General features: G+C 76.8%; 63 protein-coding genes and 2 riboswitches (1 of these 65 cut by a window edge). Of the genes, 30 read left to right on the forward strand and 33 right to left on the reverse strand.

What is annotated here, in order from left to right; genetic code table 11:
• The first annotated feature begins 155 nt into the window (after positions 1-155).
• On the forward strand, positions 156-1418 hold the full coding sequence (locus tag ACI798_RS14545; RefSeq protein ID WP_457048300.1) for a uracil-xanthine permease family protein: 1263 nt from the start codon (positions 156-158) through the stop codon (positions 1416-1418).
• Here ACI798_RS14545 and ACI798_RS14550 read toward each other — a convergent pair.
• From ACI798_RS14550 to ACI798_RS14570, 5 genes are read right to left on the reverse strand one after another with little or no spacing between them, the layout of a single operon-like run.
• Positions 1391-1984 carry a thiamine phosphate synthase gene (locus ACI798_RS14550; protein ID WP_457048238.1) on the reverse strand — a complete coding sequence of 198 codons (594 nt, stop codon included), beginning with the start codon at positions 1982-1984 and terminating at the stop codon, positions 1391-1393. The two genes, ACI798_RS14545 and ACI798_RS14550, sit on opposite strands and share 28 nt — an antisense overlap.
• Complete coding sequence (locus ACI798_RS14555; RefSeq protein WP_457048239.1) at positions 1981-2820, reverse strand: thiazole synthase; 840 nt, start codon at positions 2818-2820, stop codon at positions 1981-1983. The genes ACI798_RS14550 and ACI798_RS14555 overlap by 4 nt, the downstream gene beginning before the upstream one ends.
• On the reverse strand, positions 2821-3021 hold the full coding sequence (gene thiS, locus ACI798_RS14560; protein WP_456940365.1) for a sulfur carrier protein ThiS: 201 nt from the start codon (positions 3019-3021) through the stop codon (positions 2821-2823).
• The gene (gene thiO / locus ACI798_RS14565) at positions 3012-4148 is read right to left on the reverse strand and encodes a glycine oxidase ThiO (protein WP_456940364.1); all 1137 of its coding nucleotides are present in this window, start codon (positions 4146-4148) and stop codon (positions 3012-3014) included. Before thiO ends, thiS begins: the two co-directional genes overlap by 10 nt.
• A complete protein-coding gene (locus ACI798_RS14570; protein WP_456940363.1) occupies positions 4145-5461 on the reverse strand; it encodes a purine-cytosine permease family protein in 1317 nt (438 codons plus the stop codon). Before ACI798_RS14570 ends, thiO begins: the two co-directional genes overlap by 4 nt.
• A gap of 3 nt (positions 5462-5464) precedes the next feature.
• Positions 5465-5556, reverse strand: a riboswitch (TPP riboswitch).
• A gap of 39 nt (positions 5557-5595) precedes the next feature.
• Between ACI798_RS14570 and ACI798_RS14575 the strand changes: the two genes are divergently transcribed.
• The 5 genes from ACI798_RS14575 to thiD all read left to right on the forward strand — a co-directional run bounded on the left by ACI798_RS14575 (position 5596) and on the right by thiD (position 9135).
• On the forward strand, positions 5596-6177 hold the full coding sequence (locus ACI798_RS14575; protein WP_456940362.1) for a thiaminase II/PqqC family protein: 582 nt from the start codon (positions 5596-5598) through the stop codon (positions 6175-6177).
• Positions 6174-6809: a TenA family protein gene (locus ACI798_RS14580; RefSeq protein ID WP_456940361.1), complete on the forward strand. Its 636-nt coding sequence runs from the start codon at positions 6174-6176 to the stop codon at positions 6807-6809. Before ACI798_RS14575 ends, ACI798_RS14580 begins: the two co-directional genes overlap by 4 nt.
• A riboswitch (TPP riboswitch) is annotated at positions 6802-6898 on the forward strand. It overlaps the preceding gene by 8 nt.
• Entirely contained in the window at positions 6891-7676 is a 786-nt protein-coding gene (gene thiM / locus ACI798_RS14585) for a hydroxyethylthiazole kinase (RefSeq protein ID WP_457048240.1), read from the forward strand. It overlaps the preceding riboswitch by 8 nt.
• Positions 7673-8308, forward strand: coding sequence for a thiamine phosphate synthase (gene thiE, locus ACI798_RS14590; protein ID WP_457048241.1), 636 nt, complete (start codon positions 7673-7675; stop codon positions 8306-8308). Before thiM ends, thiE begins: the two co-directional genes overlap by 4 nt.
• 20 nt (positions 8309-8328) lie before the next feature.
• Positions 8329-9135: a bifunctional hydroxymethylpyrimidine kinase/phosphomethylpyrimidine kinase gene (thiD, locus tag ACI798_RS14595; protein ID WP_456940358.1), complete on the forward strand. Its 807-nt coding sequence runs from the start codon at positions 8329-8331 to the stop codon at positions 9133-9135.
• A gap of 22 nt (positions 9136-9157) precedes the next feature.
• On the opposite strand, the gene ACI798_RS14600 is transcribed toward thiD, so the two are convergent.
• Complete coding sequence (locus tag ACI798_RS14600; protein WP_456940357.1) at positions 9158-10057, reverse strand: DUF1028 domain-containing protein; 900 nt, start codon at positions 10055-10057, stop codon at positions 9158-9160.
• Between the two features lie 93 nt (positions 10058-10150).
• Here ACI798_RS14600 and ACI798_RS14605 point away from each other — a divergent pair, with 93 nt between their 5' ends.
• Positions 10151-11152, forward strand: a complete 1002-nt coding sequence (locus ACI798_RS14605) for a GNAT family N-acetyltransferase (protein WP_457048242.1) — start codon at positions 10151-10153, stop codon at positions 11150-11152.
• Positions 11153-11197: 45 nt separating this feature from the next.
• Positions 11198-11833, forward strand: coding sequence for a class I SAM-dependent methyltransferase (locus ACI798_RS14610; RefSeq protein ID WP_456940355.1), 636 nt, complete (start codon positions 11198-11200; stop codon positions 11831-11833).
• Here the strand turns inward: ACI798_RS14610 and ACI798_RS14615 are convergent, their stop codons facing one another.
• On the reverse strand, positions 11834-12367 hold the full coding sequence (locus ACI798_RS14615) for a TetR family transcriptional regulator C-terminal domain-containing protein (protein WP_457048243.1): 534 nt from the start codon (positions 12365-12367) through the stop codon (positions 11834-11836).
• A gap of 222 nt (positions 12368-12589) precedes the next feature.
• Here ACI798_RS14615 and ACI798_RS14620 point away from each other — a divergent pair, with 222 nt between their 5' ends.
• The gene (locus ACI798_RS14620) at positions 12590-12760 is read left to right on the forward strand and encodes a hypothetical protein (protein ID WP_456936205.1); all 171 of its coding nucleotides are present in this window, start codon (positions 12590-12592) and stop codon (positions 12758-12760) included.
• Positions 12761-12774: 14 nt separating this feature from the next.
• Here the strand turns inward: ACI798_RS14620 and ACI798_RS14625 are convergent, their stop codons facing one another.
• The 3 genes from ACI798_RS14625 to ACI798_RS14635 form a co-directional block, all read right to left on the reverse strand.
• On the reverse strand, positions 12775-14067 hold the full coding sequence (locus tag ACI798_RS14625) for an Nramp family divalent metal transporter (protein ID WP_456940353.1): 1293 nt from the start codon (positions 14065-14067) through the stop codon (positions 12775-12777).
• Between the two features lie 111 nt (positions 14068-14178).
• Positions 14179-14913: a Mut7-C RNAse domain-containing protein gene (locus ACI798_RS14630; RefSeq protein ID WP_456940352.1), complete on the reverse strand. Its 735-nt coding sequence runs from the start codon at positions 14911-14913 to the stop codon at positions 14179-14181.
• A complete protein-coding gene (locus tag ACI798_RS14635) occupies positions 14910-16370 on the reverse strand; it encodes an aminotransferase class I/II-fold pyridoxal phosphate-dependent enzyme (protein WP_456940351.1) in 1461 nt (486 codons plus the stop codon). Before ACI798_RS14635 ends, ACI798_RS14630 begins: the two co-directional genes overlap by 4 nt.
• 119 nt (positions 16371-16489) lie before the next feature.
• On the opposite strand from ACI798_RS14635, the gene ACI798_RS14640 reads away from it, so the two are divergent.
• The 3 genes from ACI798_RS14640 (at position 16490) to ACI798_RS14650 (ending at position 18478) form a co-directional block, all read left to right on the forward strand.
• On the forward strand, positions 16490-17002 hold the full coding sequence (locus ACI798_RS14640) for a VOC family protein (protein WP_456940350.1): 513 nt from the start codon (positions 16490-16492) through the stop codon (positions 17000-17002).
• Positions 17003-17076: 74 nt separating this feature from the next.
• On the forward strand, positions 17077-17880 hold the full coding sequence (locus ACI798_RS14645; protein ID WP_457048244.1) for an SDR family NAD(P)-dependent oxidoreductase: 804 nt from the start codon (positions 17077-17079) through the stop codon (positions 17878-17880).
• Between the two features lie 22 nt (positions 17881-17902).
• Positions 17903-18478 carry a GNAT family N-acetyltransferase gene (locus ACI798_RS14650; RefSeq protein ID WP_457048245.1) on the forward strand — a complete coding sequence of 192 codons (576 nt, stop codon included), beginning with the start codon at positions 17903-17905 and terminating at the stop codon, positions 18476-18478.
• On the opposite strand, the gene ACI798_RS14655 is transcribed toward ACI798_RS14650, so the two are convergent.
• Positions 18462-18896, reverse strand: coding sequence for a rhodanese-like domain-containing protein (locus ACI798_RS14655; RefSeq protein WP_456940347.1), 435 nt, complete (start codon positions 18894-18896; stop codon positions 18462-18464). The two genes, ACI798_RS14650 and ACI798_RS14655, sit on opposite strands and share 17 nt — an antisense overlap.
• Positions 18897-19023: 127 nt before the next feature.
• Here ACI798_RS14655 and ACI798_RS14660 point away from each other — a divergent pair, with 127 nt between their 5' ends.
• Both ACI798_RS14660 and ACI798_RS14665 read left to right on the forward strand, forming a co-directional pair.
• Positions 19024-19689 (forward strand): GntR family transcriptional regulator, encoded by a 666-nt coding sequence (locus ACI798_RS14660; protein ID WP_457048246.1) that lies wholly within the window; start codon positions 19024-19026, stop codon positions 19687-19689.
• The gene (locus ACI798_RS14665; protein WP_457048247.1) at positions 19673-20695 is read left to right on the forward strand and encodes a 1-aminocyclopropane-1-carboxylate deaminase; all 1023 of its coding nucleotides are present in this window, start codon (positions 19673-19675) and stop codon (positions 20693-20695) included. Before ACI798_RS14660 ends, ACI798_RS14665 begins: the two co-directional genes overlap by 17 nt.
• A gap of 553 nt (positions 20696-21248) precedes the next feature.
• On the opposite strand, the gene ACI798_RS14670 is transcribed toward ACI798_RS14665, so the two are convergent.
• The 5 genes from ACI798_RS14670 to ACI798_RS14690 are packed head-to-tail and all read right to left on the reverse strand — an operon-like array spanning position 21249 to position 23933.
• Positions 21249-21557 (reverse strand): DUF1622 domain-containing protein, encoded by a 309-nt coding sequence (locus tag ACI798_RS14670; protein ID WP_456940344.1) that lies wholly within the window; start codon positions 21555-21557, stop codon positions 21249-21251.
• Positions 21554-21952: a DUF1622 domain-containing protein gene (locus ACI798_RS14675; RefSeq protein WP_456930389.1), complete on the reverse strand. Its 399-nt coding sequence runs from the start codon at positions 21950-21952 to the stop codon at positions 21554-21556. The genes ACI798_RS14670 and ACI798_RS14675 overlap by 4 nt, the downstream gene beginning before the upstream one ends.
• Positions 21953-21979: 27 nt before the next feature.
• The gene (locus ACI798_RS14680) at positions 21980-22678 is read right to left on the reverse strand and encodes an alpha/beta fold hydrolase (RefSeq protein ID WP_456940343.1); all 699 of its coding nucleotides are present in this window, start codon (positions 22676-22678) and stop codon (positions 21980-21982) included.
• Positions 22675-22881 (reverse strand): hypothetical protein, encoded by a 207-nt coding sequence (locus ACI798_RS14685; protein ID WP_456940342.1) that lies wholly within the window; start codon positions 22879-22881, stop codon positions 22675-22677. Before ACI798_RS14685 ends, ACI798_RS14680 begins: the two co-directional genes overlap by 4 nt.
• A 29-nt stretch (positions 22882-22910) precedes the next feature.
• The gene (locus tag ACI798_RS14690) at positions 22911-23933 is read right to left on the reverse strand and encodes an NADP-dependent oxidoreductase (RefSeq protein ID WP_456940341.1); all 1023 of its coding nucleotides are present in this window, start codon (positions 23931-23933) and stop codon (positions 22911-22913) included.
• Between the two features lie 167 nt (positions 23934-24100).
• On the opposite strand from ACI798_RS14690, the gene ACI798_RS14695 reads away from it, so the two are divergent.
• Complete coding sequence (locus ACI798_RS14695; RefSeq protein WP_457048248.1) at positions 24101-25018, forward strand: haloalkane dehalogenase; 918 nt, start codon at positions 24101-24103, stop codon at positions 25016-25018.
• Positions 25019-25029: 11 nt separating this feature from the next.
• Positions 25030-26145 (forward strand): class I SAM-dependent methyltransferase, encoded by a 1116-nt coding sequence (locus ACI798_RS14700; RefSeq protein ID WP_456940339.1) that lies wholly within the window; start codon positions 25030-25032, stop codon positions 26143-26145.
• Between the two features lie 12 nt (positions 26146-26157).
• Here ACI798_RS14700 and ACI798_RS14705 read toward each other — a convergent pair whose 3' ends face one another.
• Genes ACI798_RS14705 through uraD form a run of 5 tightly spaced genes read right to left on the reverse strand, consistent with a single transcriptional unit; the run spans position 26158 to position 28870 of the window.
• Positions 26158-26589: a GNAT family N-acetyltransferase gene (locus tag ACI798_RS14705; protein ID WP_457048249.1), complete on the reverse strand. Its 432-nt coding sequence runs from the start codon at positions 26587-26589 to the stop codon at positions 26158-26160.
• Entirely contained in the window at positions 26589-27083 is a 495-nt protein-coding gene (locus ACI798_RS14710; RefSeq protein WP_456940337.1) for a phosphoribosyltransferase, read from the reverse strand. The genes ACI798_RS14705 and ACI798_RS14710 overlap by 1 nt, the downstream gene beginning before the upstream one ends.
• A gap of 10 nt (positions 27084-27093) precedes the next feature.
• Entirely contained in the window at positions 27094-27999 is a 906-nt protein-coding gene (gene pucL, locus ACI798_RS14715) for a factor-independent urate hydroxylase (RefSeq protein ID WP_457048250.1), read from the reverse strand.
• A 56-nt stretch (positions 28000-28055) separates the two neighbouring features.
• Positions 28056-28373 (reverse strand): hydroxyisourate hydrolase, encoded by a 318-nt coding sequence (uraH, locus tag ACI798_RS14720; protein ID WP_456940335.1) that lies wholly within the window; start codon positions 28371-28373, stop codon positions 28056-28058.
• Entirely contained in the window at positions 28370-28870 is a 501-nt protein-coding gene (uraD, locus tag ACI798_RS14725; protein WP_456940334.1) for a 2-oxo-4-hydroxy-4-carboxy-5-ureidoimidazoline decarboxylase, read from the reverse strand. The genes uraH and uraD overlap by 4 nt, the downstream gene beginning before the upstream one ends.
• 9 nt (positions 28871-28879) lie before the next feature.
• Between uraD and aceB the strand changes: the two genes are divergently transcribed.
• The 5 genes from aceB (at position 28880) to ACI798_RS14750 (ending at position 38497) form a co-directional block, all read left to right on the forward strand.
• Positions 28880-30487: a malate synthase A gene (aceB, locus tag ACI798_RS14730; RefSeq protein ID WP_457048251.1), complete on the forward strand. Its 1608-nt coding sequence runs from the start codon at positions 28880-28882 to the stop codon at positions 30485-30487.
• The gene (locus ACI798_RS14735) at positions 30487-31719 is read left to right on the forward strand and encodes a DUF6986 family protein (protein WP_457048252.1); all 1233 of its coding nucleotides are present in this window, start codon (positions 30487-30489) and stop codon (positions 31717-31719) included. Before aceB ends, ACI798_RS14735 begins: the two co-directional genes overlap by 1 nt.
• Positions 31720-31740: 21 nt before the next feature.
• Positions 31741-36789 (forward strand): SpoIIE family protein phosphatase, encoded by a 5049-nt coding sequence (locus tag ACI798_RS14740; protein WP_457048253.1) that lies wholly within the window; start codon positions 31741-31743, stop codon positions 36787-36789.
• 80 nt (positions 36790-36869) lie between these two features.
• Positions 36870-37961, forward strand: coding sequence for an anti-sigma factor RsbA family regulatory protein (locus tag ACI798_RS14745; protein WP_456940330.1), 1092 nt, complete (start codon positions 36870-36872; stop codon positions 37959-37961).
• Between the two features lie 32 nt (positions 37962-37993).
• Positions 37994-38497, forward strand: a complete 504-nt coding sequence (locus ACI798_RS14750) for a MarR family winged helix-turn-helix transcriptional regulator (protein WP_456940329.1) — start codon at positions 37994-37996, stop codon at positions 38495-38497.
• On the opposite strand, the gene ACI798_RS14755 is transcribed toward ACI798_RS14750, so the two are convergent.
• Entirely contained in the window at positions 38494-39507 is a 1014-nt protein-coding gene (locus tag ACI798_RS14755; RefSeq protein WP_457048254.1) for an ATP-dependent DNA ligase, read from the reverse strand. The two genes, ACI798_RS14750 and ACI798_RS14755, sit on opposite strands and share 4 nt — an antisense overlap.
• A 239-nt stretch (positions 39508-39746) precedes the next feature.
• On the opposite strand from ACI798_RS14755, the gene ACI798_RS14760 reads away from it, so the two are divergent.
• On the forward strand, positions 39747-40319 hold the full coding sequence (locus tag ACI798_RS14760) for an NADPH-dependent FMN reductase (protein ID WP_456940327.1): 573 nt from the start codon (positions 39747-39749) through the stop codon (positions 40317-40319).
• 65 nt (positions 40320-40384) lie between these two features.
• Here ACI798_RS14760 and ACI798_RS14765 read toward each other — a convergent pair whose 3' ends face one another.
• Positions 40385-40927 (reverse strand): NUDIX domain-containing protein, encoded by a 543-nt coding sequence (locus tag ACI798_RS14765; protein WP_456940326.1) that lies wholly within the window; start codon positions 40925-40927, stop codon positions 40385-40387.
• Between the two features lie 46 nt (positions 40928-40973).
• Between ACI798_RS14765 and ACI798_RS14770 the strand changes: the two genes are divergently transcribed.
• The gene (locus tag ACI798_RS14770; RefSeq protein WP_456940325.1) at positions 40974-41459 is read left to right on the forward strand and encodes a DnaJ family domain-containing protein; all 486 of its coding nucleotides are present in this window, start codon (positions 40974-40976) and stop codon (positions 41457-41459) included.
• 77 nt (positions 41460-41536) lie between these two features.
• On the opposite strand, the gene ACI798_RS14775 is transcribed toward ACI798_RS14770, so the two are convergent.
• The gene (locus tag ACI798_RS14775; protein ID WP_456940324.1) at positions 41537-41899 is read right to left on the reverse strand and encodes a nuclear transport factor 2 family protein; all 363 of its coding nucleotides are present in this window, start codon (positions 41897-41899) and stop codon (positions 41537-41539) included.
• 21 nt (positions 41900-41920) lie between these two features.
• Positions 41921-42325 (reverse strand): hypothetical protein, encoded by a 405-nt coding sequence (locus tag ACI798_RS14780; protein WP_456940323.1) that lies wholly within the window; start codon positions 42323-42325, stop codon positions 41921-41923.
• An 87-nt stretch (positions 42326-42412) separates the two neighbouring features.
• Here ACI798_RS14780 and ACI798_RS14785 point away from each other — a divergent pair, with 87 nt between their 5' ends.
• On the forward strand, positions 42413-43228 hold the full coding sequence (locus tag ACI798_RS14785; RefSeq protein WP_456940322.1) for a helix-turn-helix domain-containing protein: 816 nt from the start codon (positions 42413-42415) through the stop codon (positions 43226-43228).
• 44 nt (positions 43229-43272) lie between these two features.
• Positions 43273-43440 carry a hypothetical protein gene (locus ACI798_RS14790; RefSeq protein WP_387991213.1) on the forward strand — a complete coding sequence of 56 codons (168 nt, stop codon included), beginning with the start codon at positions 43273-43275 and terminating at the stop codon, positions 43438-43440.
• Positions 43441-43487: 47 nt separating this feature from the next.
• Here ACI798_RS14790 and ACI798_RS14795 read toward each other — a convergent pair whose 3' ends face one another.
• Positions 43488-43718 (reverse strand): hypothetical protein, encoded by a 231-nt coding sequence (locus ACI798_RS14795; RefSeq protein WP_456940321.1) that lies wholly within the window; start codon positions 43716-43718, stop codon positions 43488-43490.
• 290 nt (positions 43719-44008) lie between these two features.
• Here ACI798_RS14795 and ACI798_RS14800 point away from each other — a divergent pair, with 290 nt between their 5' ends.
• On the forward strand, positions 44009-45025 hold the full coding sequence (locus ACI798_RS14800) for a zinc-binding dehydrogenase (RefSeq protein WP_456943431.1): 1017 nt from the start codon (positions 44009-44011) through the stop codon (positions 45023-45025).
• A 17-nt stretch (positions 45026-45042) separates the two neighbouring features.
• On the opposite strand, the gene ACI798_RS14805 is transcribed toward ACI798_RS14800, so the two are convergent.
• From ACI798_RS14805 to ACI798_RS14815, 3 genes are all read right to left on the reverse strand, one after another.
• Positions 45043-45714: an acVLRF1 family peptidyl-tRNA hydrolase gene (locus tag ACI798_RS14805; protein WP_456943456.1), complete on the reverse strand. Its 672-nt coding sequence runs from the start codon at positions 45712-45714 to the stop codon at positions 45043-45045.
• The gene (locus ACI798_RS14810; protein WP_456943432.1) at positions 45711-46925 is read right to left on the reverse strand and encodes an MFS transporter; all 1215 of its coding nucleotides are present in this window, start codon (positions 46923-46925) and stop codon (positions 45711-45713) included. The genes ACI798_RS14805 and ACI798_RS14810 overlap by 4 nt, the downstream gene beginning before the upstream one ends.
• A gap of 229 nt (positions 46926-47154) precedes the next feature.
• Entirely contained in the window at positions 47155-48969 is a 1815-nt protein-coding gene (locus tag ACI798_RS14815) for a phosphoenolpyruvate carboxykinase (GTP) (RefSeq protein WP_456943433.1), read from the reverse strand.
• Positions 48970-49189: 220 nt separating this feature from the next.
• Here ACI798_RS14815 and ACI798_RS14820 point away from each other — a divergent pair, with 220 nt between their 5' ends.
• Both ACI798_RS14820 and ACI798_RS14825 read left to right on the forward strand, forming a co-directional pair.
• On the forward strand, positions 49190-50374 hold the full coding sequence (locus ACI798_RS14820; RefSeq protein WP_457048255.1) for an NADH:flavin oxidoreductase/NADH oxidase: 1185 nt from the start codon (positions 49190-49192) through the stop codon (positions 50372-50374).
• Positions 50371-50796 carry a hypothetical protein gene (locus ACI798_RS14825; RefSeq protein ID WP_457048256.1) on the forward strand — a complete coding sequence of 142 codons (426 nt, stop codon included), beginning with the start codon at positions 50371-50373 and terminating at the stop codon, positions 50794-50796. Before ACI798_RS14820 ends, ACI798_RS14825 begins: the two co-directional genes overlap by 4 nt.
• On the opposite strand, the gene ACI798_RS14830 is transcribed toward ACI798_RS14825, so the two are convergent.
• Positions 50772-51299, reverse strand: coding sequence for an SRPBCC domain-containing protein (locus ACI798_RS14830; protein WP_456943436.1), 528 nt, complete (start codon positions 51297-51299; stop codon positions 50772-50774). The genes ACI798_RS14825 and ACI798_RS14830 overlap by 25 nt on opposite strands.
• 92 nt (positions 51300-51391) lie before the next feature.
• On the opposite strand from ACI798_RS14830, the gene ACI798_RS14835 reads away from it, so the two are divergent.
• Positions 51392-51625 carry a hypothetical protein gene (locus ACI798_RS14835; protein ID WP_457048257.1) on the forward strand — a complete coding sequence of 78 codons (234 nt, stop codon included), beginning with the start codon at positions 51392-51394 and terminating at the stop codon, positions 51623-51625.
• A gap of 76 nt (positions 51626-51701) precedes the next feature.
• Positions 51702-51944, forward strand: coding sequence for an acyl carrier protein (locus ACI798_RS14840; protein WP_456943438.1), 243 nt, complete (start codon positions 51702-51704; stop codon positions 51942-51944).
• 86 nt (positions 51945-52030) lie between these two features.
• Here the strand turns inward: ACI798_RS14840 and ACI798_RS14845 are convergent, their stop codons facing one another.
• From ACI798_RS14845 to ACI798_RS14855, 3 genes are all read right to left on the reverse strand, one after another.
• Entirely contained in the window at positions 52031-52723 is a 693-nt protein-coding gene (locus tag ACI798_RS14845; RefSeq protein ID WP_456943439.1) for a DsbA family oxidoreductase, read from the reverse strand.
• Positions 52724-52752: 29 nt separating this feature from the next.
• Positions 52753-53769, reverse strand: coding sequence for a cation diffusion facilitator family transporter (locus ACI798_RS14850; protein WP_457048258.1), 1017 nt, complete (start codon positions 53767-53769; stop codon positions 52753-52755).
• 107 nt (positions 53770-53876) lie between these two features.
• Positions 53877-54031, reverse strand: partial view of an FKBP-type peptidyl-prolyl cis-trans isomerase gene (locus ACI798_RS14855; protein WP_456929985.1) — the end only. 226 nt of this gene lie beyond the right edge of the window; only the last 155 of its 381 coding nucleotides appear in the window; the start codon falls outside the window, past its right edge — the gene reads right to left on this strand; its stop codon occupies positions 53877-53879.

Here is a 54031-nt window from a genome sequence, read left to right on the forward strand (position 1 = left end):
GTTCGGGGGGGCTGGTCCCCCCGCGCCCCCCCCCCCCCCCCCCCCCCCCCCCCCCCCCCCCCCCCCCCCCCCGCCCCCCCCCCCCCCCCCCCCCCCCCCCCGCGCAGGACCCCACCGATCCCGACGGCCTGCCACCGTGGAACGTCGCCGTCCCGCTGGGACTGCAGCACGTGCTGGCCATGTTCACCTCGAACCTGACCCCGGCGATCCTGCTGGCCGGCGTCATCGGCGCCACCACCGGCGAGGCCACCCTCCTGGTGCAGGCGGCGCTGCTGTGCGCCGGCCTCGCCACCCTGCTGCAGACCGTCGGCATCGGCCCGGTCGGCAGCCGGCTGCCGCTGATGATGGGCTCGGGCTTCGCGTTCATCGCCGTCGCGGTCCCGCTGGCCGAGGAGCACGGGCTGTCTGCCGTCCTCGGCGGCGTGCTGGTGACCGCGGCCGTCCAGGTGGCCATCGCGCTCGGCATCCACCGGGTGGCCGCGCTGTTCCCGCCGGTGGTGACCGGCACGATCATCCTGGTGATCGGCCTGGGACTGCTCCCCAGCGGCATCACCCTCGCCGCCGGCGGCGCGAACTCGCCGGACTTCGGCGCGCCGGTCAACCTGGGCATCGCGGCGCTGGTCCTCGTGCTCACGGTGGTGCTCAACCAGTTCTGCCGCGGGCTGCTGTGCACCGCGTCGGTGCTGATCGCCGTCGTCGTCGGCTACCTGGTGGCGATCCCGTTCGGCCTGCTCGACCTCTCTGGCGTGGGTGACCGGCCGCTGGTCGCGGTGCCGGTGCCGTTCCAGTTCGGCCTGTCGTTCCCGCTGGTGGCGGTGCTGTCGATGGCGGTCGTCGGCGTGGTCAACACGGTCGACTCCGTGGGAACGGTGCACGCGGTCACCGAGGGCGGCGCCGGGCGCCCGGCGACCCGGCGCGAGCTGCGGGGCGGCATCCTCGCCGAGGGCGGCAGCGCCGTGCTCGGCGGCGTCTTCGGCGCCCTGCCGACGACGATGTTCAGCCAGAACATCGGCCTGGTGGCACTGACGAAGCAGATGAGCCGGCACGTGGTGACCATCGGCGCCCTCGTGCTGGTCGGCCTCTCGCTGCTGCCGCAGGTCGCCGCGGTCCTCGCTGCCATCCCGCCCGCGGTGCTCGGCGGTGGCGTGCTCGTCCTCTTCGGCATGGTCTGCGCGATCGGCGTCCAGATGCTGGCCAAGGACGGCCTGGACACCCGCTCGCTGCTCATCGTCGCCCTGTCGCTCGCGCTCGGCCGTGGCATCGCCTCGGTGCCCGGGGCCCTGGACCGGGTCACCGGGCAGTGGGGCGCGCTGTTCGACTCGGGCATCGTCGTCGCGGCCGTCGTCGCCGTCGTGCTCGACCTCGTGCTCCCGGGCCGCCCGGGGGTGCGTCAGGCGGCGGCGAGCGCGGCGCAGTAGTCGGCGACGACGACGGGGTCGCGCATCGCCGGCCCCATCACCGCCACGCCGGACGCCCCGGCGGCGAGGCAGCCCGCCACGTCGCCGGGGCGCACCCCGCCGAGCGCGAGCACCGGCGGGTACCCGGGGACCAGCGCGGCGACGGAGGCGGCGATGCCGGCCGTGCCCAGCGCCGGGCCGTACCCGGGCTTCGAGTCGGTGGCCGCGACCGGGGAGAGCGTCACCCAGTCGCAGCCCTCGGCCGCCGCCCGCGCCAGCTCCGCCGCCGAGTGGCAGGAGCGGCCCAGCAGCGGCGGGCGGGCGGCGGGGACCGGGTCGGCGGCGGACAGGTGCACCGCCGTCCCCGCCGGCGCCCCGGCTGCGCCGCCCCACACGAGCAGCCCGCCCACCGGGTCGAGCACCGCCCGCAGCTCGCGGGCCAGCGCCGCCCGCTCGGCGAGCGGCAGGTCCTTGTCCCGCAGCAGCACCGCCCGGGCGCCGGCCGCGACCGCGTCCGCGACCACGTCGGCGAGCGGGCCGCGGGCCTGCGTGCGGTCGGTGACGACGAGCAGGCGGGGGACGGTCACAGGGCGGGCAGCCCCTCGAACGGCGTCGACGCCTCGGCGTGGAAGCGGCGCGGGATGCGGCCGGCGAGCCGCGCCAGCCGGCCGGCCTCCACCGCCCGCCGCATCGCCGACGCCATCCGCTCGGGGTCGCGGGCGCGGGTGACCGCGGTGGCCAGCAGCACCGCGTCGCAGCCCAGCTCCATGGCCAGCGCGGCGTCCGAGGCGGTGCCGATGCCGGCGTCGAGGACCAGCGGCACGTCGACGGCCTCCCGCAGCAGCGCGATCGCGTGCGGGTTGCGGATGCCGAGGCCGCTGCCGATCGGCGAGCCCAGCGGCATCACCGCCGCGCAGCCGGCGTCGGCCAGGCGGCGGCCGAGCACCGGGTCGTCGGTGGTGTAGGCGAGCACCGTGAAGCCCTCGGCGACCAGCTGCTCGGCGGCGTCGAGCAGCTCGACGGCGTCGGGGAGCAGGGTGACGTCGTCGCCGATGACCTCGAGCTTCACCCAGTCGGTGCCGAACGCCTCGCGGCCCAGCCGGGCGGTGCGCACCGCCTCCCGCGCGGTCATGCAGCCGGCGGTGTTGGGCAGCAGCCGAACGCCGGCGCGGTCGAGCACCTGCATCATCGAGCCGGCCGCCGACGCCTCGACCCGCCGCAGCGCCACGGTGACGAGCTCGGTGCCCGAGGCGCGGACCGCCGCCCCGAGCGCCTCGAGGCTGGGCACGCCGCCGGTGCCGAGCAGCAGCCGGGAGCCGAACGTCTCGCCGCCCAGCACGAGTGGGTCGGCAGCGCCGTCCCGGCCCCCGTGCAGGGGCCCGCCGCGAGCCTGCGAGTGGTGGGCGGCGAGGGGGTCCTTCACTCATCCTCCTGCGGTCGGGGCGAGCACCTCGACGGCGTCGCCGGGGGCCAGCCGGGTCGCCGCCCAGCTGCTGCGCGGGACGACGTCGCCGTTGCGGGCGACGGCCACCCGGTCGTGGCCCGGGGCGCGCTCGGCCACGAGGTCGGCCACGGTGGCGTCGTCGGCCAGGTCGGCCGGGGCGCCGTTGACGGTCAGCTGCACGGCGTTCTCCTCGGAGGTCCGATCCCGAAGCGGTCGGCGGTGAAGGGGGCGGCCACCGCGGGCAGGGCGCCGGTGGCCAGCAGCTCGGCGGTGGCCTCGGCGGTCACGGGGGTGAGCAGGACGCCGTTGCGGTGGTGGCCGGTGGCCAGCACCAGCCCGGGCAGCGACGACGGCCCGAGCAGCGGCGCGTTGTCCGGCGTCCCCGGCCGCCAGCGGGCCAGCGTCTCGGTGAGCTCCAGCTCCGAGACCTCCGGGACGACGTCGATCGCGTCGTGCAGCAGGTCGTGCACGCCGCCGGCGGTGACCCGGGCGTCGAAGCCGCGGTCCTCGCTGGTGGCGCCCACGACCAGCCGGTCGCCGGCGTAGGGGACGAGGTAGACGTGCCGGCCGCGGACCAGCGCCCGCACGGTGCCCTCGAGCAGCCCGGCCGCACCGGCCAGCCGCAGCACCTGGCCCTTGACCGGGCGCACCGGCAGCCCCGGGACGCCGGGCAGCCGCCCGCTGCGCGCCCCGAGCGCGAGCACCGTGGCGCCGGCTGCCAGCACCTCCCCGGACGCCAGCCGCAGGCCGGCCGCACGGCCGCCGTCGACGGCGACCTCCGCCACCCGGTCGCGCACCAGGGTCACTCCGGCCGACGCGGCGGCGGCCAGCAGCGCGGCGTGCACCGCCCGCCCGTCCACCGAGTGGTCGCCCTCGACCAGCAGGCCGCCGCGCACGCGGGTCGCCAGCGCCGGCTCGCGGCGGCGGGCCTCGCGCGGGGTGAGGCGCCGCGCGGCCAGGCCGAGCTCGCCCTGGAAGGCGTGCAGCGCGTCGAGCTCGCGGACGTCGTCCTCGTCGAACCCGACCACCAGCGTGCCGGCGGTGCGCAGCCCGACCGGCGCCCCGGCGGCCGCCTCGAGCTCCGCGGCGAACCCCGGCCAGCGGGCGAGGGAGTCCAGGCCCAGCCGCAGCAGCGGCTCCTCGCGGTAGCCGGCCTCGGTCACCGGCGCGAGCATCCCGGCCGCCGCCGCGGAGGCCCCGGTGCCCGGGGCCTCGTCGACGACGGTCACCGACAGCCCGCGGCGGGCGGCCCGCCAGGCCACCGCGAGCCCGACCAGGCCGCCTCCCGCGACGGCGACGTCGGTCACCGCCGGCGGCCGGCCAGGACGAGGGGCGCGGTGAGCACGACGGCCACGGCCAGCCCCACCAGCGACGCCGACCAGCCGTTGGCCGGGTCGATGCCGAGGTCGGCCTGGCGCGCGCCCCACCACGCCGTCCAGCCCGCCCCCGGGCCGGGGAAGTAGGTCGGCAGGGTCAGCTGGTAGGCCACGAACCCGGCGGCCCACGGCAGCAGGAACAGCGGCCGGGCGGGCGCGGTGTCGGAGGTGTCCCAGCGCCCGCGCGGGGTCAGCCAGTAGGCCACGATCAGCACCCCGGCCAGCGGCACGAACACCGCGCCGATGAGGAAGAGGAACGGCTCGTAGGCGGCGACGTCGAAGGTCAGCGCGAGCAGCGTCGCGACGGCGCCCACCGCCACGGCCAGCACCCGCCGGTCCAGCCGCGCGACGACGTTCTGCGCCGACACCGCCGTCGAGTAGAGGTTGGCGAAGGCCTCGTCCAGCTCGACGGCGACCAGCACGAGCACCGCGACGGCGCCCAGCGGGACGGCCAGCAGCGCGCCGATGACGTCGATGCCCGCGCTGCCGTAGGCGGCCAGCGCCAGCACGCCGAGGGTGAACATGACGACGGTGGCGGCGCCGTAGCCCACCGCCGACCCGACTCCGGCGGCGCGGGCACTGCGCGCGTGGCGGGTGTAGTCGGCGGCCAGCGGCAGCCAGGAGACCGGCAGCGCGATGACGATGTCGGCGGCGGTCCAGAACGACGTCGCCCCGCCGCCCTCCAGCGGCGGCAGCGGCTCGGCCAGGACCTGCACGAACAGGTAGGCGACAGCGGCCAGCGCGGCCCAGACGGCGTACCGGGAGAGCACCCGCACGACGCCGAGGGGGCGCAGCGCCATCGCGGTGGCCAGCACCCCGGCGGCGACGACGAACGGCCAGCGCGGCGCGTCCAGCACCCGGGCGGCGGCCTCGGCGATGACCACGATCTCGAACGTCGCCCACCCGACGCACTGCACGAGGTTGAACGCCGTGGGCAGCCAGGAGGTGCGCCGCCCGAGCAGCCCGCGCAGCAGCACCATCCCGGGCACGGCCTCCCGCGCCCCGGCCGCGGCCACCAGCCCGAGCAGCGCCGACCCGAGCACGGCGCCGACGACGACCGCGGTGAGCGTGACCGCCAGCGACCGCCCCGGCAGGACGACGAACACCGCCGCCACCGGCAGCAGCAGGCTCACGCCGAGGTTGGCCCACAGGCCGAGGTTGGCGCCCGGGCCCAGCGTCCGCGGCGGCGCCTGGTCGAGGGTCAGGGGTGCGTCGGGGGTGCGGACGTCATCCGCCGTGCTCATGGCTGCTCCCTACGCCGGCATTACCCGGTCAGGTTCCAGCGGTCGGCGGCACGCTCAGCCGCCCTCTCAGCCCGGTTGCCCCGAGCTCCCGCACATGGCGGCGCCACCATACGCACCCCGTAGGGTCGGGCGCCGTGCCGGTCGCCGACCTGCTCGCCCGCCACGCCGACGCCTGGGGCCGAGCCACCCGCCACCCGTTCCTCGACGCCGTCCGCGACGGCACGCTGCCGCCGGCCGCCTTCGACACCTGGCTGGTGCAGGACGCCTACTTCGTCGCCGACCTGCTGCGCTTCCAGGCGCGGCTGCTCGCCCGGGCGCCCCGCGCGGCGCAGGGGGTGCTCGCCGCCGGGTGCGTCGCGCTGGTCGCGGAGCTGGACTGGTTCGCGGAGCAGGCCGCCGCCCGCGGGCTGGACCTCGACGCCCCGCAGCTGCCGGCCACCATCGCCTACGGCGACCTGCTGTACCGGCTCGACGCCGCGGACCTGCCCAGCGCGCTGACCGCGCTGTGGACCATCGAGCGGACCTACCTCGACGCGTGGTCGGCCGCCCGGCCCGGCGCCGGCCCCTACCGGGAGTTCGTCGAGCACTGGACGGCGCCGGGCTTCGCCGGGTACGTGGCCGGGCTGGAGGCGGTGGCCGGCGGGGCGCCCGACTCCGTCTTCCTCGAGGTCGTCGCCGCGGAGACCGCGTTCTGGCAGATGGCGCTGGACGCGTGACCCTCGCGGCGGACCTCTGGGCGGGCAGCGCCGACCTCGCCGCCGTCGCGCGGGAGCACCCGTTCGTCACCGGGATCGCCGACGGCACGCTGCCGCGCGAGCGGTTCGCCGGCTACGTCGCCCAGGACGCCTTCTTCCTCGAGGCGTTCGCCCGTGCCTACGCGCTCGGGGTGGCGCACAGCCGCGACCGGGCGACGCTGGGGTCCTTCGCCGACCTGCTGGCCGGCGTCCGCGAGGAGCTGCGGCTGCACGACGGCTACGCCGCCCGGTGGGGCATCGACCTGGCCGCCGTCGAGCCCGCCCCGGCGACGCTCGCCTACACCGAGTTCCTGCTGGCCACGGCCGCGCTCGGCGACGTCGGGGAGGTCTGCGCGGCCATGACGCCGTGCATGCGGCTCTACGCGCACCTGGGCCGGACGCTGGTCCCAGGTGCAACAGGGCCGTACCGGGAGTGGGTCGACACCTACGCCGACCCGGGCTTCGAGGAGCTCGCCGCCACGCTCGAGGCGCTGCTGGACCGGCTGGCCGCCGACACCCCGGCCGTGCGCCGGGCCTACCGGCGGGCGATGGAGCTGGAGCTCGGCTTCTTCGACGCCGCCTGGCGGACCGGGGGTAGCGTCGGCGGGCAGTGACTCGGGGTGTCCGCCGTCCGGCGGGCTGAGAACACACCCGTCGAACCTGTCCAGGTCATGCTGGCGAAGGGATGTCACGGCGTGGATGCCGCTGCTCTGACCGCTGCCCGTCAGGCCCTGACGGGCGCCGCACCGCTGGTGCACTGCCTGACCAACACCGTCGTGCAGACGCTGACGGCGAACGCGCTGCTCGCCGTCGGCGCGGCCCCGGCGATGGTCGACGAGCCGCTGGAGGCCGAGGGCTTCGCGGCCGTGGCCTCGGCGGTGCTGGTGAACGTCGGCACCGTCCACCAGCGCACCGCCGAGGCGATGCGGCTGGCCGCCCGCTCGGCCGCGGCCGCCGGCACGCCGTGGGTGCTCGACCCGGTCGCCGTCGGCGCGCTGCCCTACCGCACCGAGCTCGCCACCGGGCTGCTGGAGTCGCGGCCGGCCGTCGTCCGCGGCAACGCCTCCGAGGTCATGGCGCTGGCCGGTGCCGGGTCCGGCGGCCGCGGCGTCGACTCCACGAACAAGGCCGACGACGCCCTCGACGCCGCCGTCGCGCTGGCCGGGCGCACCGGGGGAGTGGTGGCGGTCAGCGGCGAGGTCGACGTCGTCACCGACGGGACCCGCACCGTGCGGGTGGGCGGCGGCTCGGTCCTGCTCACCCGCACCACCGGTGCCGGCTGCGCGCTCGGCGCGGTGGTCGCTGCCTACGTCGCCGCCACCGGCGACCCGCTGACCGGCGCGGTCGCCGCGCACGCGCACGTGGCGCTCGCCGCCGAGGCCGCGGCCGCCGTCGCCGCCGGGCCGGGCACCTTCGCGCCGCTGTGGCTCGACGCGCTCGACGCGGTCGCCGACCTGTCCGCCGCCGAGGTGACGACGTGAGAGCGGCGTTCGACCCGACGCTCTACCTGGTCACCGACACCGCGCTGGCCGGGCCGCGAGGCGTGCCCGACGTCGTGCGGGCGGCGGTGGCCGGCGGGGTGACCGCGGTGCAGGTCCGGGACAAGACGGCGTCCTGCCGGCAGCTGTACGCGCTGACGCTGTCGGTCAAGGAGGTCCTGGCCGGCACGGGCGTGGCGCTGTTCGTCAACGACGACGTCGACGTCGCGCTCATGGCCGGCGCCGACGGCGTGCACGTCGGGCAGGACGACACACCCGCCGCCGAGGTCCGCGCGCGGATCGGCCCCGACCGGCTGCTCGGGCTGTCGGCCGGGTCCGACGACGAGCTCGACGCCGCGCTGGCACTGCCGGCGGGCACCGTCGACGTCGTCGGCATCGGGCCGGTCTGGTCCACCCCCACCAAGCCCGACGCCGGCACCGGCCTCGGGCCCGAGGGCGTGGCGGCGCTCGCGGCCGAGGCCGCGGCCGGCGGGCTGCGGTCGGTGGCGATCGGCGGCATCGACGTCGAGCGGGCGCCGCTGGTCACCGGCGTGGACGGGATCTGCGTCGTCTCGGCGATCTGCGCCGCGCCCGACCCCACCGCCGCGGCCCGGGCCCTGCGGGCGGCCCGGTGACCGGGCGGGCGGGGGTGCCCGTGGCGCTCACCGTCGCCGGCAGCGACCCCAGCGGCGGCGCCGGCGTCCAGGCCGACCTCAAGACGTTCAGCGCGCTCGGCGTCTACGGCACCGCCGTCCTCACCGCGCTGACCGCGCAGAACACCCGCGGCGTCACCGGCGTGCACCCCGTGCCCGCGGCGTTCGTGGGCGAGCAGATCGCCACCCTGCTCGACGACGTGACCGTGCACGCGGCCAAGACCGGCATGCTCGGCACCGCCGACGTCGTCCGCGAGGTCGCCGCGGCGCTCGCCGGCCGCGCCGCCGGGCCGCTCGTCGTCGACCCGGTCATGGTCGCCACCAGCGGCGACCGGCTGGTCGACGACGACGCGATCGCCGCCGTCCGCAGCGAGCTGCTGCCGGTGGCCGAGCTGGTCACCCCGAACGTGCCCGAGGCGGCCGCGCTGCTGGACACCGCGCCCGCGACCTCGGTCGACGGGCTCGCCGCGCAGGCGGAGGCGCTGCTGGAGCTCGGCCCCGGCGCGGTTCTGGCCAAGGGCGGGCACCTCGGCGGGGCGGAGAGCGTGGACGTCCTGGCCACCGCCGACGGCGTCGTCGTCACCCGGCGGCCGCGGGTCGACACCACCGCCACCCACGGCACCGGCTGCACGCTGTCCTCGGCGATCGCTGCCCTGGTGGCCCGCGGCGTCGGCGGGCCGGGGCGGTGGGAGCCGGTGGTCGAGCAGGCCCGCGACCACCTGCAGCGGATGCTGGAGGCCGGGGCGTCGCTGGGCATCGGCTCCGGCCACGGCCCGGTGCACCACTTCGCCGGCGTCTGGCCCGCCTGACCCCCTCCCGGGACCGCGGGGGTCACGGGGCGGCGGGCAGGAGCCGGTCGAGCAGGTCCCGGGGCAGCAGGCCGGCCGGGCCGAGGCGGCGGGCCGCCTCGACGAACTCCGGCGCGGTGGCCGCGAGACCGGCGAGCAGCCCGCGGGCCGCCTCCTCCCGCCCGGCCAGGGCGGCGACGACCGCCCGCCAGAGCACCTGGTCCGGCTCGGTCCCCGGGTCCTGCGGGCGCAGCTCCTCCAGCTGCCGGTCGGCGGTCAGCGGGTCCCCGTCGAGGGCGAGCTGGAAGGCCGCGACCACCCGCTGGTAGCGCAGCAGCCGGGCCACGAGCCGGTCCAGCTCGGTCACCGGGTCGGGGTGGTCGTCGACCCGCAGGTCGACGACCCGGTCGTGCCACGGGCGGCCGGTCGTCCGCACCCGCACCACCGTGACCGAGGCCGACCGCCGTCCCCGCAGGTCGCCGCCGGCGTCCTCGGCCGCGTGGAGGCTGTGCAGCAGCCGCTGCGCCAGCGACCCCGGGGTGCGCTCGAAGTCCTCGACCATCGCCTCCCACACCCGCGGCCCGGTGACCAGGTTGGCCAGCGCCGCGCAGTCGGACCCCACCAGGTGCCCCGCGGCGGCCACGCACGCGTCCCCGGTGTAGACGGCGACGTCCCCGGACACGTCCAGCAGGGCCACCTGCCGCCGCTCGGGGTGCGGGTCGACGCTCTGCAGCGCGGTGAGCGACTCCCGGGCGCTGAGGCCGCCGCGGAGCAGGTCCAGCCCGACCTCGCCGTACATGGGCTCGCCCATCGACTGCGTCGCGATCACGCCCTGGCCGGGGCGGGCGAAGGGCACGCTGCTGCCGACGGCGAGGGCCTGGGACTGGGTGGCCACGCCCATCTCGCCGGTGTCCCGGTCGCGGGCGACGATCGAGTAGGTCACCCCGCGTCGGCTACCCGCTGACGGGCCGGTGCAGCACCCCATCCCGGGATCGCGGCCCCGGAATCGCGTTGCGGCGGCGGCTAGAACGGACGGGTGGAGATCGTCGAGACCGGCCCGGACGACGCCCGGTTCGCCGCCTGGTGCGGGATGTGGGCGGCGGCCCAGCGCGCCGACCGTCCCGGCGAGGCGCCGCGGCCGGCGAGCGACCACGTCGCGCTGGGGCGCCGGCTGACCACCCCGGGCGGTGCGCTGCGGGGCACCCACCGGGCGGCGGTCGCCGACGGCGCCGTCGTCGGTGCCCTGCGCCTGCTGCTGCCGGTGCGCGACAACACCGCGGTGGCGTACGTCGACGTCGCCGTGCACCCCGCCGCCCGCCGCCGCGGCGTCGGCACCGCGCTGCTCGGGGAGGGGGCGCGGCTGGCCGCGGCGGCCGGGCGCTCGTCGCTGGTGGCCGAGGTCGACGAGCCCGGGCCGGGCACGGCCGGCCGCGCCTTCGCGCAGGCGCACGGCTGGACCTGCGGCCTGCAGGAGACCCGCCGCGACCTGCTGCTGCCCGTGGACGAGGACCGGCTGGCGGCCCTGGAGGCCGAGGCGGCCGCCGCGAGCGCGGGCTACGAGGTGCTCACCTGGCGGGACCGGACGCCGGACGCGCTGCTCGGGGACCGGGCGCTGCTCGGCCGCCGGATGTCGACGGACGCGCCGAGCGGGGACGTGCCGGTCGGCGAGGAGGACTGGGACGCCGCCCGGGTCCGCGAGCAGGAGACCGTCGTCCTGGACCGCGGCCGCACGGTGCTGTCGGCCGGCGCGCTGCGCGATGGCCGGCTGGTCGCCTTCACCGACCTGCACGTCCCCCTCGCGCAGCCGGAGCGGGCCAACCAGAGCGGCACCCTGGTGCTGCGGGAGCACCGCGGGCGCCGCCTCGGTGCCCGCGTCAAGATCGCCGTCCTGCGCGAGCTCGCCGCGACGCTGCCCGAGGTCCGGCGGATCAGCACGTACAACTCCGACGCCAACCGGCCGATGGTCGCGGTCAACGAGGCGCTCGGCTTCGTGCGCGCGGGCGGCCTGTCCACCTGGTCGACCCGCCTCCGCCCGTGACCGGGCCCGCTTGACGCGGTCCCGGCCTCCTCGGGACCGTGCCGCATGGCGACCGACCGCCCCCGCCCCGTCTTCAGCCGCTGCTACGACCGGGTCAGCCGGCGCCTCGAGGAGGCCGGCATGGCCGACCTCCGCCGCGAGCTGCTCGCCGGACTCGCCGGCGTGGTGGTCGAGGTCGGCTGCGGCAACGGGCTGAACTTCCGCCACTACCCGCCGGCGGTCACCCGCGTCGTCGCCGTCGAGCCCGAGCCGCGGCTGCGGGCCGCGGCCGGGCGGGAGGCGGAGTCCGCCCGCGTCCCCGTCGAGGTGCACGCCGGCACGGCCGACGCGCTGCCGCTGCCCGACGGCGCGGCCGACGCCGCCGTGCTGTGCCTGGTCCTGTGCAGCATCCGGGACCGGGCGCGGGCGCTGGGCGAGCTGCGCCGGGTGCTGGGCTCCGGCGGGGAACTGCGGTTCCTCGAGCACACCGTCGCCGGGGACCGGCGGCTGCGGCGGGTGCAGCGCCTGGTCGACGCCACCGTCTGGCCGCTGTTCGCGGGGGGCTGCCACACGGCCACCGACCAGGTCGCCGACATCGAGCGCGCGGGCTTCACCGTGCGGCGGGTGCGGCGCTTCGACTTCCCGCCCGCGCGCGTCCGCGTGCCGGCCAGCCCGCACGTGCTGGGCGTGGCGCTCGCCTGATCAGTCCCGGGGGCGCGGGCCGAACAGCCGGTCCAGCCGGTAGCCGACGACGGCGAGGGCGTCCGCCACGTCGCGCTGCTGCCCCAGCACGCTGCTGACCAGGCCGTCGGTGAGCGCCAGCAGGCTGACGACCTCGATGCGCGGGTCGACGTCGGCGGGGACCTCCCCGGCCTCGACGGAGCGGCCGAGCACGCCGGTGAGCCAGCGCTCCAGCGCGTCGGCGGCGTACCGGCCGTCGACCGCCTCGGCGGGGTCGGTGAGCCCGGCGGCGTGGTAGGCGGTCCAGGCGAGCTGGTCGGCGCGGGCGTCGTCGTCGGTGGGGAGGATCGCGCCGAGGACCACCTCGAACACCGTCCGCGGCGGCAGCCCGGTGCCGATCGCGTCCCGTTCGGTGCGCACGGCTCGCTCGCGCACGCGCCGGTCGAGCCGGGCGGCGAGCTCGGCGATGGCCGAGGACATGAGCGTCTTCTCGTCCGTGGAGTGGTACTGCACGACCCGCAGCGAGACGCCGGCCTCCGCGGCGACCTCGCGCATCGACACCGCCTGCAGCCCGCGGGTGCTGGCGATGCGCAGCAGGGCACGACTGTGTCCCTCACCGTCCGCCCGGGAGGCACCTGTGCCCGCCCGTGGTCCACCCCGGGACGGGCCACGAGCTCCCCCGCGCCCTGTGGCCGGTCCTCGCCGACGACGCCCGGGCCACCGCCGACCTCGCCGCCGCGCGTCGCGGGTGACCGGACCCGCTGGTTGACTCGGTGGATGGTCGCGCCCATCCCCGAGCCGGACCCGCCCCTGGACCCGACCGAGCCGGTCCCCGACGACCCGGGCGAGCTGCTCCCCGATGCGCCGGAACCCCTGCCGCCGGCGCCGGTCGAGCCGACGCCGGACGACCCCGGCGGCGACCCCGGCGGTGTCCCCGAACCCGCCTGACGGCCGCGGCCGGTTCAGAGGACCAGGCCCGCGAGCAGGTGGGCGTTGAGGCCGATGATCAGCAGCGCGACCACCGAGCCCGCCACCGTGGTGACCCGGCGGTTCACCCAGCCGCCCATGAGGTCGCGGCGGCTGGTCAGCCACAGCAGCGGCACGAGCGCGAACGGGATGCCGAAGCTGAGCACGACCTGCGACCAGACCAGCGCCGTCGTCGGGTCGCCGCCCAGCACGAGCACCGCGAGCGCCGGGGCCAGGGTGACCAGCCGGCGGACCAGCACCGGGACGTGCCGCTTGAGGAACCCGGCCATCACGACCTGGCCGGCGTGCGTGCCCACCGAGGAGGAGGCGAACCCGCTGGCCAGCAGCGCGACGGCGAAGGCCAGCGCCGCGCCGGCGCCCAGCTGGTCGCCGAGGCCGGCGTGCACGCTCTCCAGCGACGCGATGCCGTCGTCGGCGGTGAACAGCTGCGCGGCGATCACGAGCATCGCCGCGTTGACCAGCCCGGCCAGCCCCATGGCGACCAGGACGTCGATCCGCTGGGCCCGCAGCAGCCGGCGCCGTCCCTGCTCGGTCCGCCCCGCGGTGACGACGTCACCGTAGCGGCCCGGGGTCAGCGCCGAGTGCACGTAGATGACGTGCGGCATGACCGTGGCGCCGAGGATGCCGGCGGCCAGCACCAGGCTCTCCGGGCCGTCGAAGGAGGGCACCATGCCGCCGGCCAGCCCGCCGGCGTCGACCCCCGACCCGACGAGCGTGTAGCCGAAGCCCAGCCCGATGACCAGCAGCAGCCCGGTGATGACCCGCTCGAACGGCCGGTGCCCCCGCGACTGGGCGCCGAGCAGGACGAAGGCGACGACGGCGGTGATGACCCCGCCGACCGGCAGCGGCACCCCGAACAGCAGGTTCAGCGCCACCGCGCCGCCGACGATCTCGGCGAGGTCTGTGGCGATGGCGACCGCCTCGGCCTGCAGCCACAGCCCCCGGGTGACCGGCCGCGGCAGCCGCTCCCGGCAGTTGGTGGCGAGGTCGCGGCCGGTGGCCAGGCCCAGCTTGGCGGTGAGGCTCTGGATGAGCATCGCCATGAGGTTGGCGGCGACGATCACCCACAGCAGCGTGTAGCCGAACGAGGCGCCGCCGGAGAAGTTGGTGGCGAAGTTGCCGGGGTCGACGTAGGCGACGGCGGCGACGAAGGCCGGGCCGAGCAGCGGCCAGACCCGCCGGCGCCCGGTGGCGGCCGGCGGGGGCGTCTTGGGGGTGCCGACGAGCGTCGTCGGCAGGACGGCGGCCTCGGTCTTCGACAGGTACACGGGGGCCTCGCAGGGGACGGGACGGGGTTCCTGCCCCCGGGTCTGCCCGCCCCGGGTGTCACGGTGGGGCCAGGACGTGGCCCCCGCGGGCCGAGGTGAGGCTGTCCTGGGTCAGCCGGCGGTGAGGCGCCGCGCGCGCTCGACGAGGGCGTCGATCCGGCGGGCGTGCGCCCCGCGCCAGTAGACGCGTCCGCAGCGCGGGCAGCGGGAGAAGTCGGTCGCCGTCCGCCGGGTGCCCGGCTCCAGCTCGCCGGCCACCGCGGCGGCGTCGACGGCGACCGGCACGCCGTTGCAGGCCGGGCAGCGGGTGAGCGGGGCCAGGGGCGGCCGGAAGCGATCGAGGACGTCGGCGAGCTGCTCGTCGGGCGTCGCGCCGCGCACCCACGCGCCCGCGGGCAGCGCGCGGCGCATGAGCAGCCCGCGGTCCTGGGTGAGCAGCACCCGGTCCTCGGCGACGGCGGCGGCGACCAGCTCGGCGTCGTCGGCGTCGGGCGCGCGGACCTCCGGCGACCACGCGGTGTCCAGGCCCAGCAGCCGCATCCGGCGGGCCAGGGCGCCGAGCCCGACGTCGAGCAGGAATCCCCCGGCCGGCACCGGCTGGGGCCGGGCGGCGGGGCGGACGACGACGGTCGCGCCGGGCGGCGGCCGCGCGTCCCGGGGCAGGGGGACGCCGTCGACCAGCAGCTCGCCCACCTCGGTCAGCGGGACGCCGGCGGCCTGGACCAGGTGGCCGGCGGTCGCGTCGGGGTCGGCGGCGAGCACCCGCCGCCCGGCGGCCCGGTCGCGGGCGGGCAGCAGCGGGCGCAGGAGGTCGTCGACCGCGACCGTGACCGTCGGACCACTCACTCGATGACGACCCGCAGGCTCTTCATCGTCGGGTCGGCCGCGTCCGGGACGAGCATCCCGGCCGCCACCCCGCTGGTCAGGTAGTCCAGCGCCTCCTGGCTGACCCGCTCGCCGGGTGCCAGCACCGGCACGCCCGGCGGGTAGGGGCTGACCATCTCCGCGACGACGCGGCCGGCGGCCTCGGCGATCGGCACCTGCTCGACGCGGCCGAAGAAGGCGTCCCGCGGGGTCATCGCGTTCTCCAGCTCCAGCGCGCGCGGCTCGGGCAGGTCCACCCGCGGCGGGCGCTCCATCGCGCCCGCGCCGTCGACCAGCGCGCGCAGCGCCTCGACCAGCGTCGCCTCCGTCCCGTCGTCGTCGGCGTGGGTGATCCGGGCGCTGATCCGGCAGGCGTCGGCCGAGCCGACGTCGACGTGCCGCTCGGTGCGCAGCCAGTCGCCGGCCTGGTAACCGGTGATGCCCAGCCCCCGGACGTCGACCGTGAGGACCAGCGGGTCGAGGTCGAAGGCCATCCCGGGCCCGACCACCTCGCGGCCCATCAGCCGGACTCCCGGCAGCTCCCGGACCCGCCCGGCGATCCGGCCGGCCCGCTCGACCGCCGCGCCCAGCAGCTCGCGGCCGTGCTCGACCATCTGCCGCCGCCAGCCGTCGAGGGTCAGGTAGACCAGCGACGAGGAGCTCGTCGTCCCGAGCAGGTCCTCGCGCGCCTTGAGCACCTGCGGGTCCACCCGGTCGCCGCGGAGGTGGAAGACCGACGACTGCTCGACCGCCCCGCCCATCTTGTGCACGCTGGTCACCACGACGTCGGCGCCGGCGTCCACGCCCCAGGCCGGGAGGTCGGGGGAGAAGGGGAGGTGGGCGCCCCAGGCCTCGTCGACGACCAGCGGCAGGTCGCGCTCGTGCAGCACGTCCGCGACGCCGGCGACGTCGGCGCAGGTGCCCCAGTCGGTCGGGGTGATGAGCAGCATGCCCTTGGCCTCGGGGTGGGCGTCGAGCGCGCGGCGGACGTCCTCGGGCTCCGGCGGGTGGGCCAGCTGCCGCCCGGCGTCGAAGTGCGGGTGCACCCAGACCGGCCGGATGCCGCTGATGACGAGCCCCGCGACCACCGACTTGTGCGCGTTGCGGCTGACCAGCATGGTCTCGCCCGGCCCGGCCACGGAGATCATGGCGCTCTTGACCGACAGCGAGCTGCCACAGGTGGAGAAGAACGCCCGGTCCGCGTGGACGGCGTCGGCCATGAGGTCCTCGGCCTGGGTGACCACGCCCTGCGACTCCCGCCGGTCGTCGAGCCCGTTGAGCGACAGGACGTCGCTGCGGAAGACGTCGGCGCCGACGACCTCGAGCACCCGCGGGTCCACCCCGCGACCCTGCCGGTGCCCGGGCGGGCCGAAGACGACGTCGCCGCGGCGGCGGAACTCCTGCAGGGCCTCGAGGACGGGCGCGCGCGAGTGGTCCATGGGCTCCCCCTACCCGGAGCCCGCCGGAGGCAACTGCTTGAACGTTCATCGACCCGGGGTGACACTGGGGGTGCACCTCCGCGGAGGGCCACCCGTCCTCCCCGCACCAGGAGCCCGCGATGCCGGTCCAGCGCCTCAACCACGCCGTCCTCTACGTCCGCGACGTCGAGCGCAGCACCGCCTTCTACCGCGACGTCCTCGGCTTCCGGATCAAGGCGGAGATCCCCGGCCGGGCGGTGTTCCTGCAGGCCGAGGGGTCGACCAACGACCACGACCTCGGCCTGTTCGCCGCCGGCGCCGACGCCGGCCCGTCGCAGGCCGGCCGCGCGACCGTCGGCCTCTACCACCTGGCCTGGGAGGTGGACACCCTCGCCGAGCTGGCCCGGGTCCGCGACACGCTGGCCGCCGCCGGGGCGCTGGTCGGCGCCTCCGACCACGCCACCACCAAGGCCCTCTACGCCCAGGACCCCGACGGCCTGGAGTTCGAGGTCTCCTGGCTGCTCCCGGCCGACCGCATCACCGACGACGTCCGCGCGCAGGGCATGACGACCCGCCCGCTGGACCTCGACGCCGAGATCGCCCGCCACGGCGCCGACACCCGCGGCGGGATCGGGGTCTCCGCCGTGGTCTGAGCGGACGGGTCGGACCCCGCCGGATCGGGCATGACCGAGGGCGACCGCAGCCGCGACCGACCCCGGGAGTCCCCGTGACCCTGCCCACCGAACGCCCCCTCGCCCTCGTCACCGGCGCCTCCAGCGGCATCGGCCTGGAGCTGGCCCGGCAGTTCGCCGAGAACGGCTTCGACCTGGTGATCGCGGCCGAGGACGACGAGCTGGACGCCGCCGCCGAGACGCTGCGAGGGGCGGGCGCGCACGTCTCGCCGGTCCGCGCCGACCTGTCGCGGTACGAGGGCTGCGAGCTGCTGGTGGCGGCCGTCCGCGGCGCCGGACGCCCACTGGCCGCCGCCGCGCTGAACGCGGGCGTCGGCGTCGGCGGGGCGTTCACCGACACCGACCTGGCGCGCGAGCTGGAGATCGTGGCGCTCAACTGCGGCTCGACCGTGCACGTCGGCAAGGCCGTCGCCCAGGACATGGCCGCCCGCGGCGAGGGCCGGATCCTCATCACCTCGTCGGTGGCCTCGCAGGCGCCGCAGCCCTTCCAGGCCGTCTACGGCGCGAGCAAGGCGTTCACCCAGCACCTGGCGCTGTCGCTGCGCGAGGAGCTCTCCGACCGCGGCGTCAGCGTGACCGCCCTGCTGCCCGGGCCCACCGACACCGAGTTCTTCGACCGCGGCGACCTCACCGACACCCGGCTCGGCGCCACCGACGCCAAGGACGACCCGGCGCAGGTCGCCCGGCAGGGCTTCGAGGGCCTGATGAAGGGCGAGGCGTCGGTGTTCGCCGGGTCGCTGGCCAGCAAGGCGATGGGCCGGCTGTCGGCGATCACGCCGGGCAACGTGGCGGCCAAGCTCAACCGCAAGATGGCCGAGCCGGGCTCCGGGGAGGACTGAGCCCTCCGGCACGATCGGGGGCGTGACCGACGTCGTCCCCGCCCCCGTCGAGGTGCCCGCCGGCCCGCTGCGGCTGCGCCCGTGGCGGGTCGGCGACGCCGGGGCCGTCCACGCCGCCCTCACCGACCCGGCCACGTCCGTCTGGAGCAATCCGGGCCGGGTGGCCACGCTCGAGGACGCCCGGATCTGGGTCGCCCGCCGCGCCGACTGGAGCAGCGGGCGGATCGCCGCCTGGGCCGTCGTCGACGCCGCTGACGGCCGGCTGCTCGGCTCGGTGAACCTGCACTCGATCGATCTCGACCAGGGCGACGCCGAGGTCGGCTACTGGACGGTGCCCGCCGCCCGCGGCCGCGGCGTGGCGCCGCGCGCCGTCGACGCCGCGCTGCGCTGGGGCTTCGTCACGCTGCCGGTCGACCGGGTGGAGCTGGTGCACGCGGTGGAGAACCCGGCGTCGGGCCGGGTGGCGGAGAAGGCCGGCTTCACCTTCGAGGGCCGGCTGCGCCGCTCGTTCCGCTACGGCGACGGCGTCAAGCGCGACGAGCTGCTGTGGGCCCGCCTGGCCGACGACGACGTCCCCGACCTCAGCACCCGCAGCTGACCGGCGCGGTCAGCGGGTCGGCGTCCGGGCGGGTGAGGCCGTCCGCGGTCTGCACCGGCAGCCCCTCCCGCGCCCAGTACTCGAAGCCGCCGATCATCTCCCGCACCCGGTAGCCGAGCAGCGCCAGCGCGAGCGCCGCGCGGGTGGCGCCGTTGCAGCCCGGGCCCCAGCAGTAGGTGACCACCGGGACGGACCGGTCCAGCTCGGCCTCCGCGCGCGCCGCCACCTCCCGGCCGGGCAGGTGCAGCGCGCCGGGCACGTGCCCCTGGTCCCACGCTTCCCCACTGCGGCTGTCGAGCAGCACGAACCCCGGGTCCCCGGTCTCCAGGGCGGCGTGCACGTCGGACACGTCGGTTTCCACGGCCAGTCGGCGGGCGAAGTGCGCGGCGGCCTCGGCGGGCTCGGTGCTCCAGTCCACGCCCGTGATCCTGCGGCTCGACACCCCTTCCCGACGAGGCCCGCGCCTGCCACCGACCGCACGGAAGGCGCCTTTGTCGCGCTATGGGCACTTGACGACGGTCGCTCTGACATCTGAGATGTCAGTTGTGCCCGCACCGCTGGCTCCCATCGGCCGGGTGCTCCTGCGCGACCAGGCGCTGGCCCGCATCCGGGCCGCCATCGTCAGCGGCGAGCTCTCCCCCGGCGCCGTGGTCAAGGACGCCGAGCTGGCCGCCCGCCTCGGGTTGTCGGTGGCGCCCGTGCGCGCCGCGCTCAGCCGGCTCGTCGACGAGGGGCTGGTCGAGGCCAAGCCGCAGAGCCACACCCGGGTCACCCCGCTGCGCCCGGCGCAGGTGCGCGACGCCGCCGTCGTGGTCCGGGCGATGCACGAGCTCGCCGCCCGGGAGGCGGCCGGCCGGGTGACCGGCGCGGACCTCGCGGCGATGCGGGCGGCCAACGAGAGGTTCGCCGAGGCGGTCCGGTCCGGGGACGTCGACGCCGCGCTGGCCGCCGACGACGACCTGCACGCCGTGCTGCTCGCCCGCGCCGGCAACGCCGCCCTGACGGCGACCGTCGAGCGCTTCACCCCGGCGATCCGCCGGCTGGAGCGCGCCCGCTTCGCGGCGGCGCACGGGAGGGAGTCGGTCGGCCTGCACGAGCGCCTCATCGCCGCCTGCGGTGCGGCCGACGTCGACACCGCCGTCGCCACGACCACCGCGATCTGGACGGCGCTGCTGTCCGAACTGGAGGAGACCGATGACCACGCTGGCTGACTTCCCGCGGCACCCGCTGCTGTTCGGGCCCTCGCCGGTGCACCGGCTGGACCGCCTCACCGCGCACCTCGGCGGGGCCGCGGTGTGGGCCAAGCGGGAGGACTGCAACTCCGGGATCGCCTACGGCGGCAACAAGACCCGCAAGCTCGAGTACCTCGTGGCCGACGCGCTCGCCCGGGGCTGCGACACCCTCGTCTCGATCGGCGGCGTGCAGAGCAACCACACCCGCCAGGTGGCCGCCGTCGCCGCCCACGTCGGGCTGTCCTGCGTGCTGGTGCAGGAGAGCTGGGTGGACTGGCCCGACGCCGTCTACGACAAGGTCGGCAACATCCTGGTCAGCCGCCTGGCCGGCGCCGACGTGCGGCTGGTGAGGGCCGGGTTCGGCATCGGGTTCAAGGAGAGCTGGGAGTCCGCGCTCGCCGAGATCGAGGCCCGCGGCGGCAAGCCCTACGCCATCCCGGCCGGCGCCAGCGACCACCCGCTCGGCGGGCACGGCTTCGCGAACTGGGCGCTGGAGGTGGCGCAGCAGGAGGCCGAGCTGGGCGTCTTCTTCGACACCGTCGTCGTCTGCTCGGTCACCGGGTCCACGCAGGCCGGGATGGTCGCCGGGTTCGCGCTGCTCGAGGAGCAGGGCGGCCGGCCGCGCCGGCTGCTTGGCGTCGACGCCTCTGCCGAGCCCGCCGAGACCCGCGACCAGGTGCTGCGCATCGCCCAGCGGACCGCGCGGGCGATCGGCGTGCGGCGCGAGCTGACCCTCGACGACGTCGAGCTCGACGAGCGCTACCACGCCGGCGTCTACGGCATCCCCGACGCGACGACGATCCGCGCGATGGAGACCGCCGCCCGCACCGAGGGCATGGTCACCGACCCGGTGTACGAGGGGAAGTCGATGGCCGCGACGATCGACCTGGTCGGCCGCCGCGAGATCGACCCGTCGTCGACGGTGCTCTACGCCCACCTCGGCGGCCAGCCCGCGCTCAACGGCTACAGCGCGCTGTTCTCCTGAACCAGCGCGTCCAGCAGGCCCAGCACCCGGTCGCCGACGTCGCCGTCGGGGGCGCCGGCCCACAGGTCCCCGAGGACCGCGCGGGCCGGTCCTGACCTCGCCAGGCGTCGAGCGATCCGGGCCGGCCGGTCGCCCAGACCTCGACCGGCCGGCCCCCGGCGCGTACCAGGACCGCCCGCACCGCCGGTTCGAGCCGCGTGACCCGCAGCCGCAGCTGACGGCGCCGTCCAGCGCGGCGCGCAGCCGCACGGCGTCGGCGGCGGGAACCGGGCCGCTGGTGACCAGCCGCAGGTCCGGGTCGGAGAAGCCGGGGACCAGATCCGAGTGCGGGGAAGGCGCCGGCCGCGGCTGCCTGCAGGGCGCGGAGGTCGGCGCGGAGGGTGTCGTGGACGCGGCGCCGCTCGGCGCCGAGGGGATGGGTCATGCGTGTCCTGTCCGGGGTGGTGCGGGAAGGGGCGGGGGACAGGACGAGGGAGGCGGTCTCCGGGCCCGCCGCGGGCTCACCCGGCGGCCGGGGACCCGCTCCGTGCGCGGCGCGGGGCCGACCCGGCAGTCACGGGCGGGGAGGCTGGCGACCCGGACCGGGCCGTGTCACGGCCGCCGGGGACAGGGCCCGGCCCCCGGCCCGCAGGCCCGCGCCGATCACCCGGCGCAGCGCGACGACAGCGGCCGCCGTGCCCACCGACGACCACGTCGGCTCGACCGCCAGGCGCAGCAACCCGGCCGCGAGCAGGAGGTCCAGGAACACCGCGAGGGCCAGGCGCGGGCTCCGGGTGCCCACGAGGGTCACCACCCCGGCGACCAGGGCGAGCCCGCTCACGCCGAGGGCGAGCAGCCCGGGGACAGGACCGAGCGAGGTCACACCCCGCGCCCGCGGTGCTCCGCCGACGCCGGGTCGGGCGCCGGCGCACCGGTCTCCTCGGCCACCTGCCGCCGCTCCTCGGCGATCTCCTTCGAGAGGAAGTAGTTCAGCGCCGTGCGGATCGCCGCGACCGCGGCCAGCTGGCCGAGCTCGCGGAAGCTCGGCGCGACCGCCGTCCGCAGCACGTCGCTGGCCAGCTGGAACTCCAGGCCCAGGGCGAGGAACCGGCCCAGGGTGAGCCGGACCGGCACGAAGGCCGACGTCCCGCCGCGGCGCAGCCCCACCCACAGGAAGCGGGCGAAGGCCCACAGCGCGCCGGCGAAGATGACCACGGCCCCGCACGCCTCGACGACGGTGACCATGACGCCGACGACGTCGGCGAGCACTTCCTCCACGCGCGCTCCCTGTCCTCGGGCGCCGCCTCACAGCGGGACGGCGAGCCCCTCCCCGTCCGGGGCGCCCAGAGCGTCCCCCAGGTCGGCGCGCCACGGGGCCAGCCCGGCCCCGGCCAGGACGACGTCGCGGACCAGGCCGTGCCACCGGCCGACCCGGCGCAGCATGCCGTGCCCGCCGGGCAGGGTGAACCGCGCGACCCGCGCGCCGGCCCGGTGCGCCCGCGTGGCGAAGTCCGCCGACAGCCGCGCCGGCACCCAGCGGTCGCCGCGGCCGTGGGCGAGGACGACGGTGCGGCCGCGCAGGTGGCCGACCGGCTCGCCCGGCGGCGTCCACGGCGCCAGCCCGCAGACCGCGGTCACCGACGGGTCGTCGCCCGCGCGCAGCACCGCCCGGCCGCCCATCGAGTGCCCGACCAGCACCACCGGGACGTCGCCGTGCCGCTCGCGCACCCGGTCCAGCGCCCAGCGGACGTCGGCGTGCGCGTCGGCGGCGGCGCCGTTCCAGCCCGCCACGCGGTAGCGGACCAGGTAGGTCTCCACGCCCCGGCCGGCCGCGGCGCGGGACACCGCCTCCTGGATCGCCCGCATCCGCACCAGCGACAGCGCCCGCTCCCGCGGCGGCTCGACACTGCTCACCGTGCCGCCGTGCGCGAAGACGGCGACCGCGCGGGTGGGCGCGGTCGCCGGGGTGTGGTCGAGGGCCGGGACCCGTTCCGCGGTGGTCACCGGCGCCGTCGGCCACCGCCGCGCATCCGGGCCCGCGCCCGGTCGCCGAGGTCGCCGGCCCGCAGCAGGCCGCGGCTGAGCTGGGTCGGCCCGGTCCGCCGCTCGAGGGCGAGCCCGGCGCGCCGGAGCAGCCCGGTGCCCAGCGGGACGAGGACGGTCACGATGAACCAGACCCGCAACCGGCGGGTGAGGAGCAACCACATGTCCGGCCCCTTCCCGGTGCCGTCCCGCCTCAATCGGGGTCGGGCGCGAGCCGGACGACCATCTTCCCGGTGTTGGCTCCCTTGAGCAGGTCGAGGAAGGCCGGGACGGCGTTCTCCAGGCCCTCGTAGACCGTCTCGCGGACGGCGAGCTGCCCCGACCGGATCCAGCCGGACACCGTCTCGGCGAACTCGCGGTACAGGTCGGTGTGGTCGCTGACGAGCAGGCCGCTGACCGCCAGCCGCTTGGCGATCATCAGCGAGCTGAAGTTCTTCGGCCCGGGCACCGTCTCGGTGGCGTTGTAGTTCGAGATCGAGCCGCAGATGACCGCCCGCCCGTGCACGTGCAGCGCGCCCAGTGCGGCGTCGAGGTGCTCGCCGCCGACGTTGTCGAAGTAGACGTCGATGCCGTCGGGCGCGGCCTCCGCGAGCAGGTCCTTCACGCGGCCGTCGTGGTAGTCGAAGGCGGCGGTGAAGCCGATCTCGCGCAGCCAGGCCACCTTGTCCGGGCTGCCCGCGCTGCCGACGACCGCCGAGGCGCCGCGCAGCTTCGCGAACTGGCCGACCGCGCTGCCCACCGCGCCCGCCGCACCGGAGACGAACACGGCGTCGCCCTCGCGGAAGGCGCCGACCCGGAACAGCCCGGCCCAGGCGGTGTGTCCCGGCATGCCGAGGACGCCGAGGGAGTAGGTGAGCGGCAGGTCCTCGGTGGCCGGCAGCTGCCGGACGTGGCGGGCGTCGAGGACGGCGACGTCGCGCCAGGCGGCGTCGGTGAGCACCAGCGCGCCCTCGGGGACGTCAGGGGAGCGGGACTCGACGACGCGGCCGACGGCGCCGCCCTTCATCACCTCGCCGACCTCCCACGGCGCCGCGTAGGAGGGGCCCAGCCGCATCCGCCCGCGCATGTAGGGGTCCACCGACATGGCGACCATCCGCACCACCACCTGGCCCTCGGCCGGGTCCGGGTGCTCGACCTCGACCAGCCGGAAGTCGTCGGGGGTGGGCTCGCCGTGGGGACGGGCGGCCAGGTGCCACTCGCGGGCGGTGACGGTCACGGTCGCTCCCTGCGTCGTCGATCCGGGTCCGCGGCTGATCCTGCCGCCGCCCGGACGCGGTCGCGCCGCCGGGTCGTCGGCGTCCGACTTCCACGGCATAGGAAGCTCTACGCACGTCACGCGCCGCTGCACGTGCGCAGAGCTTCCACTGCCTCGGGAGGTCGGGAATGGACGTCGTCCGCACGCCGGAGGAGCGGTTCGCCGCGCTGCCGGACTTCCCGTACCCGCCCACGTACGTCACCTTCGACGGCGGGGACGGCACGCCGCTGCGGGTCGCGGTGGTCGACGTCGGCCCGGCCGGCGGCGAGGTCGTCGTCCTGCTGCACGGCGAGCCGTCCTGGTCCTTCCTCTGGCGGCACGTCATCCCGGAGCTCACCGCCGCCGGGCTGCGCGTCGTCGCCCCGGACCTGGTCGGCTTCGGCCGCTCCGACAAGCCCACCGACCCGGCCGCCTACAGCTACGCGGCGCACGTCGAGTGGATGCGCCAGGCGCTGTTCGAGGGCCTGGGCCTGGTCGGGGTCACGCTGGTCGGCCAGGACTGGGGCGGGCTGGTCGGCCTGCGCCTGGCGGCCGAGAACCCCGACCGGTTCGCGCGGCTCGTCGTCGCCAACACCGGCCTGCCCACCGGCGACGTCCCCATGAGCGAGGCGTTCCTCGCCTGGCAGCGGTTCGCCGCGACCGCGCGGGCCTTCGACGTCGGCCGGGTCGTGGCCAACGGCACGGTCACCGACCTGCCGCCCGAGGTGGTCGCCGCCTACGACGCGCCGTTCCCCGACGAGGCGTCCAAGGCCGGCGCCCGCGTCTTCCCGAGCCTGGTGCCGACGGCGCCCGACGACCCCGCCGCGGCCGCCAACCGCGCCGCGTGGGAGGTCCTCACCCGCTGGGAGAAGCCGCTGCTCACCGCGTTCTCCGACTCCGACCCGATCACCGGCGGCGGCGACCGCGTCTTCCAGCGGCTGGTGCCCGGCGCGCAGGGGATGCCGCACACGACCCTGCGCGGCGGCGGGCACTTCCTCCAGGAGGACGTCGGCCCGGAGCTGGGCCGGGTGGTCGCCTCGTTCGTCGCCGCCACCCCGGCCCGGTGAACCGGGCGGAGATGGCCATCTCTGCCGCCGAGGTCCTCGCGCAGCTGCGGCGGGAGCCCGACGTCGAGGCGCCGGACCTGGTCGCCGTCGACGCCACCGACCGGCTGCTGCTCGACACCGCGGAGGACCTGCCCCGGCAGCGGGTGGTCGTCGTCGACGACGCGTACGGCGCGCTCACCCTCGGCGCGGTCGCGGCCGGGGCACGCGACGTCCGGGTGGCCCAGGACCTGCTGGTCGGCGAGCGGGCGCTGGCCCTCAACGCCGGGCGCACCGGCCTGACCGGCACCTACCGGACCGGGGAACTGGACGCGGACCTGTTCGACGGCGCGACGCTCGTCCTCGCCCGCGCGCCCAAGGCCCTCGACGCGCTGCGCGAGCTGGCCGAGCTGGCCGCCGCCGCGGCCGCACCGGACGTCACCGTGCTCGTCGGCGGGCGGGTCAAGCACATGACGCTCGGCATGAACGACGTGCTCCGTGCCGGGTTCGGCGAGGTCTCGGCCACCCTCGCCCGGCAGAAGTCGCGGGTGCTCGTCGCCCGCGGGCCGCGGCCCGGCGTCACGCCGTCCTTCCCCCGCTGCCGGCACGACGACGCCCTCGGCCTCGACGTCTGCGCGCACGGCGCCGCGTTCGCCGGCGCCCGGGTCGACGAGGGCACCCGGCTGCTCGTCGCCGCGCTCGGGGACGCCGCCCCGGACGCGCGCACCGCCCTCGACCTCGGCTGCGGCACCGGCGTGCTCGCCGCCGTCCTCGCCCGCTCCCGGCCGGAGCTGGCGGTCACCGCCACCGACCAGTCGGCCGCCGCGGTCGCCTCCGCCCGGGCCACGCTCGCCCGCGCCGGGCTGGAGCGGGTGGCGGTCCTGCGCGACGACGCCGCCGCGACCGTGCCCGACGCCGGCGTGGACCTCGTCGTCTGCAACCCGCCGTTCCACCTCGGCGCCGCCGTCGTCACCGCCGCCGCCGACCGGCTGTTCGCCGCCGCGGCGCGGGTGCTGCGGCCGGGCGGGGAGCTGTGGGCGGTCTACAACAACCGGCTGCCGCACCGGGCGGCGCTGCGGCGGCTGGTCGGCCCGACCCGCGCGGCCGCGCACGACCGCCGGTTCACCGTCACGGTCTCCACCCGCCGCTGACGGCCGCGCCCGTCAGAGGGTGAGGACCAGGACCGGCTCGTCGTCGGCCATCTCGCCGGTGCGGACGAAGCCGAGCGAGCGGTAGAACGGCTCCGGGCCGCCCTCGCCGTCGACGACGCTCACCCGCAGCTCCGGCACGCCCTGCGCGCGCACGTACGCGGCCACCTGCTCGACCACCTGCCGGCCGACGCCACGGCCCTGCGCCGACGCGTCGACCATCAGCCGCCACAGCACGTGCCCGAGCTCCTCGGGGGAGTCCCAGAGCATCACGAAGCCGACCAGCCGCCCGTCGAGGCGCACCGCCCGGCACCACGCCTGTGGGTGGACGTACGCCTCGGCGATCGAGACGGCGTTGGGCGCCACCAGGTGCTCCTGGCCGGGGGCGACCCGCAGGCCGCAGACGACCCGCACATTCTCCGGGGTGAGCGGCTCCAGGACGACCATCAGTGCGCGGGGCGGGTGCTGCGCGTGCGCACCGGCGGCAGGGACGACCACGGGAAGTCGATCCAGCGGTCGGTGCGCCGCCACACGTAGTCGCAGCTGACCACCGAGCGCGGCTTCTCGTAGACGACCGCCGTCCGCACGTCGGAGACGTAGCCCGCGCAGAAGTCGCGGACCAGCTCCAGCGTCTTGCCGGTGTCGGCGACGTCGTCGGCGACCAGCACCCGCGCGCCGGTCAGGTCGACGGCGTCCAGCGTCGGCGGCAGCACCACCGGCAGCTCCAGCCGCTCGTCCACGCCGGTGTAGAACTCCACGTTCATCACGAACAGGTTCTTGACGTCGAGCGCGTAGCCCAGCGCCCCGCCGAGGAACAGCCCGCCGCGGGCGATCGACAGGATCAGGTCGGGCTCGAAGCCGTCGTCGGCGACCTGCTGGGCCAGCTCGCGGGCCGCGGTGCCGAACAGCTCGTAGGTCAGGACCTCGCGCTCGTCGCTCACGGCCCCCACCTCAGCAGAAGCCCGGCGTGCCCAGCCACGCGACCTCGGCGGGCGGGACGTCGTCGCGGAGGACGGCGCCCTCGATGAGCCCGTAGGGGCGGTCGTCGGCGTGGTAGACGACGGGGCGGTCCGGACCGGGGGTGTTGTCCAGGCCGTACGCCGAGAGGTCCTGCAGGAAGTGGTGCCGGTTCGGCATCGACATCCGCACCTCGGCGACGTCGGGGAAGGCCTCGAGCACCGCCTCGCCCATCCGGTACAGCGTCTGCTGCAGCGCGAGGGAGTGCGTGGCGGCGAACGCCTCGAGCAGCGTCGTCCGGACGCCGGCGAACACCGCGGACCAGTCGAGGTCGGCCGACGTGTACCGCCAGCGGGCGGTGACCGCGGTGGCGAGGATCCGGTCGCGGGTCTCGGCCAGGGTCGTGTACCGGTCGCGCGGGAAGCCCCGGAACTCCGAGCCGGTGGTCTTGAGGACGACGAGGTCGGACAGGCCGGCCAGCACGTGCGCGTCGTCCCCGTCCACGGTGACCACCGCCGTCCGCACCTCCCCGCCGGGCCGGCGGAACGCGTGGTCGTGCGCCTGCCCGCCGACGGCGATCCGCTCCCAGCCGTAGGACTCCAGGGCCACCCGGGCGCCGGTGATCCACCCGTAGGACCCGGCGAGGTGGCGGGCCAGCCGCAGGCCGAACGCCTCCGGGGAGCCGACGCCGTCGCGGGCGAAGGCGAACACGGTGTTCTTCTGCGCGTCGGTGGTCAGGACGTGCGCGTTGTCGCCCCGCGTGTGCGCGGCGGTGAAGTCCCCGCGCAGGCTGGTGCTGACGTTGAGGTCGACGAGCTCGTGCCGGGGGGAGCTGCGGTCGACCGCGACCACGCGGACCTCCGCCTTCCCGTACTGGTTGGGTCCGAGCACGATCGCCATGCGCGCAGCCTGCCGCACACCCGTTGCGCCGGTGTTGCACGTGGAACGTGGCGCGCCTAGCTCCCGCGGTAGGTGGAGTAGGCGAACGGGGAGAGCAGCAGCGGCACGTGGTGGTGCTCCGCGGGTGCGGTGACGGCGAAGGTCAGCGTCACCTCCGGCCAGAAGGCGTCCGCCCCGCGCCCGGCGAACCAGGGACCGGTGGCGAACACCAGCCGGTGCGGGCCGGCGACGGTGGCCTCCTCGGTCAGCCGGCAGCGGCCGTCGGCGTCGGTCGTGCCCTCGGCGAGCAGGTCGCCGCCCGCGAACAGCCGGACGGCGATGCCCGCGGCCGGCCGCCCCGCGACGGCGTCGAGCACGTGCGTGGAGATGCTCACGCGTCGACCAGTCCGCGCACCCGCAGCTCGCTGATCTGGGCCAGCTGCTCGACCACCTCGGCCCGCTCGGCGTCGTCGTCGTTGCCCAGCCGGCGGCGCAGCTCGGCGAGCACCTCCTCCGGCGACCGCCCGGCCGCGCGGATCAGGTAGACGTGCCCGAACCGCTCCTCGTAGGCGCGGTTGCCCTCGACGATCGCGGCGCGCGTGCCGTCGTCGGCGCCGCCCATCGAGCCCTGCTCGCGGCGGGACGCCGCAGCCTCGGCCGAGGAGCCCTCCACCCGGTCACCGATCCGCGGGTGCGCGACCAGCGCCAGCTGCACCTCGTCCCACGGCAGGGAGCGCGCCACCTCCCCGGCCCGGCGGACGAGGGTGTCGGCGTCGGGGAACGGGCGGCCGGCGACCAGCTCGGCGGCGAAGCGCGGTGCGGCGTTGCAGCCGCGCAGCGCCTCGACGGCGGCGTCGGCGGGCTCGCTGTTGAACTCGTCGAGGCGGGACACGGTGACAGGATGGCAGCCCGGCCGGCCGAGAAGAGGGTGCAGCTGATGAGCGACGTGCGCGTGGAGGGCCCCGACGTCGAGCGGTCCGGGGAGGTGCTGACCCCCGAGGCGCTGGAGTTCGTCGCCGACCTGCAGCGCCGGTTCGGCCCGCAGCGCGACGCCCTGCTCGCCGCCCGCGCCACCCGCCGCGCCGAGATCGCCGCCGCCCGCTGGCTGGACTTCCGCCCCGAGACGGCGGAGATCCGCGACGGCGACTGGCAGGTGCCCCCGCCGCCGCCCGGCCTGGTCGACCGCCGCGTCGAGATCACCGGCCCGACCGAGCCCAAGATGGCGGTCAACGCGCTCAACTGCGGCGCCGACGTCTGGCTCGCCGACCTCGAGGACGCCAACACCCCGCACTGGCACAACGTCGTCACGGGGCAGCTCGTGCTGCGCGACGCCGTCCGCCGGCAGCTCGCCTTCACCACGCCCGAGGGCCGGGAGTACCGGCTCCGCGAGGACGGCGACCTGCCGACGATCGTCCCGCGCCCGCGCGGCTGGCACCTGCCCGAGCGGCACCTGCTCGTCGACGGGCAGCCCGCCGTCGGCGCGCTGGTCGACGCCGGGCTGTACCTGTTCCACAACGCCGCCGAGCAGCTGTCCCGCGGCAGCGGCCCGTACCTCTACCTGCCGAAGATGGAGGGGCACCTCGAGGCCGCGCTCTGGAAGCTCGTCTTCGACCACGCCGAGCAGGTGCTGGGCCTCCCCGGGGGCTCCGTCCGCGCCACCATGCTCATCGAGACCATCCCGGCGGCGTTCGAGATGGAGGAGATGCTGCACGCGCTGGGCAGCCACGCCGCCGGCCTCAACGCCGGGCGCTGGGACTACCTGTTCAGCGTCATCAAGGTCTTCCGCGAGGCCGGGCCGGACTTCGTGCTGCCCGACCGGGCGGCGGTGACCATGACCGCGCCGATGATGCGGGCCTACACCGACCAGCTCGTCGCCGTCTGCCACCGCCGCGGCGCCATGGCGATCGGCGGCATGGCCGCGGCCATCCCCTCGCGGCGCGACGCCGAGGCCAACGAGCGGGCGCTGGCCAAGGTCCGCGAGGACAAGACCCGCGAGGCCGGCGACGGCTTCGACGGCTCCTGGGTGGCCCACCCCGACCTGGTGCCGGTCTGCCGGGAGGCCTTCGACGCCGTCCTGGGCGAGCGGCCCAACCAGCTCGACCGGCAGCGGCCCGAGGTGTCGGTGACCGCGGCGCAGCTGCTCGACGTCGCCGGGGTCCCGGGCGGGCGGACCATGGCCGGGCTGCGGGCCAACGTCGAGATCGCCGTCCGCTACCTGGCGGCGTGGCTGGGCGGCAGCGGCGCGGTCGGCATCCACGGCCTCATGGAGGACGCCGCCACCGCCGAGATCAGCCGCTCGCAGGTCTGGCAGTGGGTGCACGCCGGGGTGGAGCTCGACGCCGGCGAGACGGTGACCGGGGAGCTGGTGCGCCGCGTCGTCGCCGAGGAGGTCGAGGGCATCGGCGACCTGCCGCGCCTGGACGACGCCCGCCGGCTGTTCGAGCAGGTCGCGCTGGCCAACGACTTCCCCGACTTCCTCACGCTGCCCGCCTACGAGCTCGTCGACTGATGCTGGACGAAGGGATCTACGCCGAGCTGGACCGCCGCCTGGCCCCCGTCGACGCCGCCCGCGCGGCCGCGTACCCCGGCGAGCGGCCGGGCCGGCAGCCGGTGCACACCTGCTACGTGCCCGCCGACGCCGTCGTCCCGGGCCTGGCCGCCGCGTGGGGCGCCGCGGCGCTGGCCGCGCTCGACGAGCACGGCCTGCCCGACCTCGGGTACGACGCCGCGCTGCTCGAGCAGGTGCTGCCCCGGGTGCGCGCCAAGCTCGCCGCCGAGCCGGTCGAGGACCTGCGGGTCGACGCCGAGGACGGCTACCGCGGCCGGCCCGACGCCGAGGACGGCGACGTCGTGCGGGCGGCGGAGGCGGTGGCCGGGGACGTCGCCACGGGGACCGCGCCGCCGTCGGTCGGGATCCGGGCCAAGTCGCTGGAGGGCCCGACCCGCCGCCGCGGCGTCCGCTCCCTCGACCTGTTCCTCGGTTGCCTGGGAGCCAACAGCACGACGAAGGCGGTCGTCACCCTGCCCAAGGTGACCGACGTCGAGCAGGTGCGGGCGTTCCTGCCCGTGCTCGACGCGCTGGAGGCGGCGCACGGTGTCACGCTCGGCCTCGAGCTGCAGGTGGAGACGCCACAGGCGGTGCTCGGCGCCGACGGCGCGGTGACGCTGGCCCGGATGGTGCACGCGGCCGGCCTGCGGCTGACCGGCCTGCACCACGGCACCTACGACTACAGCGCGGCGCTGGGCATCGCGGCGGCGCACCAGTCCTCGGACCACCCGGCGCTCGACCTCGCCAAGCAGCTCATGCAGGTCGCCGTCGCCGGGACCGGCGCCCGGGCGGTCGACGGCTCCACCAACGTGCTGCCCGTCGGCTCCCGCGAGCAGGTGCACGCCGGCTGGCGGGTGCACGCCGGGCTGGTCCGGCGGGCGCTGGAGCGCGGCCTCCACCAGGGCTGGGACCTGCACCCGGCGCAGCTGGTCACGCGGTACGCGGCTACCTACGCCTTCTTCCGCGGCGCCCTGCCGGCCGCGGCGGCGCGGCTGGCCGCCTACGTCGAGCGGGTCGACGGCGGCGTGCTCGACGAGCCGGCCACCGCCCGCGCGCTGGCCGGGGTGGTGGTGCGCGGCCTGGACTGCGGCGCCGTCGACCCGGCCGAGGTGACCGCCGCCACCGGGCTGGACCGGGCGGCCCTCGACGCCCTGTCCGGGCGGGGCGCGGCGGGTGACAGGAGCAGCGCCTAGGCTGCCCTGCGTGGTGGCGCGGTGACCGAGGACGCGCTCCCCTCGCTGTTCTCCGGCGGTGGCGAGGTGGGCCGGGAGATGGCCGCCCGGGACTGGTCGGGCACGCCGTTCGGCCCGCCCGAGCGGTGGCCGTCGGCGCTGCGCAACCTCGTCCGGATCGTCCTGACGTCGCGGTTCTCGATGTGGGCCGCCTACGGCCCCGAGCTGACCGCGTTCTACAACGACGCCTACCAGCGCGACACCCTGCAGGGGAAGCACCCATGGGCGCTGGGCCGGCCGGCCCGCGAGATGTGGGCGGAGATCTGGGACGACATCGGTCCCCGGATCGAGTCGGTCCTCGCAACCGGCGTCGCCACCTGGGACGAGGACCTGCTGCTGTTCCTGGAGCGCAGCGGCTACCCGGAGGAGACCTACCACACCTTCTCCTACAGCCCCGTCGCCGACGACGACGGCCGCACGGCCGGGATGCTCTGCGTCGTCACCGAGAACACCGACCGGGTGCTGGCCGAGCGGCGGATGGCCAGCCTGCGCGACCTCGCGACGGCGGTGGCCGCGACGCGCACCGAGGCCGACGTGCTGGCCGCCGTCGGTGAGCAGCTCGCCCGCAACGACGCCGACCTGCCCTTCTCCGCCACCTACCTGGTCGACGAGGACGGCACCGCCCGGCTGGGCACCGCCACCGGGCTGACGCCGGGCTCGGCCGCGGCGCCGGGGACGCTCGCCGACGACGCGGTGTGGCCGCTGTCCCGGCTGCGCGCGGGCGAGCAGGTCGTCGTCGACGGCCTCGACCGCCTCCCCGGCCTGCCGACCGGCGCCTGGGGCCGCCCGCCGGAGCGGGCGCTGGCCGTGCCGATCTCCTCCCCGCTGCCCGACGCCGCCGGCATCGCCGGCTTCCTGGTCGTCGGCCTCAACCCGCACCGCGCCCTCGACGAGGCCTACACCGGCTTCCTCGAGCTGGTCGCCGGCCAGATCGCCTCGGGCCTGGCCAACGCGGGCAGCCACGCGGCCGAGCGGCGCCGCGCGGAGGCCCTCGCCGAGCTGGACCGCGCCAAGACCGACTTCTTCAGCAACGTCAGCCACGAGTTCCGCACGCCGCTGACGCTGATCATGGGGCCGGTCGCCGAGCTGCGGTCCTCCCCGGTGGCCTCGGCCGACCCGCGGGTGGCCGAGGAGCTCGAGGTCGTGGAGCGCAACGCGCTGCGGCTGCAGAAGCTGGTCAACACCCTGCTCGACTTCTCCCGCATCCAGGCCGGCCGGATCGACGCCCGGTTCGAGCCGGTCGACCTCGCCGCGACCACCGCGGAGCTGGCCAGCGTCTTCCGCTCCGCCGTCGACCGGGCCGGCCTGCGGCTCACCGTCGACACCCTGCCGCTGTCGCAGCCGGTGCACGTGGACCGGGACATGTGGGAGAAGGTCGTCCTCAACCTGCTCTCCAACGCCCTGAAGTTCACCTTCGCGGGCGGCATCACCGTGCGGCTGCGCGAGGACGACGGCGCCGCCGTCCTCACCGTCGCCGACACCGGCACCGGCATCGCCGCCGCGGAGCTGCCGCGGCTGTTCGAGCGGTTCTCCCGCGTCTCCGGCGCCCGCAGCCGGTCGGGGGAGGGCAGCGGCATCGGGCTGGCGATGGTGCGCGAGCTGGTCGGCCTGCACGGCGGGTCGATCGAGGTGGAGAGCGCGCCCGACGTCGGCACCGCCTTCACCGTCCGCGTGCCGCTGGGCACCGCGCACCTGCCCGCCGACCGCCTCGCCCCCGCTACGGCCGAGGCGCCGGCGATCTCGCCCGGCGCCACCCCGTTCGTCGCCGAGGCGCTGCGCTGGCTCCCGGGGGAGTCCGACGACGTCCCCGCGGCGGCCCCGGGCGCGCAGGGCGGCCGCGCCGGCCGGGTCCTGGTCGCCGACGACAACGCCGACATGCGCGACTACGTCGTGCGGCTGCTCGCGCCGCTGCACGAGGTCCGCGCGGTCGGCGACGGGCAGGCGGCGCTGGAGGCGGCCCTGGCCGACCCGCCGGACCTCGTCGTCAGCGACGTGATGATGCCGCGGCTGGACGGCATGCAGCTGCTGTCCGCGCTGCGCGCCGACGCCCGCACCTCCCGCGTGCCGGTGGTCCTGCTCTCCGCCCGCGCCGGCCAGGAGGCCGCCGTCGAGGGCCTGGCCGCGGGCGCCGACGACTACCTGGTCAAGCCGTTCTCCGCGCAGGAGCTGCTCGCCCGCGTCGACGCCCACCTGCAGCTCGGCCGCGCCCGCCGGGAGGCGGAGGAGCGGTTCACCACCATGGCCGACCTCGCGCCGGCGCTGATCTGGGTGGCCGGCGACGACGGCCGCCGGCAGTTCCTCAACGCCGGGTGGGCGGCGTTCACCGGCCGCGCCGTCGAGGAGGAGCTCGGCGAGGGCTGGCGGTCGGGGCTGCACCCGCAGGACGCGCCGCGCTACGCCGCCGTCGTGGACGCCGCGGTCGCGGCCGGGGAGGGCTGGGAGGTCGAGTTCCGGCTCCGCCGCGCCGACGGGGCCTTCCACTGGCTGCTCGAGCGCGCCGTGCCGATCGGGGGCACCGCCGGCGGCTGGGTGGGCAGCTGCACCGACATCAACGCGCGGTACCGGGAGACCGAGCGGCAGACCCTGCTCGCCGAGGTCGGCACCGCGCTGGACCGCGAGACCGAGGCCGAGCGGCAGCTGGCGGGCCTCGCGCGGCTGCTGGTCGACCGGCGGCTGGCCGACGTCTGCACCGTCCGGGTGGTCGGTGACGACGGGCGGCTGCGCTACGCCGGGCGCGCCGGCGCCGACGGCGACGTCCGCGCGGCGCTCGCCGGGTTGGAGCCGCACGGCGGGCTGGGCCGCGAGGTGCTCGAGACCGGGCGACCGGTGCTGCGGCCGCTCCTGTCCGGCGCCGGGGACGGCGGCGTCCGGCTGGACCTCCGCTCGGCGCTGGTCGTGCCGCTCACCGTCCGCGGCCGCGTGCGCGCGGTGCTGGCGATGGGCCGCCGCGACGACGCCCCGCCGTTCCACGAGGACGACCGCGCGCTGGCCGAGGAGATCGCCGCCCGGTCCGCGCTGGCCCTGGACAACGCCCTGCTGCTGGCCGACGAGCGGGCCACCGCCCGCCGGCTGGGGCTGCTGCAGCGCGTCACCGCCGAGCTGTCGGCCGCCACCACGCCGGTGGAGGTCGCCGAGGCGGCGGCCCGGCACGTCGAGGCCCTGACCGGCCGGGGCAGCTCCGTGGGCGTCTACGAGATCGACGACGCCCGGCGGGCGCTGCACCTGCTGTGGAGCGATGCCGCGGTCCGGGACGCGCAGCAGTGGTCGGAGATCCCGCTCAGCTCGTCGCTGGCGGTCACCCGGGCAGCCGCGGAGCGGCGGGCGGTGTGGATCGAGGACACCGCCGCCTCGCCGGACACCGCGCCCGCCCCGGGCGGGCCGGGCGCGGTGGTCGCGCTGCCGCTGCTGGTCGCCGGCCGCGTCGTCGGCGTCGTCGGTGTGGGCGTGCCGGTGGCCCAGCGGTTCCGGGCCGTGGAGCGGGGCATGCTGCTGGCCGTCGCCGAGCAGTGCGCCTCGGCGCTGGAGCGGGCTCGGCTCTACCGCGCCCAGCAGGACATCGCCTCCACGATCCAGCTCAGCCTGCTGCCCGCCGCGGTGCCCCGGCTGGAGCGGCTGGCCCTGTCCGCCGAGTACCTCCCCGGCGCTGCGGGCACCTCGGCCGGCGGCGACTGGTACGACGTCGTCGAGCTCGGCCGGGGCCGGGTGGCCATCGCCGTCGGTGACGTCGTCGGCCAGGGCCCGGCGGCCGCCGCCGTCATGGGGCAGCTGCGCAGCGCGCTGTCCACGGCGCTGCTGCAGGGCAGCTCCCCGGCGCAGGCGCTGGAGTTGCTGGACCGGTTCGCCGCGCGGCTGCCCGGCGCCCTCGCCTCGACGGCGGCCTGCCTGGTGCTCGACTGGGCCGCCGGCACCGTGCGGTGGGCCCGCGCCGGGCACCCGCCGCCGCTGCTGGTGACCGACGGCGCGGCGCGCTTCCTCGAGGAGGGCGCGGGCGCGGTCCTCGGCGCCCCGGGCCGGCGGCCCTACGCCGAGGGCAGCACCCTGATCACCCCGGGGACGACGCTGCTGCTGTACACCGACGGCCTGGTCGAGCGCCGCCGCGAGCCGCTGGACACCGGCCTGCGCCGTGTCGCCGACGCCGCCGCCCGGCTCTCCGACGTCGAGCCGTGCCGGCTGACCCGCGCGCTGCTGGCCGAGGTGCTCGACGACCACGCGCTCCCCGACGACGTCGCGGTCATCGCCGCCCGGCTGGTCCCGCCGCCGCTGCACGAGGTGCTGCCGGCCGACCCGTCCCGGCTGCGCGGGGTCCGGCGCAGCGTGACCGCCTGGGCGCGGGCGGCCGGGCTGAGCGGGGACTCCCTCGACGACCTGCAGCTGGCCCTCGGCGAGGCGCTGGCCAACGCCGTCGAGCACGCCTACGCCACCACCGCCGGCGAGGGCCGCTGCGAGTACCGGCTCGAGCGGACCGCCGACGGCAGCGTCGACGTCTGCGTGCGGGACGAGGGCGTGTGGCGCCCGGCGTCGGCCGACCGGGGGTACCGCGGCCGCGGGCTGGAGCTGATCACCGCGCTGGCCGACGACGTCGAGGTGGACCGCACCGTCGACGCGGGCGGAGGCGAGGGTGCGGGCACCACGGTGCGCTTCCGCTTCGTCCCGGCCGGACCCGGGCGGGGCGAGCCGGTGACCCGGCGCGCCGGCGCCCGCACCGACGCGGGCCCCGCCCGGCTGACCGTGGACCGGGGTCCCGGCGGCGTGCGGCTGGAGGTCGCCGGCGACGTCGACCTGGCCGCCACCCCGGTCCTGCGCGCCGAGGCGCTGCGGGCGCTCGACGACGTCACGGACGGGGCGCGGGTGGTGCTGGACCTGCGGCACGTGCCCTACCTGGCCAGCGCCGGCGTCGGCCTGGTGCTCGAGCTGCTCCGGCTGGCCGGGGAGCGCGGTGCGGTCTCCGAGGTGCGCACCGCGGAGGGCTCCGCGCCGACCCGCGTGCTCGTCCTCGCGGGGGTGCCGACCGTCCCGGTGCCCGCGCCGTAGTGGCGCCCGCCCACCCGTACGGGGGCGTACCGGGCACCCCGCGAGCGGGCTCCCCCCACCGTGCCCCACAATCGGGAGGGATGGGCCGGAGCAGTTCCGGACCGGAGGCGGTCGAGGGGCCAGTGGAACCTGGGACGGGGGCTCACGCCACGCGGGCGGAGTCGACGGGCGGCGCGGTGGCGCGGGCCTCGTCGACGCCCCCCTCCCGGTCGGCCTTCGCTCACAGCGCCGCGCTGGTCCGCGGGCCCGGTGAGGTGGTGGCCGTGGCCACCGCCTACCTGGACGAGGGCCTGAGCGCCGGGGACCTGTCGGTCCTCGCCTGCCCCCCGGAGACCGTCGCGGCCGTCCGCCGGGCGCTGGGCATGCGGTCCGGCGAGATCGAGGACGACCCGCGGATCTGCCTGGTCGGCGCCCGTGTGCCCGACGCCTTCGCCGTCATCCGCCGGCGCGTCGAGCACGCCGCCACCCGGGGTTCGGGCCGGCTGCGCATCCTCGCCGAGCCCCTGTACGGGACGCTCCCGCGGCGCTGGCGGGAGATCCTCCGGTACGAGGCGGCCTCCAACGCGCTGGTCGGTGACGCGCCGTTGACCTGCATGTGCGTCTACGACCGGGAGCGGGCCCCGGCCGAGGTCCTCGCGAACGCGCGGCACACCCATCCGGAGCTGTGGATGGGCGGGATGCGGGTCAGCAACTCCGAGTACCACGACCCGGTCGCCTCCCTGCACGAACTCGCCGCCGTCCGCGAGCCGGTGGAGGCCGGGGAGCCGGTGTACGCCGTCGACGGCGCACCGACGCTGGCCGGCCTGCGCGGGGAGCTGCGGCGGGTGTTCGCCGAGGTCGTCCCCGACGAGGACCAGCGCGCCGACCTCCACCTGGGCGTGAGCGAGGTGGCGGCCAACGCCTTCCGGCACGGGCGGCGGCCGATCTCCGCCCGCGTCTGGGCGGACCGCGACTCGCTGGTGGTGACGATCAGCGACTCCGGCACCGGCTTCGCGAGCCCGCTCGCGGGCTTCGTGCCGGCCCACGGCGACGACCTGGCCGCCGGGGGCATGGGCCTGTGGCTGGCCCGCAAGCTGTGGGACGCGGTGGACCTGGTGCCCGGCCCGGCGGGGCTCACCGTCCGGCTGGCCACCGGCCTGGACGAGCCCCCGGCGCGCCGCGGCGCGGCTTGACGCTGCCGTTGTCTCACTGCTGAGGTACCGGCGTGGAGGACGCGGTCGACCTCATCCTCGAGCAGTGGGCCCGGGAGCGTCCCGACCTCGACTGCTCACCGATGGGCGTCGTCGGCCGGATCACCCAGCTGCAGCGCGAGGTCCACCTCGCCCAGCGCGCCACCTTCGCCCGGCACGGGCTCGACGCGCCGTCCTTCGACGTCCTGGCCGCGCTCCGGCGCGCCGGGGAGCCCTACCAGCTGACGCCCACGGCGCTCATGCGCACCGCGCTGGTCACCTCGGGGGCGATCACCCAGCGGCTGGACCGGCTGGAGGAGCGGGGGCTGATCACCCGCACCCGGAGCGAGGCCGACGGGCGGGCCGTCGTCGTGACGCTGACGGACGCGGGGCGGGCCGCGCTCGACGCGGCGCTGCCGGACCACCTGGAGACCGAGCGCGGCCTGCTGGCCGGGCTGTCCGAGGAGGAGCTCGCGCAGCTGGCCTGCCTGCTGCGCCGGTTCCTCGTGACCCTGGGCCGGGTGCCGCAGCGGCCCTAGTCCGCGGGCGGCACGTCCGCGGGGCGGAGGTCGGGGCGGACCCGGACGAAGCGCAGCGGGTGCCGGAACACCCCGGCGGTGAGGGCGGCGTCCGCGCTGACCTCGACGACCGCGGTCGGCTGCACGCGGGTGAGCGCCACCGACAGCCGCCCGCCGCCGAAGCGGCCGGTGCCGATCCGCTCGGGCCAGGGGTGGTCGTCGCCGGCGGGGGTGAGGACGGCGGCGAGCTCGGCCGACTGCGCGGGGGAGAGGGGGCCGGTGCGGCCGACGACGACCAGCTCACCGTCCCGGTACCGGCCGGCCACCAGCTGGCTGGGGCGGTCGACCGGCCCGATGACGCCGCCGGCGAGCACCTCCGTCGTCTCCCAGCTCTTGACCTTCAGCCACTCCCGGCGCCCGCCCGCGTACCGGGTGGCCGCGCCCTTGGCGACCAGGCCCTCGACGCCGAGCGGGCGCAGGTCCGCGGCCCAGCCGCGGGCCTCCTCCGGGTCGGCGGTGACCGGCGAGAGCTGCAGGGGCGGCGCCCACCGCCGCGCGAGCTCCTCGAGGGCGGCACGGCGGCTGCGGAACGGCCGGCGGCGCTGGTCGGCGCCGCCCGCGGCGAGCAGGTCGAAGGCGACGTAGGAGGCGGGGTGTGCAGCGGCCAGCGCGGCCATCCGGGAGGGGGCGGTCACCATCCGGCGCTGCAGCAGCCCGAAGTCCAGCCGCTCGCCGTTCCAGACGACGGCCTCGCCGTCGAGGACCGTGCCGGCCGGGACCTGGGCGAGCGCGGCCGCGGCGAGGTCGGGGAAGCGGTCGGTGAGGTCGCGGCCCTGCTTGGACCACAGCCGGGTGCCGGCGCGGCCGCGGACGACCACCAGCCGGTAGCCGTCCCACTTGGGCTCGTAGCGGGAGCCGCCGGGCAGCGCGGCCGCGACCGGGAGGTCCCGCACCGGCCGGGCCAGCTCGACCGCGACCGGCCCGGCGAGGTCCGGGGGCAGGTCCGGCAGGCCGGGAGCGGTGAGCGGCACCGGGACAGCGTCGGGGCTGTACGCCCCCGGCGCAGGCTCCTGAGCTGCGAACTCACCCGTTCAGGGTGGGTCGCCACCCTCCGCGACGGCCTCGGCCGCAGGCACGGCCGGGGCCCGGCTGTCCAGGCACGATCGGGTCACGGCGTGCGGCGGGGGTCACCCGCGGTGGGGGAAGCGGGTGGCCGCCCCAACGGTTGAGTCCTCAACGAGTCGGTCCCGTCGTCGTCCCGGAGGTCCCGGTGTCCCGTCCCGTCCTGCAGGTCATCGCCGCCAGCACCCGTCCTGGCCGCCGGGGCATCGCCGTCGCCCGCTGGGTGCAGCGCCTGGCGCAGGAGCACGGCGGCTTCGACGTCGAGCTCGTCGACCTCGCCGAGGTGGGCCTGCCGGTGTTCGACGAGCCCGACCACCCGCGCCTGCAGCAGTACACCCACCAGCACACCAAGGACTGGAGCGCGACGGTCTCCCGCGCCGACGCGTTCGTCTTCGTGACCCCGGAGTACAACCACTCCTTCCCGGCGTCGCTCAAGAACGCGCTGGACTACCTGTCGGTCGAGTGGGCCGACAAGGCGGCCGGGCTGGTCACCTACGGCGGCGTCTCGGCGGGCCTGCGGGCGTCGTCGGCGGTCAAGCCGGTGCTCGCCGCGCTGCGGGTGCACACCGTCCCCGAGGCGATCTCGGTGCCGTTCTTCGCGCAGTTCCTCGACGACGAGGACGAGTTCGCGCCCAACGCCGAGCTCGAGGCCGGCGGCAAGGCGATGCTCGACGAGCTCGCCCGCGTCACCCCCGCGCTGCGCTCCCTCCGCGCCGCCTGAGGAAGGACCCCGCTGCCCCCCACCACTCGCGAGCTCGCGGCGGGCCCCTGCAGCAGGGCCGGGGGTCAGCTGCGGCCGAGCAGGAGCAGGGCCCAGGCGGCGAGTGAGGGGCCGTCGGTGAACCGGCCGTCGCACACCATCGCCCGCAGCTCGGCCTCGGGCACGAACGCCGCCACCATGTCGGCCTCGGTCACCTCGCGGGCGGTCGGGCCGGGCGTGAGGTCGGTGGCCAGCCAGACGTCGAACTCCTGGGTGGACAGCCCGGGCGCCAGGGCCGCGTGGCCGAGGTGCTCGAGCCGGCCGGCCCGCAGCCCCGTCTCCTCGGCGAGCTCGGCGCGGGCGAGTTCCTCCGCCGTCCCGCCGGTGCCCGCCGCCAGTGCCTCGGAGGACCAGGTCCCCTGGGGGAACTCCCAGGCGCGGCGGCCCAGCGGGTGGCGGAACTGCTCGACCAGCCAGAAGCCGTCCCGCTCGGCCGCGATCACGATGGCGAAGTCCGGCTTCTCGACGACGGAGTAGACGCCGGTGGAGCCGTCCACCCGCTCCACGGTGTCCTCGCGCACCCGGATCCACGGGTTGCGGTAGACCTCCCGGCTGCCCGTCGTCCGCATGCACGGCAGCCTCGCAGAGGCGGAGCATGGAGGTGGAGGTGGTGGGGTGACCCAGCGGAAGCCGCCCGGGGTGTCGTTCGAGACCTGGGTCGAGCGGCAGATCGGCCAGGCCCAGGACCGCGGCGACTTCACCGGGCTGCGCGGCGCCGGGAAGCCGCTCCCGGCCTTCGACCCGAACGAGACCGCCTACGACTGGGCGGTGGCCAAGGCCCGCCGCGAGGGCGTGGCGCCCGCGGACATGCTGCCGCCGGGCCTGGCGCTGCGCCGCGAGCGCGACGGGCTGCCCGCGCGGGTGGCCGCGCTGCCGTCGGAGGACGCCGTGCGCGCCGTCGCCGAGGACTACAACGCCCGGGTCGAGGCCTTCTGGCGGCGGCCGGCGGAGAGCCGCTGGTCGCCGGTGCCGGGCCTGGCCGACGTCGAGGCGCTCGTCGAGGGCTGGCGCCGCGACCGGCCGCCGTCCGCGCCCGAGCCGCCGGCCGCCGCGGCACCGGCCACGCCGCAGCGCCGCCGCTGGTGGCAGCGGCGGCGCTGAGCCCACCCGCGATCACGGCGCCGGGACCGTCCCGGACCCTCCGGCCGTGGTCACGGTGCCGTGATCGCGGTGTCGGTTCAGGCGGGGACCCGGTCGAGGAAGCCGAGCACGGTGCGGATGCGGCCGTCCCCGTCGGTGACGGCGACGTCGAACCCGGTGACCGGCGGCTCGGCGCCGTCCGGCCCGAGGTGCCACGTGAAACGCACCTGGCCGTGGTGGGCGTCGGCCGGGCCGGCGAGCCGGAAGACGAAGCCCGGGAACTGCGCGTGGACGGCGGCGATGGTCGCGTCCAGCCCGTCGCGGCCGGCGACGTCGGCCAGCGGGTCGGTGTAGGTGACGTCCTCGGTGAACAGCGCCTCGACCAGCGCCCGCCGCGCGGCGGGGTCGGTCTCGTTCCAGGCGGCGAGGTAGCGGTCGGCGAGGGCGGGGGTGGCGGTCACGGCGGTCTCTCCTTCGTGGGGTCAGCGGGTGCGGAGGGCGGTGAGCTGCAGGGCGGCGAACCCGGCGACGACGGCGGCCTGGAGCAGCACCCAGACCGTCCCGGCGGCGGTGAGGTCGAAGCGGCCGGCGACGACGGCGGCGACGCTGCCGACGGCCCACAGCGCGTTGGCGCCGACGACGACCTCCGTGGCGCCCCGCGGGACGTGCGGGCGGGCGGCGACGAGCGCGACCCCGGCGGCGAAGACGGCGAGGAAGGCGCCCAGCCCGCGCAGCACCCCGGCGGGGACGCCCAGCAGGTCGGACAGCAGGGGTGCGGCGGCCAGGTAGGCCAGGCCGTTGGCACCGGTGACGACGGCGTCCAGGCGCAGCGCCACGCGGAGCAGGTCGGGGGGACGGCGGGTGGGGGCGGTGGCGGTGTTCGTCATGGCGCAGACGCTCCCGCCGCCGGGGAAGGGCGTCGATTACCTCGCGGGTAGGCGACGGGCGGCGCGGTCGTCGCTAGCGTCCGCGCCGTGACCACCGCGGTGCGCCCGGACGTCGGGGAACTGCTGCGCGGCTGGCGGCAGCGCCGCCGGCTGTCCCAGCTGGACCTGGCCAACGACGCCGGGGTCTCCGCCCGGCACCTGAGCTTCCTGGAGACCGGCCGGTCGCGGCCGAGCCGGGAGATGGTGCTGCGGCTGGCCGAGCGGCTGGAGGTGCCGCTGCGCGAGCGCAACGACCTGCTGCTGGCCGCCGGCTTCGCCCCCGCCTACGGCCGCCGGGGCCTGGACTCCCCGGACATGGCCGCGGTCACCCGGGCGCTGGACCTGGTGCTCGCCGCGTACGAGCCCTTCCCGGCGCTGGTGGTCGACCGGTCGTGGGAGCTGGTGACGGCGAACACGAGCGTGGCGCCGCTGCTCGACGGCGCCGCCGCGCACCTGCTGGAGCCGCCGGTCAACGTGCTGCGGCTGAGCCTGCACCCCGAGGGGCTGGCGCCGCGGATCGTCAACCTGCCGCAGTGGCGGGCGCACGTCCTGCACCGGCTGGGCCGCGAGGCGCACCTGACCGGCGATCCGCAGCTCGCCGCCCTGCACCGCGAGCTGGCCGCGCTGCCCGGCGGCACCGACCGCTCGACGCCCGACGGCATCGCCGTGCCGCTGCGGCTCCGCGCCGGCGACGTGGTGCTGTCGTTCCTCAGCACGGTGACCACCTTCGGCACCGCCGTCGACCTCACCGCGGCCGAGCTGTCGGTCGAGGCGTTCCTGCCCGCCGACGAGGCCACCGCCGCGGCCCTGCGCGCCCCGTTCACCGGCGGCGAACCCGCGCCTGCCCGGGCGGCGGCGGGGTAGGGGCCCCTCGTCCGAGAGCAGCCACGACGACGAGGGAGGACGCCATGACCGAGGTGCCGGGCACCGACCGCGAGCAGGCCGAGGAGCAGGTGCTGGAGGAGACGCCGATCCGGCCGGAGGGCGTCGAGGAGGACACCTCCACCCAGGGCGACGAGGGTCAGACCGGCGACAGCGCCAAGCCGGGAGCCGGCAGCACCGACCCCGTCACCTGACCGGTCCGGGTGGCAGGAGTGGCCGTTCCTGCCACCCGGAGCACGGCCTAGAGGACGTCGAACTCGTTGGACGTCGCGCCGCCGGAGAGCAGCGCGTAGCCGGGGCCGCGGTCGAAGAACGGCTCGTCGCCCGTGCGGGCCGCGCGCATCTCGTCCCGCAGCACGGCGGTGGCGGCCTCGTCGGCCGACCCGTCCTCGAGGACGACCACGCCGTAGTCCGCGCAGGCGCCGGAGACGCTCACCTTGCGCCAGGCGACGTCGCGGAGGACCTCCTCCACCGGGCGGTCCAGCGGATCGCCCCATCCCCCGCCGCCGGGGGGGGGGGGGGGGGGGGGGGGGGGGGGGGGGGGGGGGGGGGGGGGGGGGGGGGGGGGGGGGTGGTGGTGGGGGGGGGGGGGGGGGGGGGGGCGGCCGCGGGCGCGGGGGGGGGCCGGCAGCCGCCGGCCTCCCCCCCCCCCCCCCCCCCCCCCCCCCCCCCCCCCCCCCCCCCCCCCCCCCGGGGCGACTCCGCGGAGGTGCACCGGAGGCGGCGGTGTGGTGGCGCGGGCCGGTGGGGAGGATGCCGGGCATGCCCGACTCGATGCTCGCCGGCCGGCTCAACGTGCGCACCAAGCAGTTCGAGGTGAAGGAGGTGCCGCGACCGGTGCCCGGGCCGGGGCAGGTCCTCGTCGAGGTCCGCGCGGCCGGCATCTGCCTGTCCGACGTCCACCTCGTCGACGGCACGCTCAACCCGCTGTTCCTGCAGGGCGAGGAGGTCACGCTCGGCCACGAGGTGGCCGGCGTCGTCGCCGGGCTCGGGGAGGGCGTCACCGGCTGGCAGGCGGGGCAGCGGGTCGTGCTGCAGGCCGGCGAGGAGGTCGACGGCTGGATCCACACCCGCGGCGTCGACTACGACGGCGGGTGGGCGCAGTACGCGCTGGCCACTGCGCAGACCCTGGTCCCCATCCCCGACGAGCTGCCCTTCGAGCAGGCGTGCATCGTGCCCGACGCCGTGTCGACGCCGTGGGCCTCCATCGTGAAGACCGCCGGAGTGCGCGCCGGGGAGCCGGTGGGCGTGTGGGGCATCGGCGGCCTGGGGGCGCACGCGGTGCAGCTGCTGCGGCTGGCGGGTGCGGCGCCGATCGTCGCCGTCGACCCGGTGGAGTCCGCCCGGGAGCGGGCGCTGGCCTTCGGCGCCGACCTGGCCCTGGACCCGTCCGAGGACATCGCCGGGCGGGTGCGGCAGCTCACCGGCGGCGCGGGCCTGTCGCACGCGTTCGACTTCGCCGGGGTGGCCGCGGTGCGCGAGCAGGCGGTGCGCTGCCTGGAACGCGAGGGCCGGCTGGTGCTCGTCGGGCTCACCGACCAACCGCTGACCATCCGCAACGGCACGCAGTTCAGCTACTTCTCGCAGCGCATCCTCGGCCACTACGGCTCCGAGCCCGGGCACGTGGAGCAGCTGGTCGGCCTCGTGCGGCACGGCCGGCTGGACCTGTCCCGTTCGATCTCCGGCACCCTGCCGCTCGAGGACGCGGCGAAGGGCGTCGAGATGCTCGAGCGCAAGGAGGGCGACCCCATCCGCCTGGTCCTGCTCCCGAACGGCTGAGGAGCGCCCTCACAGCGCTAACGGCTCCCCCGGTCGCCGGGTTCGACGACGTGCACCCGCACGGCGCGGAACTGGCCCGGGGTGGCCAGCAGGACCTCCTTCGTCGGCTCGCCGACCTCCAGCGCCGGTTCCCGGCGCAGCGCCGCCAGCGGGGCGAGCCGGGGGTCGGCGAGCACGGCGTCGACCATCCCCCGGTCCCCGCCGGTGAACAGCGCGTCGACCCCGCCGGCGTGCGGCAGCAGCACCCGGGCCGCGGTGTCGGCGGCCGCGGCGACCACGGCGTCGGCCTGGTTGCCGCGGCGCCGGGCGAAGCGCTGCTGGCTCCAGCCGCCGGCGGCGCTGCGCCCCTGCACCAGCCGGCTGTCGACCTTGGAGACGACGAGGTCCGCGCCGTCGAAGACGCCGGTGGCCCAGCGGCCGCGGCGCACCAGGAGGACCGCGGCCCGCCGCGGCCGGCGGGCGGCGGCGGTGAAGGTGGCCAGCGGCGCCGGGCCCGGGGTCCAGCCGAACGGCGCGCGCAGCGTCACGGTCGTGCCGTCGGCGCAGGTGACCCGCACGGCGCCGTCGTCGTCGACGGCCGTGTCGAAGGCGCCGTGGCGGGCGGCGACGCCGTCCAGCCACCGGCCGAGCCGCTCGGGCGCGACGCCGAGGAGGCGGCCGCCGCCCGCGGCGGGACGGGGCCGGGTCAGCGCGCCATCGCCGGCTCGGCGGCGTGCTCGGCCGGCACGTGCAGCAGCCGCTGCGCGGCGAGCACGACGACGGCGGCGATCCCGGCCGAGACCGTGGCGACGAGGAACGCGGCGTTGGCGCTGACGGTGTCGACGACCTTCCCGGCGATCGAGGTGCCGACGGCGACGCCGAGGCCGAGCGCGGTGCCGATCCAGGTGAACGCCTCGGTCACGGCCACCCGCGGCACGATGAGCTCGGCGAGGGTGAACGAGCTGATCAGCGACGGCGAGACGGCCACCCCCGCCACGACGACGAACGGGATCATCACCCAGACGTTGCCGATGAGGACCAGCGGGACGGTGAGCACGGTCAGGGCCGCGAGCACGACCAGCAGGCGGTGCCGCAGCGGGTGCCGCCAGTGCACGGCGCCCCAGCCGATCCCGCTGATCATCGAGCCGACCGCGAGGCCCGCGATCAGCACGCCGGACAGGCCCATCGCGCCGGCCTCGTCGGCGAAGGCGACCAGCGCGATCTCCAGCGTGCCGAGGATCGACCCGACGGCGGCGCCGACGACGAACAGCACCCGCAGCCCCGGCGTCCGGATGGCCGAGGGCCCCCTGCGCGCCTCGTGCCCGTGCGGCGGCGGCTCGGTGCGGCCCTGCGCGGCGAACAGCAGCGCGCCGACGACGGCGAGGGTGAAGGCGGTGACCACGCCCGAGGTCGAGTGCCCGGTGGTGGACAGGAAGGTCACCAGCACCGGCCCGACGATGAACACCAGCTCGTCGACGACGGACTCCATCGCCAGCGCGGTGTGCAGGCGGTGGGTGCCGCGCAGCAGGTGGGTCCAGCGCACCCGGATCATCGAGGCGACCGGCGGGATGCACGCCCCCGCGATCCCCGCGGTGGCGAAGAAGGTCCACCGCGGCCAGTCCTCCTTGACCGCGGTGAGGAACAGCGCACCGGCCGCCGCGAACACCGCGACGACGGGCAGCAGCGTCCGGCGCTGGCCGAAGGTGTCGGCCAGCCGGCCGATGACCGGGCCGGCCAGGGCGGTGGTGACCGCGCCCGCGGCGGCGACCGTGCCCCCCAGGCCGTAGGAGCCGGTCTCGTCGGCGATGAGCAGGACGCACCCTAGGCCGACCATCGACAGGGGCAGCCGGCCGATGAAGGCGGCGAGCACCATGGGCAGCGCGTGCGGCGTGCGCAGCACGTGCAGGTAGGGATTGGGCACCGGGGAGCGACCTGTCGTCAGGGGGACGCGGGACCGTCAGCCACGCTAACCGACGCCCGCACGCTCGGCTCGCAGACCACTCCGGTCCGTGCACGGCGGGGCGCGGACGAGCACGGGCCCCGCGCCGGACGACGTTGTCCGGTGCGGGGCCCGCGGGCGAGATCCTGGAACGGCCACCCTCCAGGGGCCCGCGCCGAGCGCGCGGGGCGTGGGGGAAGGGTGGTCCTCCTCAGGCGAGCCGGCTCTTGAGGATCTCCAGCTCGTCCCACATGGTGCTGGGCAGCTTGTCCCCGAACTTCTCGAACCACTCGGTGATCTGCGGGATCTCCGCGCGCCACTCGTCCTTGTCGACGGCGAGCGCCTTGCGGACCCGGTCCTCGGTCATGTCCAGGCCGGAGACGTCGAGCGAGTCGGGCGTGGGCACGTGGCCGACGGCGGTCTCCTCGGCGGCCGCGGTGCCCTCGATGCGCTCGACGACCCACTTGAGCACCCGGCTGTTCTCGCCGAAGCCCGGCCACAGGAAGCCGCCGTCCTCGTCGCGGCGGAACCAGTTCACGTAGAAGATCCGCGGCAGCTTGGTGGCGTCGTGTGCCTTGCCGGTCTCGACCCAGTGCCGGAAGTAGTCACCGGCGTTGTAGCCGATGAACGGCAGCATGGCGAACGGGTCGCGGCGGACGACGCCGACGGCGCCGGTGGCCGCGGCCGTCGTCTCGGAGGACAGCGTGGCGCCCATGAAGACGCCGTGGTTCCAGTCCCGCGCCTCGGTGACCAGCGGGATCGTCGTCTTGCGGCGGCCGCCGAACAGGATCGCCGAGATCGGCACGCCCCTCGGGTCCTCGTACTCGGGCGCGAGGATCGGGCACTGCTCGATCGGGGTGCAGAACCGCGAGTTCGGGTGCGACGAGGGCTCGTCGGAGTCCGGCGTCCAGTCCTGCTTCTTCCAGCTGGTGAGGTGCGCCGGCGGCTCCTCGGTCATGCCCTCCCACCAGACGTCGCCGTCGTCGGTGAGCGCGACGTTGGTGAACACCGAGTTGCCCTTGTCGATGGTGCGCATCGCGTTGGGGTTGGTGTCCCAGCCGGTGCCCGGCGCGACGCCGAACAGGCCGTACTCGGGGTTGAGCGCGTAGAGCCGGCCGTCCTCGCCGAACCGCATCCAGGCGATGTCGTCGCCGAGGGTCTCGACCTTCCAGCCGGGGATGGTCGGCTCGAGCATCGCCAGGTTGGTCTTGCCGCAGGCGCTCGGGAAGGCCGCCGCCACGTAGTACGTCTTCTGCTGCGGGCTGGTCAGCTTCAGGATCAGCATGTGCTCGGCGAGCCAGCCCTCGTCGCGGGCCATCGCGGAGGCGATCCGCAGCGAGTAGCACTTCTTGCCCAGCAGGGCGTTGCCGCCGTAGCCCGAGCCGTAGGACCAGATGGCCCGCTCCTCGGGGAAGTGCACGATGTACTTGGTCTGACTGCAGGGCCACGGCACGTCCTCCTGGCCCGGCTCCAGCGGGGCGCCCAGGGAGTGCATGGCCGGCACGAACGGCCGGTCGGTGCCCATCGCCTCGAGGATGCGGCTGCCGATGCGCGCCATGACCCGCATCGAGACGACGACGTACTCGGAGTCGGTGAGCTCGACGCCGAACATCGGGTTCTCGGCCTCGACCGGGCCCATGCAGAACGGGATGACGTACATCGTGCGGCCGCGCATGGAGCCCCGGTACAGCTCCGTCATGATCGACTTCATCTCGTCGGGGGCCATCCAGTTGTTGGTCGGCCCCGCGTCGGCCTCGTCGACCGAGCAGATGAAGGTGCGGTCCTCGACACGCGCGACGTCGCTGGGGTCGGAGGCGGCCCAGAACGAGTTGGGCTTCTTCGCCAGGCGGGTGAAGGTGCCGGCGTCGACCAGCTTCCGGGTGAGCCGCTCCCACTCCTCGTCACCGCCGTCGACCCACACGACCTCGTCCGGGGTGGTCAGCTCCGCCATCTCGCGCACCCAGGCGAGCAGCCGGGCGTGCGTGGTGGGGGCGTTGTCGAGACCGGGGGTGGTCACGGAGGTCACGGCGTCTCCATCCTCTGGGCACGCCGGGTGTCGGGGACACCGGCGCCGGTGCGTGCTGTCTCCCCGTGGCCGGCGGAACGGGTCCGGCCGTCGGGTTCGGGAAGCGTACAAGCGGGGACACCCGCCTGTAACGGTGAGAGATGTTACGTCTAGGACGTCTACGTCCGCGCGGGGTGCGGACCGGGAACACCGCAGGTCGGAGCGGTGTTGGCAGTCCGGCGTGACCAGTCTCACGAACGGCTCCGCGCCCTCCCCGGCCCTCCTCACGCCCCTGACGCTGCGCGGGGTGACCCTCCCGAACCGGCTCGTCGTCGCCCCGATGTGCCAGTACTCGGTGACCGACGGGCTGGTCGGTGACTACCACCTCGTGCACCTCGGCCGGTTCGCGCTCGGCGGCTTCGGCACGGTCGTCGTCGAGGCGACGGCGGTGACGCCGGAGGGGCGGATCAGCCACGGCGACGTCGGCCTGTGGTCCGACGCGCACGTGCCCGGCCTCGCCCGCGTCGCCGGCTTCCTGCGCGCCGCCGGCGCGGTCGCGGGCATCCAGCTCGCCCATGCCGGCGCCAAGGCCAGCAGCCACCGCCCGTGGGAGGGCGGCCGCCCGGTCACGCCGGAGGACGCGCTCCCGGGCGAGCAGCCCTGGCGGACCGTCTCGGCGAGCCCGGTGCCCGCCGTCCCCGGGGGGCCGGTGCCGCACGAGCTCACCGTCGAGGAGCTGGGGGAGGTCCGCGAGGCGTTCGCCGCGGCCACCCGCCGGTCGCTGGCCGCCGGGTTCGACGTCCTCGAGGTGCACGCCGCGCACGGCTACCTGCTGCACCAGTTCCTCTCGCCGCTGTCCAACCGGCGCACCGACGCCTACGGCGGCTCGCGGGAGGCCCGCTGGCGGTTCCCGCTGGAGGTGGTCGAGGCCGTCCGCGCCGCGTGGCCCGCGGACCGGCCGCTGTTCGTGCGGGTCTCGGCCGTCGACGGCACGGCCGACGGCATCGGCCTCGAGGACACGATCGCCCTCGCCCGCGAGCTGCGCGCCCGCGGGGTCGACGTCGTCGACGCCTCCGGCGGGGGCCTGGGCGGCTGGGAGCACCCGCTCGGCTACGGCTACCAGGTGCCCTTCGCCGCCGGCATCCGCGAGGGGGCGGACGTGGCCACGATGGCGGTGGGGCTGATCGTCGACGCGCGGCAGGCCGAGGCCGTCGTCGCCGGGGGCCTGGCCGACCTGGTCGCCGTCGCGCGGGAGGCGCAGGAGGACCCGAACTTCGCCGTCCACGCCGCGCGCGACCTCACCGGCGCCCACGACGCCTACCCGGTGCAGGCGGGCCCGCGGCTGGGCCGGCGCAACGCCCTCCTCGGCACGCTCGGCCCGTGGACCGGCCCGGCGCCCGTGCAGGTGCCCGAGCGCGTCCGGTGACGGGCCGCCGCGGGGCGCTGCTCGCCGCCTCCGCCGTCCAGCTCGCGGCGAGCCTGGCCGGGACGGTGCTGTCGCTGCGCCGGCGGCACGCGTTCGACACGCCGGTGCTGTCCGGGCGCGCGGCGACGGTCGGGCGCGACGCCTGGTGGGCCGGGACGGCGCTCGGCCCGCCGGCCTGGACCCTGGCCGTCCACGGCTGGGCGCTGGCCCGCCTGGTCGCCGGCGACGACGGGCGCGCCCCGCGGGTGCTCGCCACCACCGGCGCCGCCCTCGTGCCGGGCTACCTCGGCGAGCGGCTGGTGCGGCGGCGGCTGACCCCCGCCGGCGCCGAGCCCGTGGAGACCGCGGTGGCCGCCGCCGGGCTGGTCACCGCCGTCGCGATGGCGGTGCTCGGCGCTCAGCCCTCCGGCGCCCGGCCGTAGTCGGGGCCGACCCGGGCGAGGAAGGTGTCCCAGTCACCGGGGTCGGGGCGCCCGCCCATCTCGGCGTCGAGCTTGTCGAGGTACCAGTGCCAGCCGAGCGCGTAGTCGGTGACGTCGGTGCCGGCGGCGAAGTCCTGGGTGAGGTGCAGCGTCGTCCGGCCGCTCTCCACGACCACGGCGAGCCCGACCCGCCAGTCCTCCTGGTCCGGCCACTCGACGACGAGCCGCCGCGGCGGGTCGCACTCGGCGATGCGGGCCTCCATCGCCGCCGGCTCCGTCTCGTGGGTCATCGTCAGCGTCCCCCGGCCGCCGGGGGCCCGCTCGCCCTCGTAGGTGCCGAACCAACGGGCCAGCCGGTCGGGCTCGGTGAGCGCGGCCCAGACGGCGTCGGGCCCGTCGCCCCAGGAGCGGCGGAACTCCAGCCGCAGGCGGCCGTCGGGCAGCTCGGCGACCGCGCCGGTGCGGTGCGTCGGCGGGTCGGCGGGGGTCGCGGGGTCGGTCACGGGGCGTCTCCGTCCGTCGGGGGACCCGTCGCGCCGACCCTGCCGCAGGCCGCGCGGGGTTGCCAGTCCCACGGCGGGGGCAGGGACGGGGCATGACCGTCACCGACCCCGACGTCCCGGACCCGCTGAACGACCCCCGGACGACGCAGGCCGACCCCGGCGCCTACGCCGAGGGCGCGGACCTGGCCTCGACCGACGACGACCCGGCGTCCACCGGCGAGGAGGAGCTCGCGGCCGACGACGCGCAGACGACGGCCGGGCGGACGCTCGCCGACGACGCCGGCGGCGGGGACGTCACGGGAGGCGCGGTCCCCGGCGCGTCGTGACGGGCCGGTCCGTTTCCGCTGCTGGCCTGCGGGGAACCCGTGCGGACGTCCGTCTCCGACGACGAGGAGGTCCGACATGGCCACGGGTGAGACCGGATTCGAGGACGTCGCCTACGACCTGATCTCGGTGCAGTACCACTCGCTGAAGGCCGGGCACGACTACGGCCAGTACGTCCGGGACGCGGAGAACGCGGGACTGGACGACATCGCCGGTTTCTTCCGCGAGGTGATGGAGCAGGACTCGGCGCGCGCGAAGCGCTGCCACGAGTTCCTGAAGGACCTGTCGGGCACCGAGCAGGGCGGCCCCGCCATGGGCTGACCGCACGACGACGGCGGGCCCCTCCCGGGAGGCGGCGGAGATGGCCATCTCTGCCGCCGGGGAGGGGCCCGCTGTGCGTGTCGGGTCTAGACCGCGCAGGAGCCGTCCTCGCAGCCCTCGGCCGCGGGGACGGTGACCAGCGGGTGGGCGTCGGCCCAGGCCCGCTCCAGCACCTGCAGCAGCAGCTCGGCCGGCTGGGCGCCCGCGGCGCCGTACTTCCGGTCGACCACGAAGAACGGCACCCCGGTGGCACCGAGCGCCTGGGCGGTGGCGGCGTCGGTGAGGACCGCGGGACGGAACCGGTGGTCGGCGAGCGCCGCCCGCACCTCGGCCTCGTCCAGGCCGACCTCGACGGCCAGGGCGGCCAGCGAGTCGACGTCGAAGACCGAGCGGCCCTCCTCGAAGTGGGCGTGCAGCAGCCGCTCCTTCACCGCGCCCTGCAGGCCGTGCTCGGCGGCCAGGTGGATCAGCTCGTGGGCGAGCAGCGTGTTGCCGCTGACGCCGTCGGCCAGGTGGTACTCGAGGCCCTCACCGGCGGCGGTCTCCTCGACGTGCCGCATCATCGACCGCATCTCCTCGACCGGGCGGCCGTACTTGGCGGCCAGCGCCGGGAGGGTCGGGTGGGTCTCGCCCTCCGGGATGCTCGGGTCGAGCTGGAAGGACCGCCAGACCACCTCGACCTGGTCGCGGTGGGGGAACCGCTCCAGCGCGGTCTCCAACCGGCGCTTGCCGATGTAGCACCACGGACAGACGACGTCGGACCAGACCTCGATGCGCACGGCATCCCCCAACCGCGGGCCGGCCACCGTCATTCCGGGCGGTGGGCCTCCGCGCGGGCCCGCCCGTCGCCGGGGGTCGGGTCGAGGAAGACGAAGCGGACGCCCTCGTGGCGGGCGACCAGCCGTCGCTCGGCCTCGTCGGAGGCCCGCTCGATGTCGGCCACGGTCGCGGTGTCGGCGAAGTCGACCTTGGCCATGACGGCCAGCTGCCCCGGACCGATGACCGTGGTGAGCAGGACCGGGACGTCGTCGACCTGGGGCAGCCCGGCGATCTCCGCGCGCAGCTGGTCCTGCAGCCGGCGCGGGATCGACTGGCCGATGAGCAGCGAGACGTTGGCCCGCGCCAGCGACCCGGCCACGAGGAGCAGCAGCACCCCGATGAGGATCGCGGCGACGCCGTCCCACACCGGGTCGCCGGTCACCTGCTCGAGGAACAGGCCGAGGGCGGCGAGGACGAGGCCGACCAGCGCCGCGCTGTCCTCGAACGTCACGGCCTTGACCGTGGTGTCGGTGGTCTCGGCCAGGTAGCGGCGGGGCGTCGTCCCCCACTTGCGGGCGGCCCCGCGGACCTGCCGGACGGCCTTGAGCCAGGAGGCGCCCTCGAGGACGAACGAGACCGCCAGGACGACGTACGCGACCAGCGGCGAGCCCTGCTCCTCGCCCTCGAGGATCGTCTCGATCCCCTGGTAGAAGGAGAAGCCGGCGCCGAGGGTGAAGGTCGCGAGGCAGGCCAGCAGCGCCCAGAAGTAGGTCTCCCGGCCGTAGCCGACCGGGTGGCGGGCGTCAGGCGCCTTGTCGCCGCGCTTGAGCGCGACGAACAGCAGCACCTCGGTGATCGTGTCGGCCAGCGAGTGCGCGGCCTCGGACAGCATCGCCGAGGAGTGGCTGATCAGCCCGCCGACCAGCTTGGCGACGGCGATGCCGAGGTTGGCCAGGCCCGCGACGACGACGGTGCCGGTGGACTCCCCACCCGACTCGCCGGCCGACCCGCTGCCGGTGCCCTCCTTCGCGCGGACGTGCTCACGGGTGGGGACCGGCTCGCTCATGGCCGCACCGGTGCCCCGCGGTTGCCCGGCGCAACCACGTGGCCGGTCAGCGGCGGGTCGTGCTCTGCCCCCCATCGGGGGGCAGAGCACGACGGCGCGCGGAGGACTCAGCGCACGCCGACGAGGTCGACGACGAAGACGAGCGTCGCGCCCGGCTTGATGACGCCGCCGGCGCCGCGGTCGCCGTAGGCCTTGTGCGGCGGGATCGTCAGCCGGCGGCGCCCGCCGACCCGCATGCCCTGGATGCCCTCGTCCCAGCCCT

Source organism: Geodermatophilus sp. SYSU D01045 (genome assembly GCF_054050295.1).

Bases quoted from the DNA above. Each gene is read 5' to 3' on its own strand.
- ACI798_RS14570 (WP_456940363.1), bottom strand. From the start codon at position 5,461: ATGAGCACGGCGGATGACGTCCGCACCCCCGACGCACCCCTGACCCTC.
- ACI798_RS14610 (WP_456940355.1), top strand. From the start codon at position 11,198: ATGGCGACCGACCGCCCCCGCCCCGTCTTCAGCCGCTGCTACGACCGG.
- ACI798_RS14615 (WP_457048243.1), bottom strand. From the start codon at position 12,367: ATGCGCGAGGTCGCCGCGGAGGCCGGCGTCTCGCTGCGGGTCGTGCAG.
- ACI798_RS14620 (WP_456936205.1), top strand. From the start codon at position 12,590: ATGGTCGCGCCCATCCCCGAGCCGGACCCGCCCCTGGACCCGACCGAG.
- ACI798_RS14635 (WP_456940351.1), bottom strand. From the start codon at position 16,370: ATGGACCACTCGCGCGCGCCCGTCCTCGAGGCCCTGCAGGAGTTCCGC.
- ACI798_RS14640 (WP_456940350.1), top strand. From the start codon at position 16,490: ATGCCGGTCCAGCGCCTCAACCACGCCGTCCTCTACGTCCGCGACGTC.
- ACI798_RS14665 (WP_457048247.1), top strand. From the start codon at position 19,673: ATGACCACGCTGGCTGACTTCCCGCGGCACCCGCTGCTGTTCGGGCCC.
- ACI798_RS14685 (WP_456940342.1), bottom strand. From the start codon at position 22,881: ATGTGGTTGCTCCTCACCCGCCGGTTGCGGGTCTGGTTCATCGTGACC.
- ACI798_RS14695 (WP_457048248.1), top strand. From the start codon at position 24,101: ATGGACGTCGTCCGCACGCCGGAGGAGCGGTTCGCCGCGCTGCCGGAC.
- ACI798_RS14700 (WP_456940339.1), top strand. From the start codon at position 25,030: ATGGCCATCTCTGCCGCCGAGGTCCTCGCGCAGCTGCGGCGGGAGCCC.
- ACI798_RS14705 (WP_457048249.1), bottom strand. From the start codon at position 26,589: ATGGTCGTCCTGGAGCCGCTCACCCCGGAGAATGTGCGGGTCGTCTGC.
- pucL (WP_457048250.1), bottom strand. From the start codon at position 27,999: ATGGCGATCGTGCTCGGACCCAACCAGTACGGGAAGGCGGAGGTCCGC.
- aceB (WP_457048251.1), top strand. From the start codon at position 28,880: ATGGCAGCCCGGCCGGCCGAGAAGAGGGTGCAGCTGATGAGCGACGTG.
- ACI798_RS14735 (WP_457048252.1), top strand. From the start codon at position 30,487: ATGCTGGACGAAGGGATCTACGCCGAGCTGGACCGCCGCCTGGCCCCC.
- ACI798_RS14745 (WP_456940330.1), top strand. From the start codon at position 36,870: ATGGGCCGGAGCAGTTCCGGACCGGAGGCGGTCGAGGGGCCAGTGGAA.
- ACI798_RS14765 (WP_456940326.1), bottom strand. From the start codon at position 40,927: ATGCGGACGACGGGCAGCCGGGAGGTCTACCGCAACCCGTGGATCCGG.
- ACI798_RS14780 (WP_456940323.1), bottom strand. From the start codon at position 42,325: ATGACGAACACCGCCACCGCCCCCACCCGCCGTCCCCCCGACCTGCTC.
- ACI798_RS14790 (WP_387991213.1), top strand. From the start codon at position 43,273: ATGACCGAGGTGCCGGGCACCGACCGCGAGCAGGCCGAGGAGCAGGTG.
- ACI798_RS14800 (WP_456943431.1), top strand. From the start codon at position 44,009: ATGCCCGACTCGATGCTCGCCGGCCGGCTCAACGTGCGCACCAAGCAG.
- ACI798_RS14835 (WP_457048257.1), top strand. From the start codon at position 51,392: ATGACCGTCACCGACCCCGACGTCCCGGACCCGCTGAACGACCCCCGG.
- ACI798_RS14840 (WP_456943438.1), top strand. From the start codon at position 51,702: ATGGCCACGGGTGAGACCGGATTCGAGGACGTCGCCTACGACCTGATC.
- ACI798_RS14850 (WP_457048258.1), bottom strand. From the start codon at position 53,769: ATGAGCGAGCCGGTCCCCACCCGTGAGCACGTCCGCGCGAAGGAGGGC.